This is a genomic window from Endozoicomonas sp. ALD068 (genome assembly GCF_049310145.1).
Lineage (GTDB): Bacteria > Pseudomonadota > Gammaproteobacteria > Pseudomonadales > Endozoicomonadaceae > Endozoicomonas_A.
Genome location: NZ_JBLYNU010000004.1, coordinates 5008229 through 5065899 on the forward strand (window position 1 = coordinate 5008229; position 57671 = coordinate 5065899).

The window sequence follows — 57671 nt, forward strand, 5'->3', positions numbered from 1 at the left end:
CGGAAGGGAAGTCAGGGTTCTCGAAGAATGCCGCCATATGTTTCACGAAGACTGCCTGAGTAAATGGCTGTCGGAAAATACAACCTGTCCTTATTGCAGACACAGTCTCGGGGAAAGGGAAGCACAACCATTGCTTGACAGGCCACCAGTACTTGGTTTGATCCAAAGCGCAACGTTTTCTCCAGATTGCCGGGAAGTCATCTACGAGAGAGCTATTGATCACTGGGCTCGGTTACATAGGTAGGAGCCGTTGTGAAAAGGCAGAACCTGATCGAAAGGCAGTTAAAACAACAATAAAAATCATCAAGAATCTAAAGGAGATAAAATAGTAAGAAAGGTTAACGCATAAGGAAGTTAACGATGAGGCCAAGGAAATGGACAAAAAACGCTTAAAAACCAGTGAGTTAAAACGAAAGTCGTTAGAACTCCGTACACTTGGTCTTTCCTACCAGCAAATCGGCGACCAATTAGGGGTCTCCAAGACGGCTGCTTACAAGGCAGTGAAGAATGCTCTGCAAGAGATTCAGGAAGAAACTCGTCAGCTGGCCAAGCTCAACAAGACCCTCGATCTACAACGACTGGACTGGATTATCAGAGAGGCCATGAAGCTGGCTCTCAAGGGTGATCTGCAGGCCATGGACAGAATCATGAAAGCCATAGACCAGCGAGCCAAGATCTACGGCTTTGAGGCACCCCAGAAGATAGCTCACACAACACCCGATGGCGAAGAGATACAGCAAGGCGTTGTTGTTGTTCCGACCCCCATGGCACTGGAAGACTGGATCAAGCATTACCACCAGGACGAGCAGGAACAAGAGTGATCACCTGGTCACCTCAGCCCGGTCCGCAGACGGCACTGCTCACCTGTCCCATCGAAGACATTCTATACGGCGGTGCCCGTGGTGGTGGCAAGACCGATGGTTTTCTGGGCAAGTGGCTGATGCGAAGCCAGCACTATGGCGGCAAAAGCAAAGGGCTCTTTGTGCGACGCAGCATGCCAGAGCTGGATGAGGTGATAGGCCGCAGCCAGGAGAAATTCACACCACTGGGTGCCACCTGGAAAGCCCAGAAAAGCACCTGGATCATGGCCAACGGAGCCATGCTCCGACTCAGAAGCCTGGAGCGGGATGCCGATGCAGGCAAATACCAGGGACACAGCTACACCGATATCTACATAGACGAAGGCGGTAACTTCCCGGACCCAGCGCCCATCGACAAGCTGAACGCCACACTGCGTAACCCTTACGGTATCCCTTCCAGCTTCAATGTCAGTGCCAACCCGGGCGGACCCGGCCATGAGTGGATCAAGAAACGTTACATCGATCCTGCTCCGTTGGGTATGCGACCAGTGACGGATGAAAGCAGCGGCGAGAAGCGTATTTATATCCCCAGTTGTCTGGAAGACAACCAGCTACTGATGCAGAACGACCCGAAGTATATCGCCAGAATACGCAAGTCAGGTCCCTCCTGGCTGGTTCAGGCATGGCTGAAAGGTGACTGGAACGCTACACCCGAAGGCGGCCTGCTCAAGGCACAGTGGTTCAAGCGATACAACGTCCTGCCCTCGGAATTTTTGCGTGTTATTCAAAGCTGGGATACCGCTTATAAACCAGAACAGGTGAACGATCCCAGTGTCTGCACCACCTGGGGCGAAACACGACAGGGATGGTACCTGCTGGATGTCTTCAGAGAACGTATGGAGTACCCGGCACTAAAACGGGCAGCAGCCAGCTTATACGAAGCCTGGCGGCCACAGGGCGTCCTGATAGAAGACAAGGGCAGCGGCCAAAGCCTGATTCAGGAGCTGAAAGCTGGCGTGGATATGAACCAGAGCAAAGTGCGTATTCCGGTGATTGCCATAGATCCCAAGGGCATCAACAAAGTGGATCGAGTTATCGCCGTATCAAGCCTGTTTGAAGCAGGCATGGTTTTTCTGCCAGAAGTGGCTCCCTGGTTATTGGACTATGAGATCGAGCTGACCATCTTCCCTCTGGCACCTCACGACGATCAGGTGGACAGCACCAGCCAGTTTCTCAAGTGGGCCCATGAGAATCAGGCCAGCTTTGACTTTGCCGCCAGCGGTAAGAAGCGGGTGGGAGCAGAAGCTCTGGGCGACAGCAGAATCGACTCCGATAGAGGTTACGGCAGTGTGCGAGGCAACAACGACTTCAGAGGATACTGATGACATTTGATGAATTGATAGAGGCTACGGATCTGGACTCGGCACTCATGATAAGAGACATGAACTTCAAAGCCTGGTACTGCACCATTGGGAAGTTTAGAGATCAGTGCGAAGCTCTGGAGGCTCTGGGTTTTCTGGAACGTGGTGAGAACATTAAAGGGATGCCCTATCCGAAGTGGCGTAAGATTCAGCAGCTGAACGGATGAGAATATTAAGTGGACACGGGCAGAGCTGATTTTATTTAGAGAATTTCGCCTGTTTAAGTCGAGCCGCTGAAGGCGGCGTCGGGTGGGCGAAACGAACGAACTGGGAGTATTTGTTAGCTTTCGTTCTTCGAGTTCAGCTTTACGTCAAAGGAGTATGCAGTTTCTATGAGTAAAACTTCCTTCACTGTGTAAGTTTGCTTAGCAAACTCGGCTTCTTTGCCATAAAATATTTTTTGTATTTTGTTTGACCAAATACTGAATGCAATGGCGTCATGGCCACAAAGGAAAGTAACAATGATAAAAAATATTGAAGTTTTTGTATAAGTTGCACCTTCAAAAAGAAATAAAAAATATGAGGCAACGAAGAAAATTGTTGCTACTGTAACCATGAAATTTCTATCCGCTAAGAATTTTTGATGCATAACAATTAGAGACATTTTTTCATTTTTATTTCTTAGTTGAAAGATCGTCCCTTTCAATACAAAATATTGTTTTAAAAATGAAAATAATATTTTTGCTAAATTCTCACCAAGGATTTTTGTAATAATAAATTTCGTAGCTCTACCTAAAGCCTCCAAGAATTTAAAAAGCACCCATAATACTCCAGCTCCAAGAACACTTCCAATTGCTCCCAGTATTATGATTCCTGGTATTGTATCTTTTAAAAATTGTGATATTTCTATTGTTTCCAATTCTCAACATCCATTTATAAATAAATTCTTGATGATAGTGTAGAAAGCTAACATGGGGATATACAGCACACGCGGTATAATACCATTAACAATCATACCAAGAAGGATACTATCATGGCAGGGAAAGCTAGTCTCGTAGAAATCGCAAAGGCCGGTCATGGCATCAGCATGGCCAGAGCCTGGCGCCTAACGGCGCCTTGAGCTGCTTGCCCAGCGCCGGTTTGAAAGCTTTGGTATATGCCTTATTCTCGCTATTGTGAAATGGATTTTTTTAGTCTCTCTAAAGCTGTTACAAATCTTTCCACTCCTTCATGCATAGGGCTATTATCACCATGCTTTTTATCTAAAGTATCCGAAGCATTTTTGCTAACTGCATCGATCGCAGAACTAAGAAGTTTTTTCATTAATTCAGAATCCTTTTGTTCTAATGCTTCGATTTGTATTTTGAAATTCTGATATGATTTTGCCAATGCTTCTTTATGTGCATACTCTTGCTGAAGTCTTAATGCTTCACTTCGTCTTTTTGATGCAAATAAGGTAAGCCATAATACAGGCAATACAATTGGCAACTTATATAAGATATTTGAAACAAGATTGCTGATATTTGTCACATCTACAAACCTAATAAAAAATAGCCCTATCTCGTCTGTAATAGATATTAGCGCTACTAAAAACAATGTTAATATTGAAGCATAAAATAATCTTGAATATTTTTTTATTGGAGTATCAAAAGATACCTTAAGGTCGTAGTATGCAGTAGCTAAACCAGCACTGGTTGCACCAGGTAATAAACTCTCTATTTCATCGTTAAGAGTTTCATATTTTTCTTCTTGTTTCTTTTTGAATTCATCCAAATGCTTTTCTCTTGCGTTAATCTCTGCCTTCAACCCCCCCTCAAACTCTCCCTCATCGTTCTTAACACCAAAAATATCTGTGTGATACTGTTTAAAATCTATTAACTTGTTTTTCACGTCATTAAGCAAGTTCTGTATATCTTCAGAATTAGATGAAGCTGAGTCTAATGCACTTTTAATCTCAGATGAAATTGACTCATTATAAGAATCCCCCTCGAAAAGCTCATTTTTATATTTGTTTATTTTTTCGTAATTTTCTTCAAGCTCTTCCTCTAATCGATTAATTCTAGAGGATAAACTAACTTTTTCGGAATCATCAAAATATTCTGATTCCAACTCTTTTATTTTATGATTAGACTTTTCTAGCTCGTTTGCATTGATTGATGCATTTTCTTTATATTCTGCAATTTTACTTAGGATTGAACTAGCCTCTTCACGAAAAGAAGTAAGGCTTGAATTAATCGTTTTTGTGTATGCTACGAATGAAGCACTAGCGGACTTTGCAGCTTTTCCTGCTACAACTTGATAGGGTCTAAGATATGTTAACAAATTATCTAAGTACGTATTGGCATTAGTGATATGACTAACATTCCTGTTACTTTGATAGTTGTTTATCTGTTGTAAACAGTTTCTCGATTGCGTATTAAAATTATCCCATGTTGAGTTTGGTATTAATTCAGGATCACATGCTTTCAATAACTCATTCAAGTAGGCAACTACTTTTTTAAATCTTGCAATTTCTTCAACACTTGTGATGACGGTTTCGTCATCTACAGATAAATCGTTTACAGCTTCTACAATTTCTTTCCATACTGTTTGAAACGTATGATTTTCAAACTGCTGAACCCACCGACTCATACAACACCTTTAACTTACTCAAATCTAGACGATTGCTGGCACATAACATGGGGATATACACCACACACAGTATAATATCATTAACAACCGTACCAAGAAGGATACTATCATGGCAGGGAAGGCAACTCTCGGAGAAATCGCAAAGGCCGACCATGGCATCCGTATGGCCAAGGCTTATACGTCACTGTTACTGTCAAACCCTGACACTGTCTTACAACAACGAGGCCGTGACCTAAAGCTCTATGAAGAGATCCTGCGTGATGACCAGGTCAAGTCCTGTTTCCAGCAAAGACGTCTGGCTGTCACACAGTCAGAGTGGGATGTAGAGCCTGCCAGTGAAAGTCCTGAAGATGTTGCAGCCGCAGAGTTTATCAAAGAGCAACTTACTCAGCTGGTGTTCGATGATATTACCGACAAGATGCTATATGGCGTTTTCTATGGCCTCTCCGTAGCAGAATGTCTCTGGCAAACAGATGGCCATCAGATCACTTTGGACACGATCAAGATCAGGGACAGGTCCCGTTTCAAGTTCGATGTCCAAAACCGCCTGAGACTGATCAGCATCCAGAACCCCAACGGCAAGCTGATGCCTGAGAATAAGTTCTGGGTCTTTTCTGCCGGAGCTGACCACAGCGATAACCCTTACGGCCTTGGTCTGGCTCATGCGCTCTACTGGCCCACCTTCTTCAAGCGCAACGGCATTAAGTTCTGGCTGATCTTTCTGGAGAAGTTCGGAATGCCTACTGCAGCGGCCAAGCTGCCACCCGGACAGGCACAAGATCCCATCGAACGAGACAAAGCATTGGCGGCATTGGACGCAATACAAACCGACAGCGGCATAGTGGTACCGGATAATATTGTCATAGAGCTGATCGAGGCGGCTCGATCCGGGACCGCAGACTACGACGTGCTCTGTCAGCGTATGGACAAAGCCATCAGCAAAGTCATCCTCAGCCAAACCATGACCACTGACGACGGCAGCAGTCGCAGCCAGGCTGAAGTCCATCAGGGAGTGGCTCGCTCGGTTATCAAGAGTGATGCAGACCTGGTGTGTGAGAGCCTGAACCAGCAAGTCATCAAATGGCTGACTGAATGGAACTTTCCTAACGCCAATGCGCCCAGAGTCTGGAGAAATACCGAGCCTGAAGAAGACCTGATGCAACGGGCAGAACGGGACAACAAGATCAGTACGCTCGGCTACGAGCCTTCCGAAGAATACATTACAGAAGTCTACGGCCCCGGCTGGAAGAAAAAAGAAAGTAGTCCTCTACCGCCCGTGGGGAAAGGCTCACCGGAGCTGCCTGCGGAGTTTTCGGAGATTAGTAGTCTGACTCAGAAACGAGCAGCACATCGGGCCGATATGCAGGCCATTGTGGATGCGGCTGAGTATTTGGGAAGTCAGTATAAGGAGATATATGGCAAGCGGGTGGAGCAGTTGCTGCAATATATGGAGGAAACCGGGGATGTAGAGACGTTCAGGGAAAAGCTAACCCAGATGATGGAAGAGCCGCCTGCTAATGAGGCGGTAGAGCAGGTGAGGAATGCTTCGTTTTTTGGGAGGTTGATGGGGGTATTCAAAAATCGACATGAAGAGAGTGCATAAAACAAAATGCTTTCTGACTCATATTGCTGTCATAAGCAGATCGAACTCTGTACTAAAAAAAAAGAAGACCTGAGCGATAGAACGAATATCTGCATATTTAGAGGATACCTTCATGGAAATTGGTTCAATCTCAACAAACCGATACAATACAGCAGCTACAGGTGTTGCAAAAAACCCTCTTTCAGCATCTCAGACTCCTTCAGGTAATAAAGAAGTTCAAGTTCAGATCAGTCAGCAAGCAAGGGATTTGAGTAAGATCAGTACAAAACAGGCATACACATTAAATCCTAAAGAGATCGAGTATTATAAAAACAACCCAAGAGAAGCTGCTGTTGACGCAAAACAATTTGCCTATGGTATTAATTTTCTCCTTGTTCCAGCACCAACCAGCCCAAGAATCGCTGACCATAAGTACCTGGATGGAACACCGGTCACTGACACTAGCTACAGACCAAAATTCGAAGCTGAGGCTGATTTCTTCAGGCAACAGAGAATCGAATTGTATGAAAAAGAAAGGGCTGAAGGCACCTCATCTATTGAGATCATGAAAAAAATATTCGATCTGTATGCTAACCTGCCAGAGAGCTTCAAACTGAAGATAGGGTATATTTGAGATGGGACATTAAAAGGTGAGAATGCTGGTTCTCACCTCAAAAAATCCAGGATCAATTGTTACTTGTCCAGTTCACGATAATGTTATTTGTCATACCAAAAGGTACTGGCGAAATGTTACCGCTACCAGGCACACCGAAAGCAAAATAGTACTCTGCGTTTGCAGAGCGTCCCCGGAAAGCCTCACTACCAGCTGATTGATAGCCAGATACGTTTAAACAACCACCGATAGTATCGCAGAGATATACAATCAGCCCTGCCGGTTTATTGGCAATGTTCCAGTTCCACTGAACAAGAGTCACTGTGGCATTGGTTGGAATGGAAGTTGTAGATCCCATCAAAGAGGAAATATAGTACTGCCCTCTAAGATACATAGTCGGTCCAGTCACAGAGTCAGCCCATGCTCCAGTAATAGTGGAGGCGTTAAAAGGCTGTGCCATCAGACCAAGGGCAGGTGCAGCATTAGCATCACCAAGCAATTCAAACTTATGCTTTTTCATTGGGATGGATTCTGAAGCATTAGAAGTGATGGAGAACGTCAGAGAAGAAAAAATCAGAATCAACAAGCAAAAAAGTTGCGATTAAGCAATTTCATTGGTCTCATTCCTTTGAGATTTTAGGTAGGAATAAAAAAAGGTAACGGAATATTCCTGACTGATCAAGAAAAGCCACAGCAAAGAAGCTCCTACTACCAGAGGAGCTTTTTATGGCCACAGAGATTTTTAACTTTTTTGAACTCACGACTTCTTTTGACCTCAAACCCGAAGATGCTATCCGTCACTTTCAAAGCAAAGGATTAACCACCAGCTTCAGCTGGATGGACATGATCGGCGAAGAAAACGACGCAGCACTGACTGTGGCCAAGATGATGGACAACGATCTGCTGTCCACGGTTGAGAAACATCTGAACAAGGCCATCGATGACGGTCTCACCCTGGCCGATTTCAAACGACAGATGATCCCCAGACTGCAGAAAGCAGGCTGGTGGGGCAAAAAGGATGTGGTCGACCCGCTCACCGGCAAAGTCATCAAAGCGCAGCTGGGCAGTGCCTCCCGTCTGGAGAATATCTTCAGAACCAATCTCCAAAGCGCCTATGCGGTAGGTCAGTGGCAGAGCATCGATGCCAACAAGGAAACCGCTCCCTACCTGATGTACGACGCAGTAGAAGATCATCGCACCCGACCAGAACATCAACAGTGGAACGGCACTGCTCGACCCGTGGATGACCCTTTCTGGCAGACTCACTACCCACCCAACGGCTGGAACTGTCGCTGTGGCGTCATTCAAATGACCCGTGATGAGATGAAACAGCAGGGTATTAGTCTCTCACCCAAACCCAAGATCAAGAAGCAGTTATGGACGAACCCCAGAACAGGCAAGGTACGCAACGTCCCTACCGATCTTGACCCCGGCTGGGATCATAACCCCGGCAAACGCAGACTTGATCATCTGAAACAGGTCAAGCAAGAAAAAATCGGTCAGCTGACCATCGCCCAACAACAAGCCAACAAAGTCAGTGACCAGGCTATCAAAAAAGCCCAGCAAGCCTACATGACCCAGCTGGCAGCAAACCAGGCTCTGAAAAAGCTGGGCCAGTCAGAAATCGATGGTGCTTTTGAACGGCAGAAGAAGAAAACACTGGAGAGAGCTGCTCAGCACCAGCTGGATACTGCCATCAGTGAGAATACACCCTATCTGGCCAATGCTATCAAGCAGCTGAACAAGCAGAAAGGCAGTGCCGGACTCAGCTCCACAGAGCTATTAGCCAAAGCAAAAACGAAAGCCACCAGCATCGAGCAATCCGTACTCCTGAATCAGTACAAAAAAGCCAAGGTCAGTGACAAGCAGCCCAGTTCCAAAGCTCAGGCAGCCTACGACAACCTCCCGGGAGAAGCTCAGTTAGCCATTGACGATGCCATCGAATTAAAGACAGGCCAATATCAGGCAAAGGCAACTCTGAAAGACATTAAAGACAACCCAAAGGGACAGACACTCAAGCACCAGATACTGCAAAAGCTCGAGAAGTCAGGTGAGGCAGAAAATCTGACTCCGGTGAAACTGCTCCAGCTGGTGGAAGAACAATACAAACTTGAGCAAGCGAAGAAAGAAGTCGCTGCCAAGTTATCTGGCTACAAGAAAAAAGTGCTGGAAGGCAAGCTGCCAACACCCGGACAGCAAGCTGCTTTCAACAGCCTGGATGATGCAGCGAAAGATACGTTTCTGGCCAAAGTGGATGTGGCCAAGAAAGCTGCTGCCAGTGAGCCAGTAGTCACAGTACCGAAAAAGACAAAGCAAACCACCTCAAATCCGGTCGAGAAAACAGACCCAGCACCCACCACTGTGGAGCCACAGGCAAAAGCGCCGGAGTGGTCAAACCTTACCAAGATCGGCAACCAGAAAGGCTCCAACCCGGGAGGCATCTACCAGGACACAACGACAGGCAAGAAGTACTACGTCAAAGAACCCGCCAGCGAGGACATCGCTAGAAATGAAGTATTAGCAGCCAAGCTCTATGAAGCTGCAGGCGTAGATGTGCCAACCCTGCATCTGATGAAAGAAGGCAAAACAGTACGCATTGCCTCCGAGATCATAGAAGACCTGCAGCAGGATGGCAGTCAGCTGGCCAGCGGGAAAATTCAGGGAATCAACGACAACTTTATGGTGGATGCCTGGTTAGCCAACTGGGATGTGGCCGGTCTTGGTTATGACAACCTGCTCATCAAAGGCAGCAAGGCCATTCACATCGATGTGGGTGGAGCCCTTCGCTATCGAGCCCAGGGAGGTCAGAAAGGGCAAGCATTCGGCAAGGAAGTACTGGAAATTGAGAGCCTGAGAGACACGGGCATGAACCCTCAGTCAGCAGCGGTCTTTGCCAATGTCACCAAAGACGACATGGTGGCAGGTGCCAGGAGAGTATTCAGCCTCAGCAGTCAACAAATAGAAGAAATGGTAGAAGCCTACGGACCGACCACGAGACGAGAGCGAACCAAACTGGTCAACACTCTGCTGGCCAGACAAAAATATATCGCCAAGCAATTCCCGCAAGCCGTTCAGAAAAAACAGGCTCAGCCAGCAACCAGCACTCCGATCACTCGCCTGGAACATGAGCAGATCAAAAACAGTCGATCCAACGGTTATGCCATAGCCACTGACAAAGACGATATTGAAGACCACAACGTCCTTCTGTATCACAAGCAAAGCCCGGAAGGTAAACAGCAAACAGGTGCCTACTTCAAGCTCATGCCTGCTGCTATGAGAAAGCTGGAGAGAACACTCAGCCAGACTCAAGACGGCAAGCAGTTTGATGACCTTCATGGCTTAATCATCAAAGCGGTTAAGTCAGTCGCCCACAGAGCAGACAACGACATGGCACTGGAACCTCATGTTTTTGGATATATTGATGCTGCCATTAAACGATACGAGGAGATTAAAAAAATACTCACAGAAGACGTTGCTAAGAAACTTCGTCCTAATAAAGATTTGATGGAGTTCAATAAAAAGACAGGGCCCTTCATTAGTCAACTGTCGCAGGTTCGAACAAACCAGGTATCTGGCGAGATACCGAGCTGGGACAAAAACTTGGGATTCTACGAGAAGTTCACTATTAAACCAGCCAAGTCCGACACAAAGACTAGGAGCCTGACCGAGAACAGCGCAACCAGACCAACAGAAGTTTTCCCAAATCTTAAAATGAGCAAAAAATATCCAATTATTAGTGGGATTTTGCTCATTTTTGCATATTTATGCCTTCTCACAGCCTCTATGCTGCCTTTTTAGCCTCTTTCAAATCTTCAAGACGGATTGACCTCGTGGAAGCCGCTTTTACAAATTTTTTGATATTATGCGCAGTGCATACCAGTGAAAATTCCGCTGAAACTTTTTCTTTGCTGCGGAGACTGAACCCTCGGAAACCAGATTCTTTTATCTGTCCAAATGGTGGCTCCGCAATAACTTTACGACGCTCATATATGGCTTTCGCACCGGCTGTCTCCATTTTCTTATTCATAGCCTGACGTGCTTTTTCAAACTTATCGGTACGGATAACCCTGCCAGCCTCTTTCTTTGAATCACTGCAATTCCGACGATAAGGGCATTCCCTGCATACCGTCTTGTTTGCCCGGTAGCTTTTTCTTTTGCTTTTGCTGGCCGGGTTCGTTACCAGCTTTTCCCCTGCCGGACAGATAAATACATCAGCTTCGGAATCATACGCAAAATCCGCTTTGACAAACTTCCTGTCAGAGCTTTCAAGGTCGTCAGCGGCAGGCTTCTCCGCCTTGTCGGTTGCGATATAGGCATCAATCTCATGTCGCTCGACTGTATGTAAGTTTGACCCTGAAAAGTAACCATTATCCATACTCCACTTATCTACAGCCGCGCCATCAGTGGCTCCTGATAATGCCCTCAGCGCCGGCTCCACTTCCTGTACATCGTTGGCGTGTTGGCTGACATGCTGGCCAACAATGATCTGGTTATCGGAATCAACTGTAATTTGAGCATTGTAGCTGTACTCACAATACCCCTTCTTGCTCATCACGCGGGCATCGTGATCTGCAAAACTGATCTGCTTTTTGTCGTCTATTGGTTTGTCTGGATTTAAAGCTTTTTCACGTTCTTCAAGTGCTTTCTTGGCCTCTTTGATTTTTTTCAGGCGCTCTTCTTTAAACTGGAGGTCTTCAGGAATGCTGTAACCATTGGTTGCTTTGTAGGCGTCATCTTCTTCCTGATCACACTGACTGGCTTTTTTGATCAGCTCATCCACTTCGGCACTGAGTTCTGCCTCTTTCGCTTTGAGCCTCCCGTAGCTCATGGCCTTGTGTTTTGAGCTGTTGGCTTTGAACTTGGAGCCGTCCAGGCTGATATGACCCAGTGATGCCATTTTGAGTTCAATGGCCAGTTTGACTGACTGTTTGAAGCAGTCATGGAAAAACGACAGATTATCCTTACGAAAGTCACCAAGAACCCTGAAATTCGGGCAGTTCATTTGTGAGATATACATGAACGCCAAGTCTTGTCGACACCGTCGCTCAATCTCACGGGAACTGAAAACACCATGGCTGTATGCGTAGATCAGAATAGCGACAATGAGCTTTGGAGGGTATGCGTGCTGACCAAGGTGGTGATATTTTTTTTCGACTTCAGACGTATTAATGTTCTGAAAAATGCTTTCATAAATAAAACAATCATGATCTTTGGGAAGCAAATCGAAAACGTTGGTTGGGAACAGCAGATGCTGATCAAACTCAACAGGACTGTCCTTAAACTTTGGTGGTGGTGACATTTGGCATAATCAGAGTTGGTTTAAGGCTTATCATAACAGATAAGCCTATTCTCGGTCAGGCTCCTAGTGGCCTGCAGTGGCAGAAGAAGAACACTGAGTATGGCCTTTCAAGCTTCGACAGAGGTCACCAGAGACATGGGAAATCAAAGGAGTTAGTGGGTACCAGCCATTACGAAACTAAAGTGAATGGTGCCACCATACGCTTTTGGCCCCAGGGAGAATATGACGTGCGCTTTGCCCTGCAGGGCAGAGTGGAAATTGAGGTACCCGGCAATAAGCAGGACGATGCACTCAAGATCTTTGATGCCATCAATGAACTGGGCATAGACAGCCAGCGGACTTCTGCACTGGATATTGAGGAACTCTATCTTGATAAGCTGTCCTACATCCACAAGCAGGATAAGAAACTGTCCAACCTGACCAAGGGAATGGATGACCAGCAGGAACGCATAGATCTGAAGCTCAGTTCACTCAGCGAAACATTAGAGTTGGATCTAAAGAACAGCCCTTCCTATCAATCCATGGGGCAACATCAGGCATTCGGTCATGGTCGCAGAGTTCACTATCGACCTGAGGTTCTGGAAGACAAAGCCTTTAAAGGTTTTGAAAAGGACTATCGAATATTCCATGAGAATACTGCTGAGAAAAACATCGTTGAAACCCTGAAGAACGTGCTCAGCTCAGGCGGTCAGATGGTATCTACCACCGATAAAATCCGCAGAGGCATAAAGCTGGGTGGAATGTCGTACTCCGAAGACCTGTACTCTGGTGGTGCCAACTACTTCTTTACCAGGATTCGAAAAAAGAATACCGCATACGAGAAAGAGGGATTCGTCTGGAAATCAAAACAGGCAGCCAGAGTGGATGCCATATCCTACAGTCACGATGCCTACGGTCGTACTGCTGATCATTACGTTCAACAGCATAGAAAAACAGATATCAGGCAACTCAAAGCTATATCAAAAGAACCAATTAATTTGGTAAGTTTTTGAATTATAAGGCTGTGGTAGTATCTTCAGGTGCTAGTGTCCGAAAGGGCGTGGAAGTTCGAGTCTTCTCCTGGGCACCAATCCTCAAGATCTTGTCGTGTGATTCATGGCAAGAAAACCGGTAAATTCCCGGCTCTCTCATCTCTCTTCCTTTTTATTCTCTCTCATCCTTTACTTGCTGGTTTTTCCGGATTTGAGCCTTCTTCACTTCCAGTATTTTGTGGCCGGATACTAATCCTTCATGGTCAGGCAAGCATTTGGCTTTCAGATCGTGGAAGTACTATCTTTCTGTAAACAGTTCTGATGTATACCTGCACTACGCCAGTAAATCAGCGGCTGTCGTAGACAAGCCGCTGGATTTTGCTATTAAATGACGTGGTTATTTTTTGAGATGATTCACGATGATGGCAAGTGTTTCTTCAATCTTGTCAAAGCGCTTATCGTGCTCGTCGAAGCGTTCATCAATCCTGTCAAAGCGCTTATCGTGTTCGTCAAAGCGCTTATCGTGTGCGTCGAGTCGTTTATCAATCTTGTCAAAACGCTTATCGTGTTCGTCAAAACGCTTATCTTGTTCGTCAAAACGTTCATCAACTCTCTTAAAACCTGCAAGTGTTGCTTGTGTCAGTGCCGAAAGATCAGATTTAACCCTGATAACCTCAGATTTGACCCCTGCAATATCCAACTTTAAGTCTGCAATGTCATGCTGGTTAGTCATAGCAATGCTCTGTGTGTCTGCGCAAACCTTCACCAGACTGTGCATGTTAGCGTCCATCTGTCTATGTTGCTCCTCAAGTCTTTCAACTCTTGCCTCAAGGCTCATACATTTACCTTTACAGTTTGTTGTGTGAGCGATGAGCTTAGTAGACAATCGAGAATGTCACAAAGGCACTTGGCAAAATTATTGACCGCCTGTTCACAGGCATCGGTTGATGCCCAGAGCAGGGTGGCATTCATTGCTGTTAAAAGATTTTTGACCCGCCCAGTGTGACCTGCATTATTTTGACATCCTCCACGACTGATTCAAAGAAATCAGTGGTGAAGGATGTCAAACACTACAATGTCTGACTACGCAGACCAGGCTCCTTACCCGCCACCTTGGTGCACAGTTGTATTTCATTGGCAGACAAAAAGTTGCCTGTTTGCTTTATAAAGCGAGTACGGATCAGTGCAGACCTGCTTAAGAAATGACATTATTTACAGGCAATCCCTAATGAAGTGCTGAAGGCTTTTTATAAAATGACATGTTATTCATTCCGAACCTCATTCGGTATTATCAACATGATAGATTTACTGCAAAACACTACAAGCCAAGCCATGACCACCACCTCAGATTTTTACCAGAAAAATGCGCTGCAATTTTATAGTTCAACTGTTGGCGTTGATGCTCAGGAACTTTATAAGTTTTTCCTACCATTGATTCCCAATGGAGGGCATATCCTTGACGCTGGTTGTGGTTCAGGCCGGGATGCCAGAGCTTTTCTTAACCGGGGCTACAAAGTCACTGCATTTGATGCCAGCGCCAATCTTGCAGCAATGGCCTCTCAGCTAACGGGTCTGACAGTTCAGACTTGCCTGTTTGATGAGTTTCAAACAAAACGACAGTTTGATGGAATCTGGGCTTGCGCCTCCCTGCTTCATGTTCCTTATTCAGATCTCGCTGCAACCATTAACCACCTGGCTGGTTTTTTGGTCCCGGGCGGCTATTTTTACTGTTCCTTTAAATACGGGCGGGGTGAGGCATTACGGGATGGACGTCATTTTACGTATATGGATGACGCTCTATTACAAAACATGCTGAGCTCAACTGAGCTATGGATTCACAACAGCTGGACCACCCGTGACCTAAGGCCAGAAAGAGCCACTGAGCAATGGCTAAATGTAATTTTAGGCCTGAATGATTAAAAGATTCTCGATCCACGAGGTTCGGGCTTTTTCCAACTATGCAGAAGTTGAAATTTAGCCTGATCGTAGCTGTGCTGGAGGAATGCTTTACGTAATGCTTTTGTTTTGCCTGTTTGTTGAATCAAAGTCTCTCTGATAGGCAGATGGCTGTTGATAAAATACTCATTTCTGGCATGAAGTCTGTACAGATAGTCAATATGTGGAAGCTGAGCAAACTTACCATCCTCCCCTCTGTTATAGCTCTGACAGGCAAGAACAAGGTTCCAGATACCATCAATAGTGGGTATGTACTCTCTGATTGACCATGGAAAAAAATGGTCTACATCAGCAAGGTCGGTCGCCCCTGATTGAATGGATATATGATCAAAACAGTAAAAACATCTTCCTTTCTGGTAGCCGTTCAAGCTGTCTCTGGAGCTGGTAATGTTTACCCTGCGGTCATTCAGATGAGTGAATAGTTGCTTGCTATGGTGGTCATGCTCAACACGCAAGAGATTTCTTGCAAGGCCTGACTGCCAAGCACTTTCTACCAATCGCCAACGAGCATCGGTTTCGGGTTTTATGCTGTTTATGGCTTCTGATGCCATGAGGGTGTAAAAATTTTCTGTAAGTCGGATGCCTTTGTTAGTCGTTTTACGCTCATCTATGAAAAAGCGTTTATCGACTTCACGACGATTAACATTGTGAAAGGCGTCAATGACATTTTGAAAACCGAGTCTTACTGTTTGGGCACAGAGATAATCCTCATCAACCCTACCAAGATTGAAATCTGAACATGCTGACAGAAACTTACTGGATCTTGATGTCGTCTGTTTTGGTGCCTCTTTCAGATGCTCACAGATATGGCGAGAGAATGGGCCTGCCAGCTGTTCCAGAGAGATAAAATCATCGCTTGAGTTGGACAACTCATAAAGAGAACAGGCAAGGGCAAATTTGTAAGAAGCTACATTGTTGCCGAAAAGAATAATGCTGCGCCAGTAATTATCAAGCGAAGGTTCAACATCGTAAAATTGAGACACTGCACCCCCCAGATCGTCCATAAATATGTGGAAAGGCATTATTTAATACTTTTTGAAGTTATAATTTTATATGTAATTATATTTAATTATATGTAGATATTGCTACACAAGTACCAGGTAGCCTTCGGATCGATTTTTGATTAAAGAGGTAAAGGAAATCAGCAGTAGAAGGTGTTACTGATGAACTGAGCTCGATTTTGGCTCTCTTGAAATTTTTGGAAGATTCCCGTTGGTGAGTTTTACAGAGTGCTTTGCTGAGTTCTCGCAAAAGACAAATGTCGTTCACTCTGATAGATGCTGACTATGCTATCCGGCCTTTTTCGTAGGTATGTGATCGCGATTCATCCCAATATTTTAAAAAGAATGTTAATCACCGTAGAAACCTGAAACTGCCACTGACAGAGCCGCGCTATCGCTTTTCTTCAGTAGCTAATCGTCTTAAGCCTCCAATGAAGATGCAGTTGTAATGGCGACCTGCTTTCAAAAGAGGCCAATGTCACAGGTTTTCAGGGTGTCTGGTCGCTTTGGGTTCTATCATCAGCTTCATAAAGGGCTGACAGGACTCAGGTTAGATAACAGGCATTGTTCAGATACTTTGCCCTGATATTATTCAGCACCTGATCACCGGATAGTGTTTTGCCCTCTGACTCATCTTTAGCACCGAAAGACAATAGCTTCAGCAGTGCGATAGTTTCTTGCCTGCGCTCTCTATTCTCAAAGGATTCAATGATGTAAACCTTGCCATTTGGTTTCAAGACGATTCGCTCTTTCAAGTCCGGGTTAGCCGCTTTCTTTTTACGAAGCTGAACGGTTCAATTCTCATCACTTTGCCTCTTGTCTGTGGCCTATTGGTCCATATATATCTTTTACTATCGGGATGTGACTATTTACTCTTGCACGGCTTTAAGCTTTCATCGATTAAAAACCATCGGGCCTACTCTAGAAAGACTTGGCTTTCTAACCTGGAATCTTCAATGGAACTTAATACCTGGCTGACTTTTCTGGCCGCAACCATCATTATCAGCTTAACGCCGGGAGCCGGTGCGGTTAATACCATGGCCAACGCCATTCGCTCAGGGCTGATCCGGACCCTGCCATCCATCATGGGACTCCAGGTCGCTCTGATTATATTTCTGATTGTCGTCGCTGCCGGTCTTGGGGCCATCCTTGCAGCCTCAGAGACACTGTTTACCCTGATCAAGTGGACAGGCGCTCTTTACCTGATTTTCCTGGGCATCATGAAATGGCGTGAAGCACCCAATGAGTTTTCGGTCGAAAGCCAAATCCGCACCAGCAAGAAAAAATCCTTTGCCAGTGCCATTCTGGTGAATCTGACTAACCCCAAGGCCATTGTTTTTCAGGCGGCTTTCCTGCCGCAGTTTATTGATCCTGCTCTGACACTCTGGCCCCAATACCTGATTATGGGAATCACTATGATCCTGGTTGATAGCCTGGTCATGCTGGGTTACGCCAGCTTCGCCCTAAAGCTGATGCCATTTCTGAAAAAATACGGGAAGCTGCAAAACCGACTGTTTGGCTCAATGTTTATAACCTGCGGCGGGCTTCTGGCTGCCAGTCAGCGATAACTGTTCCAACGCACTATGGTCAATGTCTCACAAAAGGAAGAGGAAACCTCCGGTTTCGGAAAATACCTAGCCATGGATAATAGGAATCGTCAGCAGGGAACAGGACGTTCGTAAAGTCAGGAAGACTTTAGCTGACAAGGATTATTTCAGGCAGGACGCCTCGGGATACTCAGGAAGACTTGAATACCGCAGGAAGCGGACAAAGCAGGAAGCTTTGAAGTCAGCATTCAGATGGGAAGTAAATTGAGGCAGGACGCCTGAAGTGGTCAGGAAAGACCAGGATAGCAGGATGCTCGTTTCAGAGCAGGAAGAGGTTTCACAAGGATCGTACAAAAAGCAGACCGCAGGGTCTGTTTTTTGTACCCGGTGTTATTGACAAAGAACCTGCTCATACATATTATGCACCTCGTTCTTTGCCGGTATAGCTCAGTTGGTAGAGCAACTGACTTGTAATCAGTGGGTCCCGAGTTCGACTCTTGGTGCCGGCACCATATATAGCAAAGCCCGTAGCGTTAGTGAACACTACGGGCTTTTTGCTTTCTGAGCTTTTGCGCCTGCTAATGCGCCCTCTTTCCGTCGGAATAGGTCAACACTAGATTAGGGGAAGGTTATCCAGTGCCTTCTATCACATATACCCAACCCACTCTATACGTCTTAAAATGCCTTAACTGCTCAAACACACCCTGATACACTTCATTAAAAACAACCGGAGGATAGCTATTTTTTTGAAGCAGCATGATCAGCTGAACCCCCAGAACTGATTTGAGATTATTCAGGTTGCTCCAGTCTGGAAAGCGAACCTGCATCCAGCCCGATCTCAACACTAGATGCCAGCACCAAACACCAAGAAGTCGACGTACATACAGTTCATTTTTTATCAAACTTTGCCACTCCCATTCTCTTTATTATCACTTGTACAATGATCCCACTATTCAAGCTTTTCGCTCATATTCAGGCTTATTTTCGTGGCGATTCATTGCAGTTTGGGAGGTCTTGACGTGACAGGATCTGAGAGATGAACAAAAAAGAACTATCCGAACGTGATATATGTACCAAATAAATCACCCCAGCCATCGAAAAGGCCGGATGGGATATCCAAACTCAAGTAAGAGAGGAAGTAACCTTTACCGCAGGCCGCATCATCGTTCGCGGTAAGCTCCATGCCCGAGGTAAAAAACGTCGGGCAGACTACATCCTCTATCATCAGAAAAACCAACCCATAGCGGTCATCGAGGCCAAAGATAACAAGCACAGCATGGGCTCCGGAATGCAGCAAGCCCTGAGCTATGCAGAAGCACTTGATATTCCCTTTGTGTTCTCCAGTAATGGAGATGGCTTCAAATTTTACGACCGCACGGGTAATGCAGATCAAACCCAAACAGAGTTGTCCCTTAATGAATTCCCTTCGCCTGGTGAGCTATGGAGTCGCTACTGCCAGGCAAAAGAATTAGACGAGCCAGCTCAAAAAACCGTCAATTACCCTTATTTCGATGATGGTTCCGGGCGCACTCCGCGCTACTACCAGGCAAACGCTATTAACCGCACTATTGAAGCCATTGCCAAAGGCCAGAATCGAGTTCTACTGGTCATGGCAACTGGAACCGGGAAGACCTATACCGCTTTCCAGATCATCTGGCGGCTCTGGAAATCTGAAAAGAAGAAGCGCATTCTGTTTCTTGCCGACCGCAATATTCTTGTGGACCAAACCAAGTCCAACGACTTCAAACCCTTTGGCCCAGCGATGACCAAAATTGAAAAGCGCCAGGTCAACAAAGCGTTTGAGATATATCTGTCGCTCTATCAGGCCGTTTCAGGCAATGAAGAAGAAAAAAACATCTATAAACAGTTTGATCCTGATTTCTTTGACCTGATTGTCATAGACGAATGCCATCGTGGTAGCGCCCGTGAAGACTCTGCATGGCGAGAAATTCTGGAATACTTTTCCTCTGCAACACACGTTGGTTTAACCGCCACCCCAAAAGAGACGAAGGAAGTCTCCAATATCCATTACTTTGGTGAACCTGTTTATACCTATTCTCTAAAACAAGGGATTGAAGATGGCTTCCTGGCACCATACAAAGTCATCCGATTTGATTTCGATATTGATCTTGAAGGCTGGCGACCACAAAAAGGACAGATCGATAAGTATGGCAACCTGATTGAAGACCGCATATTCAACCAGCGGGATATGGACAGAAACATTGTCTTTGACGAGCGAACCCAACTGGTAGCGCTGAAGGTTACTGAGTATTTGCAGAAAACCGATGAGTTTCAGAAGACCATCGTTTTCTGTGACGACATCGATCATGCTGAACGCATGCGGGAAGCACTGGTGAATTTGAACCCGGATCGGGTGAAAGAGAACCGCAAGTATGTGATGCGGATTACCGGTGATAACGAAGAAGGCAAGGATGAGCTGGATAACTTCATTGACCCCGAATCCACTTATCCGGTCATCACCACGACAAGCAAGTTGATGACGACCGGTGTGGATGCCAAAATATGCAAGCTGATTGTTCTCGATCAGAGCATCCAATCCATGACTGAATTCAAGCAAATCATTGGTCGTGGCACCCGTATTGATGAAGATCACGGCAAACACTGGTTCACTATCATGGACTTTAAAAAAGCCACTGAACGTTTTGCCGACAAAGACTTCGATGGCGAGCCGGTACAGATATTCAAGCCTAAGCCAGGTGAGCCCATTATCCCGCCAGAGGATGAACCTGAAAATCCCGAAGGAGAAGGTGGCGGAGGAGGAATAGAGGAAGATCCGCCGATCATCACTGATCCACCCAGCGAAATAACACCGGAACCTGAGCCAGAACCCATACCACCCGGAGGGAGCGATGAAGGCGACCCTGAACCACCGCCGGAGTCACCCCGCATCAAGTACCATGTCAAAGGGCAGGCGTTTAAAGTCACCAAATATCGAGTTCAGCATCTGGATGTCAGCGGCAAACTGGTCACCGAATCCATGCACGATTACACCAAACAGTGTGTCGTAAAGCAGTATGCCAGCATGGATGATTTCCTCCGCAAGTGGTCCGCTGCCGACAAGAAAAAAGCCATAATTGATGAACTGACAGAACTGGGTGTTTTCTGGCAGGAGTTACAAGATAATGTCGGCGAGAAACTGGGAACAGAATTGGACCCGTTTGACTTGATCTGTCACATTGCATTTGACCGGCCAGCCCTCACTCGACGGGAGCGTGCCAATAATGTGAAGAAGCGAAACTATTTCAGCCAATACGAAGGGGTAGCTCGTCAGGTGCTGGAAACATTACTCGACAAATACGCCGATGTGGGCATCGAGCCAGTGGAAGATATGACTATTCTGACAGATCAGGCATTTAGCCAGATAGGTGCGCCAATAGAATTGGTAAGAGCGTTTGGTGGCAAGTCTCAGTACCAGAAGGCGTTTAAAGAACTGGAAGCGCAACTGTATTATTTGGATAGGTAGTACCTTGATGCAATGACAAATGTTAAACATCCATCGTTTAAAGCATTCCTTGATTCACTGCTTACCAGCGACGATATTGTCAGCAAACTACGAACCCAGCCTGCTGACAGCTTTTACCGTGAGTCGAAGTGGCATACTATTGCCGACTTACTACAGCATTACCCTGAGTTACTGGAAGCCCTTAATGGCTACGCTTTCAAGGGGTGGGATAGCTCTATCGCCTTCTCCGACAGACAGCTCAAAGCCTGTTATTTGATTGATGAAGACTACATCAATGAAGGACGGGCGTTCGTTTTATTTAACCTGGTTGCAACAAGCTGGTTTCACCTGTCCGAAGTCAGCCATCAGGCCGTTTACTGGGAAATTTCTGAAGACCAATGAGTATCACGAGTACGATCAAATCCATTCAGGATCTTATGCGCCAGGACGTAGGGGTAGACGGTGATGCCCAGCGTATTGGTCAGCTGGTCTGGTTGCTTTTTCTGAAAATCTTTGACGACCGGGAGCACGAGTGGGAGCTGTTCAAAGAACACTATGAATCACCTATTCCGGAAGAATTGCGCTGGCGGAACTGGGCCGCAGACCCTGCAGGCATTACCGGTGACAAGCTTAAAAAGTTTATCGACAATGAGCTGTTTCCGGAATTACAAACCCTTCAACCAAAGGGTGATGATCAACGAGCCTTCGTGATTCGCAGTGTATTTGAAGATGCATACAACTACATGAAGTCAGGCCAGCTGATCCGACAGGTCATTAATAAAATTCAGGAAAGCATCGACTTTAACAAGGCACAGGAACGTCACGCCTTTGGGGATATCTATGAACAAATTCTCAAAGACCTGCAAAGTGCCGGTAACGCAGGGGAATTCTACACCCCCCGAGCCGTTACCGAGTTTATGGTGAGCCAGATCGATCCAAAACTGAATGAAAAAGTCATGGACCCCGCTTGTGGAACTGGCGGCTTTTTGACCTGCACGATTGAGCATAAGCGTAAGCATTACGTTAAAGTGCCCGCCGATGAACAGACGCTACAGTGCAGCATATACGGTGTAGAGAAAAAGCCTCTTCCTCACCTGCTCGCCACCACCAATATGATTCTGCACGGCATTGAAGTGCCTAGCCAGATACGTCACGACAACACCCTTTCCCGCCCATTAACTGACTGGAAAAAAGATGAACGGGTAGACGTGATTGTGGCTAATCCGCCTTTTGGGGGCACAGAAGAGGAAGGAATAGAAAAAAACTTCCCGGCCAATATCCGAACCAGAGAAACGGCTGATTTGTTCATGGCGTTATTTATTCGCCTGCTCAAAGAGAATGGTCGTGCTGCTGTGGTCTTGCCAGATGGCTTCCTGTTTGGCGAAGGCACCAAATCGAAGCTGAAAGAAAAGCTGCTGGAAGAGTGCAACCTGCACACCATTGTCCGTTTACCCAATGGTGTGTTTAACCCCTACACCGGCATTAAAACCAACCTGCTGTTTTTTACCAAGGGACAACCGACAGAAACCATCTGGTTTTACGAACACCCTTATCCGGAAGGTTACAAGAACTACAGCAAAACCCGGCCCATGCGGGTGGAAGAGTTCAAAGCTGAGCAAGCATGGTGGGGCAACGAAGCGGATGGTTTTGCCAGCAGGGTACAGAATGAGTTTGCCTGGAAAATAGACTTCAAAACCATCAAAGCTGAAGCCGAAAAAAAGGCACAGCCACACAGAGATAAAGAAGCCGACTACAAGCAACAGGCCATCCGGCTGGAATCCAGCGTTAAGCAGCTAAAAGAAGATCTGAAAACCGTCTCTGTTGTCAGCAAAAAAGCAGCCCTGAACGAACAGATCAGGCAGCAAACCCAGGAAGCCAAAACTCTCAAAGCAAAAGCCGACACGGAAAAGAAAGCAGCCGATGCCATCTACTGGCCAATCTACAACCTCGATATCGACAACCCTCATATCGGCGAACAAGTCAGTCATGACCCGGATGAGCTGTTGAGCCAGTACGCTGCTCAGCAGAAGGAAATGGCAGAAACCCGCCGTCAGCTGAAAGAAATTTTGGCACAAGCCCTAACTGGTAACACTGAGAAGGGAGTCAAATGATGTTAAACGCCGTTAGCGAAAACTTTGACCTCTGGGGCAGTGCTCACACAACCAAAAGTGCGTCCGGCCGAGGCAGTAGCAGCAAGCTGGATTTGCATGGCATTAAGAAATTGCGGGAGCTGATTCTGGAGCTGGCGGTTCGGGGAAAGCTTGTGCCGCAGAACTCGAACGATGAACCGGCTTCGGTTTTGTTGGAGCGGATTGCGGCTGAGAAAGCACAGTTACTCAAAACAAAGAAGATTAAAAAACAGAAGCCTGTTCCACCTATTACCGATAAGGAAAAACCTTTTGTACTGCCGGAAGGATGGGTTTGGGTTAGGTTTGGCGATGTGACGTTTAACCGCGATGCCGAACGGGTGCCGTTATCTGTTAGTCAACGCAGAAGCCGCCAAGGAAAGTATGATTATTACGGTGCTTCCGGGGTGATTGATTCAATTGATGGCTACTTGTTTGATAAGCCGCTTTTGCTAATTGGGGAGGATGGTGCAAACCTAATCAATCGATCAACTCCCATTGCATTTATGGCTTATGGTAAGTATTGGGTAAACAACCATGCCCATGTACTGGACGGTATAACAGAAGAATTTTTGATATATCTTGGACTTTTTATCAATGCTATTTCACTGGAATCTTATGTTACTGGTACTGCTCAACCCAAGATGAATCAAGCAAAGATGAATACAATTCTTTTTGCTTTTCCCCCAGAAGCGGAGTTCATTCGTATAACAGCAAAAGTCAACGAACTAATGACTTTATGCGACCAACTGGAACAACAACAAACCAACAGCATCACCGCCCACCAAACCTTGGTGGAAGAACTGCTAGCCACCTTAACCAACAGCACTACTGCCGATGAAGTGGCTGAAAACTGGGCCAGAATTGCCGAGAATTTCGACACCCTGTTCACCACCGACCACAGCGTTGACCAGCTTAAACAAACCGTTCTGCAACTGGCGGTAATGGGCAGGCTGGTGCCGCAGAATCCGGAAGATGAACCGGCTTCAGTACTGTTGGAAAAAATTGCGGCTGAGAAAGCGCAGTTAGTGAAAGACAAGAAGATTAAGAAGCAGAAACCGTTGCCAGTGATTACCGATGAAGAAAAGCCCTTTAATCTGCCCGCTGGTTGGGTGTTTGCTCAGCTTGAGGATATCGTGGATATTCAAAGTGGTATCACCAAGGGTCGCAAGCTAGCTGGAAGAAACCTGATTTCTGTTCCGTATTTGCGAGTTGCTAATGTGCAGCGTAGTGCGCTTGATCTAACTGTGATAAAGGAAGTTGAAATTCCAATCGAGGAAAAGGAAAAATACGAAGTTATCCCCAGAGACTTGCTCATTACTGAAGGTGGTGATTGGGACAAAGTAGGTCGTACATCGGTTTGGTCTGGAGAGCTACCTTATGTCGCTCATCAGAACCATGTCTTCAAAGCCCGAATCTTCCTCAAGGAACAGAGCGAAGACTGGATTGAAATGTATCTTAATGCTCCGTTCGCAAGGGCTTATTTTGCAGGTTCCAGTAAACAAACTACCAACCTAGCATCCATCAACAAAACACAACTCAGAGGGTGTTTAGTTGCAATACCACCTGCGAAAGAGAAAAGTCGCATCGTTTCAAAAGTTAATGAGTTGATGGGGTTTTGCAACACCCTAAAATCCCAAATCCACCAAACTCAAACCACCCAGTTACAACTGGCCAATGCAATGGTCGAACAAGCAGTCGCCTGACAGTGAGGCAAGGAACTCAGTATGGCAATACAACAAGGCATCTGGAAAATGGGCAAAACCTGCCCACTGCTCCATTGGATAACGAAAACCAGCTTGAAGAGCAGGTATTTCAAGATATATCCATTCTGAACCCCGACTGCTTGCTGATCGTTCGTCAGGGTGCTCAAACGGGCTTGGGATATAAGGGATTAAAGTCACTTGATATTGATATTTTATGTTGGTGCAGGATCTAGCAGGTCACTATAGTATCCTGTTAGTGAATAACACGCTGGCAGGTTGCCAAATAAAAAATCAGGCATAAATACTGAGGTTCAATGGTTTACGAACGTCCCTGGAAAACTTTCCAGCAACAACTGGATTTGTTGGTCTCCCATAATCTGGTGGTTTCAGACAAAACTGCTGCACTTAATCATCTCCAGCGCATTGGTTATTACCGGCTGAGTGCCTACCTCTATCCATTCCGGGTCTTTCGCATTCAGCCAAATTTCCAAGTGGTTAAAGAAAACGAGTTTGTTGCAAACACACACTTTTCTGATGCCGTGAATCTCTATATTTTTGATAAGAACTTACGGCAATTGATGCTGGATGCACTTGAACGGATTGAAGTGGCTTTGAGGGTCGATATCGCTTATTTGCTCGGTGAGCGAGATACCTACGCTTACAAGAATATTGACCAGTTTCATCCGACGTTTGCAGGAAAAAATAAGCGACATGCTAACTGGCTGAAAAAATATGAAAATCTGCTGAAACGATCAAAGGAAGATTTCGTTAAGCATTATCGTCACAATCATGGTGCAGACTTACCCATTTGGGTTGCTATAGAGGTCTGGGACTTCGGGGCCATGTCGCAGCTGTTTTCGATGATGAAAGTGCCTGATCAAAGGAAAATTTCCTCAAAGTATGGGGTGACAGACTTCAAGGTATTTTCCAGTTGGTTACGCTCGTTGAACTACCTTCGTAATCTCTGCGCTCACCACAGCCGCCCTTGGAATCGCAATGTGATTGATCAGCCGAAATTACCCGCTCCGGGTGAGATTAGCTGGTGTGACCATTACCTTGGAAAGAATGAACTGATATCCAAACCCTTTCTGCTGATCAACATTGTTGCTCACCTGTTGAGTATTATTTGCCCTGCCACGAAATGGCACGACAGACTTATACAGCAGTTGGATGAATTCCCTGAAATCAAGTCCGACAGGAAGGTGTCAATAAACGATATCGGGCTACAGGATGGGTGGAAAGGACTTATAGGAAGGTAAAAATAAGAACCCCCGCGTAGGTTGCAAGCAACGAAGAGGCGGGGGCCGTGTTACCCGAAATACTAGCTCATCAGGTGGGTAAGTCAACTTAAAATCATTCAAAATGTTAAGTTTCTTTCAATACTCATTCAAAAATACCAGATGTTGTACGTCAGCCCAATTACCACCAAAAGCAAGAGTTTTATTGGGTTGAAGGTGTGAAGCCCTGCCGGTATCTCTGGTGCTAATTGCCCCGTCACACCTCCGTTGGGACGTTGTAGCATTACAGCCTGCAACAGAGCGTGCAAATATTATAGACAAAGGATGGTTGAACCGGCTTGTGTCAAGTTAAGTGTACTTTCCGGACAGACCACAGCACGACGCTAAGTCACTGATCTATCGTGTCCAATTAACTTATTTCTGCTCAATTGGACTTAGTGTAAAACAAAGCCTAGCCTTTACTTTACTCAGAATAAGAAGTAGAGGAGTGAAGTGGTCTAATGATATCCTGATGACAGCCACGAGTATTTACACAATTTGAATTACAATGTCGCAGTAAATTCAATGGATTCAGACAAGGGCCCCAGTAAATAACCGAGCAGCGTGCGTTTGCCTGCCAGAATATTTAGTTCAACGGTCATGCCGGGAATCAACTGATTATTTTCACCAAACCCTGAGCTTTCCGTCTCAATCATCGCTTTATAGTAATGCTTGGCCGTGACACTATCTAAATAGGTGTCAGCACTCACCTCCAGAACCTTGCCCTTTAGAGAACCATAAGTCGTGTAATCGTAAGCAGAAACCCGAACATTTACCGACTGACCGGGCCAGACTCTGGCTCTGTCATGTGGGGCCACCATGGCTTCGACCATCAGGGGAACGCCATCCGGGACTATCTCCGCCAATATCGAACCCGGTGAGACAACCTCGCCGATAGTATTGACATGCAGGGTATGCAAGGTACCCGTAACCGGTGCTGCCACTTTTTTACGGATCTCCCGTTCACTGGAAGAACGAATCTGTGCCTGAATCTGGGTAATTTCTAATCGGACCTTGTTGTAATTGTGCTGTGCCTCTTCACGAAAATCCGTCATCAGCTTGGTTTTCTTTAAGCGCAGCTCAGACAGGTTGGCATTAATGACCGGAATCTGCTTCGTTGACTGGTTGATTCTGGTCTCGATTTTCAGCAACACCATCTTTTTTTCCAGTTGATTATGAATCGAACCAGCACCCTCTCTGAGAAGCGTCGTCAATATATCTAACTGCTTCTGAGCGACTGCCCGCTCGTTTTTCATATCCTTAATGACCTGGTCAAGCTCAGATAGCTGGGCTTCCTCTTTGCTAATCTGTTGCCGAACAATGGAGATTTGTTCGCTGAGCTTTCTGGCACGTTTTTTATACAACTCGTGTTCGTTAAGGTAGTGCTCGTTATTTCGAGCCGTTTTTTTACTGGCAGTGATCAGTTCTTTACCCGTCATTTCCGCATACAATCGTTGCGCTTTTGCGGTCAGCCCTATGAGTCTCTGGTTCAAAATGCTGATATTTTCGGTCAGAGAAGGATTCATCACCGAAAACAACACCATGTCTTTGTGAATCCGTTGCCCTTCTGTCACGTGCAATTCGGTGAGAATACCGCCTTCGAGATGCTCAACTACACGGTTATTGCTGAAAGTAGTCACCCGGCCATGACTTTTGACAACCACGTCTATTTCGACAATGGCTGACCAAACCAGAAAACACAGGACAATAAAAGTGATGGTGAAAATAACGGAATAGCGGGAAATCGAACGAAACCGCATTCGGGTTAACAGCGGCTTCATCATTATTCGCTCTCCAACACCCTGATAACCACCTGGTTTCTTTGCTCTGTACCGGATTCGTCAAGTCTGATCTTGATAAATTCAGCGGACATACCTGCATCAAGAAGAATTTTTCGAACTTGAGAGATTCGATTGAAGGCAATTTCGTAAGAAACCGTTTTTGCCAGACTTCTGCTATTGAGCAAACTGATAACATGGATCGTTTTACCCTGAAAATCATCCATGTTTGCCTGAACCCAGTCTTGCAGCTCTTTGTTTGCGGCTTCAGAAAGCCGTGAATTGAAATCCTCGTACTTTATACGAATGAGTTTACTTTTTATCTCTGTGGATACCTGGCTCTCTAAATTAACACTCAGGGCTTCAGAAACGATTTCTTTCTCAATATCCGCTTCCACCGAAGCCTGCTGACCCGCTTCCTGCCCTTCGGTTGAACCGGCTGCCGCGTGTTCAGCTTCAATTGATGATTGCGCAATATCAAACCCCACCTGAACACTCAGCGCAGAAACGACCATAACCAACACAACAACCAGGAAAACAAAGACCAGCAGAGTGGTCGACAGAGCATCCACAAATCCGGGCCATGGGTTGCTTTCAACTTTTTTAGCCATGGTGCTCCAGTAGCAGGTGTGCGGGAAGGATATTGTCTGACTATCTATCGCCTGTCTGATCTGTTTCTTAATAACCGTCAACCCAAAGCTGAATGTAAAAAGGAACCATCCTTTGCAGTTTTCGTCTTGTGAGCCGAATAAGACTCTGAGACGTGTAGAGTCATTTTGAAAACGCGGGTAAGCAGCAAAAAAAAACAGGACAGGCAGGATCAAATTTTATGAAACTAAAAAGTCTGCTTGGAGTGAGTTCATTACTGTTTCTCTCCCCGGTGAGTGCTTTATCGTTACCTGAAGCGGTTAACAAAGCACTGGCGATTAACCCGACCCTGAAGTCTCTGGAGTCTACGGTTGAGGTTGGAAAGGCACAACTGGACAAGAGTTATGCCGACTACCACCCGAAGATTACCCTTCAGTTAGAAAGTGGCAAGAGCAACAATTCAGACAGTAACTGGCAGCAAAAACGCAAATCATCCGTAACACTTAATCAGGTTGTATACGACTTTGGCCGGATTTCCAACCAGATCAGCGCCAGAAAATACAAGCTGAATTCCTACCAACAGGATCTTGATAACGGGCGTGAGCAGCTCGTGCTGCTCACCTCAAACACCTTTCTGGAGATACTGAAACTCGAGGAGGTGATCGGCTATATCAAGGAGAATATAGCCTTTTACGATCGTTTTCTGGGCATCCTTGAAACTCGAAATCAGACAGGCGCGTCCAGCAAATCTGATGTTCAGCGTCTGACCAGTCTGAGCCAGAATGCCCAGCTTGAGTTGATCCAGTATCAGACGGACCTGACGTTTGCCCGTAAAACCTTTAAAAGCCTGACGAACATTGAGCCAGAAAACCTGACAATTCCTTCAATGGACGGACTGGTAATCAAGCAAACCCCGAAGGAACTGGTCGAATTTGCAACAACCCGGAGTTATCAGATCCAGTCTCTCAAAAAAAACATTGAGTTCGCCAAAGAAAATCGAGACAAAGCCCGTTCCGATCTTTATCCCAAATTTAACCTGAAAATTGAAACCAACAGGGAAAATTCTCTGGATACCAACGGGAAATGGTCAACCACACAGGCTGCCGGTATCACAATGAGTTATGACATCTGGGACGGCTTCAAGGCCCGAAGCAATGTTGATGAAAACAATGCCAAAGTGATGCGGGCTAATCATCAGTTACGAGAGGCTACACTGGCACTGGAAAAAGAGGCAGGGGAAGCTTACAGCGCGATGTTGAAGTTAAAAGATGAGAAGACCGTCAATAAAGAAGCACTGGAAACCAACCGTGAAATTGTCGATCTCTATTACAAAGAATTTGAATTGGGTGAAAAGACCCTGCTGGACATCACCACAGCCCAGGGGGATTACCACAACAGCAGAGTCCAGAGTGCCGTGTTCCGGTTTGAGTATTACAAAAGCACGCTGAGAATCCGTTATTACCTGAACGATGTCATCAATACTGTACGAAGTCTGGCAGACGAATCGGAATGATGCTTCAGAAGAAAAGCGAGAAAACAACGGGCAACGCGGACAAAACAGGATAATAAGGACATGTCTGAGCTGCATATTGCCGACCCGAAAAGAATAGTGAGCTTCATAAGGCGAATGCAGTTTGTCGTCGTAGCCAGTCTGATTCTGGTGTATTTTTCCAGGGATTTTTTTATCACGGCACTTATGTCGAACCTGCCCCTGAACGGTACGATTTTATCGGTGTTCATAATCGGTTCGGTGCTCTGTTTCCTTTATGTGTTTCAACTCAAAGATGATGTTCTGGTGGTTGCCAAACTGGATGAGATCCTGTTTCAAAGCAAAGACGATCTGGACAATAAGAACGACCAAAGAGATAACAACAAGCAAGAGCAGAATGAACCCGTACCCTTGAAGATGCACCTGATGGGGCCAACCGTCACCCTGCTCAAAAACAACGTGGCATCTCTGGGTGTTATCCGACTCTCGGCCCCTGCAACACGGGCCCTGATAGACTCCCTGCAAGACAGTATGAGTGAAAAGTCCGCCTTCATTCGCTACTTCACCGATCTTCTGGTTTTTATCGGGCTACTTGGAACTTTCCTCGGTCTGACCATCACCATTGGCTCCATCGGGGGCATCCTGTCTGATCTGGCGGGTGGGCTAGATGGTGGAGATATTATGGAAACCCTGATCAAGCTGATCAGGGGTCTGGAAGGACCTCTTGGCGGAATGAGCACCGCCTTCGGTTCTTCCCTTATGGGACTGAGCACTTCGTTGGTATTGGGTATTTTTCTGCTCAGTCTCGACAAGGCTGGCCATTACTTCACCTCTGCCATGGAAAACTGGCTGGCTGAGCACACAGTTGAGAGAAATTCTAATGGTGGAGCGGCTGCAACCACCGCCACTCCAGTCCTGGGAAACGGGCAACTGGAGCAGATTACCACCCAGCTCGGCACCATCGCCAATACTCTGAAGAAAATCAGCATTCAGTCTGCAAATGACAGACAGTGGCAAAGCCTGATCGCTTTACTCAAAAATAACCACCTTGAGCTGAAGACTGAGACCTCTCAGCTGTCTGAATCCTTACTGCGAGCAGAACAACATATTGAAACTTCTGCCGAGCTTCAATCGAATCAGTTAGCCCAGACGCAATTGCAACTACAGGAATCAGAAAAACTACGACAGTTGTTCACGACTCAGACCGATGCCAGCACAGAAGCACTGGGGGCCGTCCAGGAGAGCAAGCATCGGCTGGTTCAGATTGTCAACGCCCTGCTGGATGAGCAGAGAGCGCTGGGGCGTAGTCATGTGAAAACCACTGAGCAGGTCTCCGAGCTAAAAGCGTTCATCTCGCAGAAAACAGACGCCTCTGCTACCGAACTTAAAGGCGTCTCTCAGCAGTTACAGGCACTTTCCGATAAGGTTCAGGAAGATAATCAGGACAGCCAAATCAGACAATCACGAATGGAAAAGATGTTCATCTCCATGTCCAGAGCAATTAAGGATGTAAGAGCCAGAATTAAAGGCAAATGAGCAATGAGAGCTCATCGGCATATCATTGCTCTGGTCTGGAGTCTGGCCGCTTCGGCTGACGAGAGTCCGGATTTTATTTTCCCGGTGGCTTGTCGATATGGTGTTGATTGCTTTATCCAGAACTATGTTGATCATGACCCCACTGCTGGCTTCAGCGACTACCAGTGCCGTCAGCAAACCTATGACGGCCACTCTGGTACCGACATCAGGCTGGTCAACCTGCCTCAAATGGATAAGGGCGTTCCTGTGCTGGCAGCAGCCAATGGCAAGGTTGTCGCGACACGAGATGGCATTACAGATACTTATCTGGACCCGGCAAGACGTGAGGAAATAAAACAGATCGGTCTGGGTAATGCCGTTGTTATCCAGCATCGGGACGGCTGGCGCACAATTTATGGCCACCTGAAAAAAGACAGTCTGACCATCAAAAAAGGTGACCGGGTTATCCAGGGACAGCCACTGGGTGAAATCGGCCTGTCCGGATTAACCGAATTTCCCCATGTTCATTTTCAGGTGACACATCACAATAAGACGATCGACCCGTTCATAGGAAAACCGGACAGAGGCAAATGTGGGGATACCCTCAACAGTCAGTGGCTCGGGATCGCAGGCAACAAGATAGTCTACTTCCCGGGTTGGCTGTTGGATCATGGTTTCAGTCATACCCCCCCGGACAACTACCAGGCGATTGAAACCGGAAATTTTAATGACGGTTCGGGTGACAAAAACCCGCGCCTGTTTTTTTGGGTTCGATTCATCGGGCTGTCAATGGGTGATCAGGTAACATTAAGTTTCGTTGCACCCAATGGCGAACTGATCAGGCAGCATACCTTCCCGAAGCTGAAATCAGGCAAGGCACAGCAATTTTATTACATCGGCATTAATAATCCGGCTATCCAGCCGGGTCAAGCGGGTCGCTGGCAGGGAAAAGTCAGACTGAAACGCACCTCGCTCCCTCCCATTAAAAGAGCTTTTGATTATGCAGTCGGTGCTGATGATGTTGCTGACCGCTGATAATTCAGCTCTTTCAGCACTCGACTGCGACTGTCGTCACCGATAATACGACCTTCGGATATCACGATAATCCGGTCCACCAATTGCAGCAGGTTTTGCCGGTGCGTGATAAGAATCAGTGTCTGGTCGTCCTTCAGGATGCCCGGAAGACGCTGACAGAATAGTGTTTCGTTATAATTGTCATAGGCACTGGTTGGTTCATCAAGGATCAGTAAACGACTCTGACGCACTAGCGCACGAGCCAGGCAAAGCGCCTGTCGTTGACCACCGGAGAGATTCTCGCCCCGTTCCATGATTTCATGGGCGTAGCCCCGGGAGCACTTCTGAACAAATCCATCCAGACAAGCCCCATGACAGGCTTCGTCCAGCTTTTTAGTAGATGCTGCACGCTGTCCGAGCATCAGGTTACTTTTCAGTGTTCCGGCGAACACACTAGGCTTCTGCGGTGCCACAGCATAATGGCTGCGGTAATGATCCAGGTTAAGATGCTGCAGATTGCGACCGTCGATCATAACATTACCTTCAGTCGGCTCCACCAGTCCCTGAATCATGCGGATGAGCGTACTCTTCCCTGAGCCGGAAGCCCCCAGTATCGCGACTCGTTCCCCCGGCTCGATCTTCAGACTGATATTTTTCAAAATCTCTGGTTCTGTGGCTTTATATCGATAGGACACTTTATCGAATTCAATCAGTCCTTTCAGGGTTGGAACATTGAGTTTATCGTTGAGGTCATCCTCTCCTGCCAGACCTAACAGTTCGTTAATCTCTTTTAGCGCCTTGATGGAGAAGCTCAGGCGATTCACTGCCATGGCCAGACTCATCAATGGCGCAACAGCCCTGCTTCCAAGAATAATGCAGGCAAACAGGGAGCCAGAAGAAAGGTTACCGCTATGTATCTGGAATACACCCACAATAAGCATACCGATGACCACACTCTGGCTGGCACTTGCCACCAGCGTGTTTAGCAAAACATTAGACTGTTTACTGGCCTGCGATGCCCAGGCAGAAAGGGTTACCAGACTTCGCCAGCGCGCCTGAGTCTTGCGTGTTGCACCGAGTGTTTTAATCGCTTCCAGCTCTGAGCTGACTTCATAGAGAAAAGCACTTTTGGCATTATTGGCCCGGGTCAGCTGACTGGCACGATGTCGTGTACTTCGATAACTGTATATCGCAATCGGTATCAGACAGGCCGCAATGCCAAGAGGAATGAGTGCCATGACGCCACTGATCAATCCTATTACCAGTGTAAACAGAATAAAAAATGGCGCATCCAGTAGTGATAACACTATCGTTCCGGACAGAAATTCCTTAACCCGGGCAAAATTTTCCACGGCATGGGTAATGCGACCCGCAGAGTCCGGCAGTTCACTTTGTTTCAACTGAAGAAGACGCCCCATGATGAACTGTTCGCTGCGTTTTTCAATAATCCGGCAGGCGTCATCGACAAAATAAGTGCGAAGCCAGCGCAAGACAAAATCAAAGATAACCACTACCAGCATACCCATCCCCAGAACCAGGAGCGTATCTGTAGCAAAGGTTGGGATGAGTTTATCGAACACCATGTTGGTGAATAACGGTAGCGCCAGAGTCAGCAGATTGACCATCACGGTCGCCAGCAATACCTGGGCGTAGTGAGGTCGGAGTTCGTTCATCTGTGTGCGAAACCAGGAAGGCATCAATAGCTTGCTGGCAGTGGCTTTTTCCTTGTGTTCACTGAAACAGAAAATCGTGCCGGTATAAACCGATGACAATCGCGACAAAGACAGCCATAACCCCAGAGGGTACTTTCGTGACGCCACAAAATACTCACCGTTGCGAATTTCGGTGATAGTCATGAATTTTTTTTTCTTTAACTGAATGATGCAGGGTAAGTCATCTTCTGTAATATCAATGAGTTCGCTGTGTTTTTTCCTCATGTCCAGGCCACAGTAGGCGGCGGCCTGTTTAAGACGCCAATGATCAAACTCCTGACCTTCCCGTGTGAGCGCCTCTAAATCCTCACTGACAACATCGGCACCCATATAATGGCAAACGCTGAGGAAACAATCTTTGAGGTGAAATTTAAGCATACGAGGCGCTCTTTTATTTATCCTGGCGCCCTCTGAACCTACTGGCCTGAATCCATCAGAGGAAGTTGACTGTTATGGTATTGCCACTGTTGTCATGGTAAATGTGCTGACTGGCATCACTGGTATCACTGCTGGTCGAATCATTCACAGTAATACCATCACTGCTATCAACATCAATGGTCAGGCTGTTACTTCCGGAAAGTGCACCGACATCATCCATTGAGATAGTGATGGTATCGGCACTTCCTCCGTTGAAATCAATTTTTTCAAAATTATCGATAAGGCTGGTGTAATTACCCAGATCCCAACTGCCACCGTTATTAAGACTGAGCGTGTCGCTGTCAGCTCCACCATCTACCTGTGTGGCGCTGTTTTGCAGGGCTGCCAGATCAATATTGAGAGTGTCGTCACCAGCTCCGCCAATAAGCTGATCAGCAGCAAAGCCCGTTAGGGTGTCGTTACCCGCATTACCTTCCAGTACGTTAGCTATCGTGCTGGAGGCGGTGAGATTATCTCCACTGCTGGAGCCCAGCACCTTCTCGATACTGGTCAGGGTGTCGTTACTGCCGCCACCGTCGGTGGCCACGCCAGTGTCCAGGTTAACCGTGACGCCGCTGGATTCACTGCTGTAATCAACAATATCCTCATCGTCCCCGCCGTTCAGTATGTCGGCCCCGGCACCACCCTCCAGAATATCGTTGCCGGAACCGGCAATGAGAGTATCGCTTCCGTTTCCACCCCGGAGTGTGTCATTACCGCTACCACTGTTCAGAATATTGTTGGCGCTGTCACCAATCAGGGTATCGTTGCCGTGGTCGGTAGTGACATTCTCAAAACCCTTGACCTTGTCATTACCGGTAGAGGCTCCGCCACCATAACTTTTGTTGACTGTGATGTAACCATCAGCATCTGCAGTGGCAGAGAGGTCGACGGTAATATCATCCGGTGTGTCACCAGGTCCGGTGACGTTACCCACCATATCCAGCGTATCGCCCGCCGCAGTATTAGCTCCGCCATCTAATTTATCGTTTCCGAAGCCACCGTGGATGATGTCATCGCCAGCGCCACCCGTAATGGTGTCATCGTCCTGATTACCGTTAATGTTGTCGTCGCCGTCTCCCCCGTTAATGGTGTCAGCACCCGCACCACCGAAAATAGTATCTCCTCCATCTCCCCCGTTGATGGTGTTGGCTGACGCATCACCATACAGCTGGTCGCCTAATGCATTGTCGGAGCCAGTAATGTTTTCGATATCTGTCAACGTATCGATGCCACCGCTACCATCTGTGGCATTTCCTCCTGTTAAATTAACAAAAACTGCACCTGAATCCTGACTGTAATCAACAGTATCAATGTCATCACCGCCATCAAGCATATCAGCACCGGCACCACCGCGAAGCGTGTCATCACCGGCACCACCATCAAGGTCGTTGCTGGCAGTGTTACCGATGAGCAAATCGTCCCCGCTACCGCCAATAATATTTTCGATCTCACGAAGGGTGTCCGTGCCCGCAGAAGTGGTGGCTGTACCGTCGTTGCCGGTTTCGGCCAGAGTGACAATGACACCGCCAGTATCCGCCGAGTAATCCACGGTGTCAGTATCTGTCCCGCCATCCAGAATATCGTTGCCACCGCTGCCATAGAATATATCGTTGCCACCAGCACCACTGAGACTATTGCTGTTGCTGTCACCGGTCATGGTATCGATAAAAGCAGTACCAACGACATTTTCCACATTACGGACAGTATCGGTATTACCACCCTTGGCTACTGAGCCATCAGATGCGCCAGCCAGAGTGACGGTCACACCACTGCTGTTGGTACTGTAGTTGATAGTATCCGTGCCGCTGCCACCATCCAGAATGTCGGTACCATTACTTGAGTGGATCGTGTCGTTCTGATCACCGGCGTTAATGGTATTGTCCTCATCATCACCCGTTATGGTATCGGCGCCATCTGTGGCAATAATATTTTCGATGTTGCGGAGAGTGTCTGTATCAGTGCCATCATTGACGGTACCGTTAGCGCTGCCATTGAGCACAACCGTGATACCGGAATTAGCATGGCCACTGTAATCCGCAGTATCAGAACCTGTGCCACCATCGAGAGTGTCTGTCCCGGTGCCTGCTTCCAGAATATCGTCGCCAGCCATACCATTGAGGGTATTATTGCCACTGTCTCCGATCAGGGTATCGGCGTTACCGGAGCCAGTGGCATTTTCAATATTTTTGAGCGTGTCAGTATCACTACCATGAACAGAAGTGCCGTTGGCAGAACCGTTAAGAGTGATGGTTAAACCACTACCAGAGTTGTTGAAGTGGGATGTGTTGTAATCCACCGTGTCACTGTCGCCACCACCATCAAGAGTATCGTTACCATCACTGCCATAAATGGTGTCTGCGCCGGTACCCGCATTGATCGAATTGCTGACACTGCTGCCGGTCAGTGCGTCGTTTTGACTACTGCCAATAATATTTTCAATATTCTTCAGGGTATCGGTGCCCTGATCAACGCTACTGCCTGTCTCACTGGTCAGATTAGCGGTCACGCCGCTGGTAGCGCCACTGTAATCAACCGTATCACCCAGACTGCTGTGAGCTCCTCCCTCCAGCACATCATTACCGGCACCACCGATCAGTATGTCGTCTCCCGAGCTGCCATCGAGGGTATTATCGCCACTGTCACCTGTCAGCGTATCGTCGGAGAAACTGCCGGTAATATTTTCGATCTCGTAAAGGTTATCGGTGCCATTGCCGGTGGCTATGCCAGTGCTCAGATTGACATTAACCGCACCACCGTCAGCGTAGCTGACCGTATCATTACCGGTACCCCCATATATGTCATCGTCACCGGCGTTGCCTTGCAGCGTGTCTGCACCACTGTCACCATAGAGAGTATCGTTGCCAAAACCACCTTTCAGAAGATCAGCATCCCCCCCTCCACGCAGAATATTGGCCAAAGCATTGCCGGTAATATCATCGGCCTGACCACCTCCGGTAACGTCTTCAATCCCGGTGATACTGCTATCGGATGAGCCATAACCATCCTGAGTGGCGCTTCCATTACCTAGGTTAAGGTTAATGGTGTGGGTTGCCATGCTCAGGTCAAGCAGGTCATTATTACCACTGCCACCGTCAATAGTGTCATCGCCCAGACCACCATTGATGGTGTCATTATCAGCACCACCTTGCAGCGTATCATCACCGGCACCACCCTCAATCGTGTCCTGACCCACATTGCCTTGCAATACATTGGTGTCGCCGTTACCGGTGAGAATGTCGTCACCACTGCCTCCGACCACACTTTCAATACCGGACAGGGTGTCTGTAACCGCGCTGACGGTTGCCGTCTGTAAAACACTGGACAAATCTACGGTGACTGCCGAGCTTTCACTGGCATAGTCAACGGTATCATTGTCTCCGACCTCTTCACCGCCATCCAGCGTATCGGCACCGGCACCGCCCGTCAGATAATCATTGCCGTCACCGCCTTCCAGATGATCCGCACCATCACCACCGGACAAGGTATCATTATCGCCATTACCCACCAGGTGATTGGCGTTGGCGTCCCCTGTCAGGTCGTCAGAATGGGCACCACCACGGATATTTTCAATATTTACGAGAGTATCGCTGAAACCCTGGCCATCTTCGGCATTGGTGCCAACCAGGTCGCTGAGATCAGCGGTAACATCACCGATAGCGTCGCTGTAATCGGCCCAGTCCGCTGTGCCGACACCACCGTCGAGACTGTCATTACCAGCTCCGCCAACCAGGGTGTCATCACCGGAATCCCCGTTCAGCGTGTCGCCTCCCGCTCCTCCTCGCAGGGTATCGTCATTATCACCGCCGTTAAGGGTATCAATGCCATCCCCTCCTTCAAGCACATCATCACCAGCGTCACCGTTGAGCTGATCAGCACCGGCCTCTCCACGCAGCGTGTCATTGTTGTCACCACCGTGGAGGGTATCGTCATCGGCGCCACCTTCGAGGGTATCGTCGTCATTCCCCCCCTCCAGAGTATCATTGCCGACACCGCCAAAGAGCTGATCCTGACCGGCATCGCCACGCAACGTATCATTGCCTGCCTCGCCATAGAGGGTGTCATTTTCCGTACCCCCTTCAAGGGTATCTGCTCCGGCACCACCATACAGCGTGTCCTGACCGGCATCTCCGTAGAGCAGGTCATCGTTGTCATGGCCCTCCAGCCTGTCATTGCCGCTACCGCCATGGAACTGATCGACTCCAGTGCTTCCGGTCAGCACATTATCATCGGCACTACCCGTGACGACGCCACCGTTAGCGCCAAGCGTAACATTCTCAATATTGGTAATACTGGAGTCGCTGGTACCATAGCCATCGTTGGTTGCCGTACCGGCCTGAAGATCAATATTGACCGCTTGTGTTGCCCCGGTTAATAACAGGGTATCGGTTCCTGCCCCACCGTTGATGGAGTCATCACCGCCGCCCCCATCAAGAGTGTCATCACCGTCTTCACCCCAGAGCGTGTCATTCTCGGTTCCACCTGAAAGAGTATCCTGACCTGTGCCACCCTTGAGGAAATCTTCACCCTGACCCCCTGTCAGGATGTCGTTATCGGCATTACCCTCGATATCATCGTTATCCGCATCACCGTCAATGGTATCGTTGCCATCACCGCCAACCAGCTCATCATCGCCACTGCCACCTGAGAGGCTGTCATCGCCGCCGCCCCCTTCAAACCGGTGGCTGTCAGCATTGCCGGTCATGCTGTCGTTGTTGGAAGTACCGATAATAGTTTCAATATTAAGCAGCGTGTCCTGACCACCTTCACCGTCATTACTGACCTGGTTACTGCCCAGGTTCATATCAACAGTGATTGCCGACTTGCCGCTGTAATCGGCGGTATCACCATTGCTGGAATGACTGCCTCCATCCAAGGTATCGTCACCGGTTCCACCATAAAGAGTGTCATCCCCGGCATCGCCATTCAGAGTGTCATTGCCAGCATCGCCGAAGAGGGTATCGTTGTCATCGCCACCACTGACAGTGTCATCATCAGCGTCCCCATGAAGTGTGTCCGCACCGGCACCACCATCAATTATGTCCGCACCATCACCACCATTGACTGTATCTGCTGCACCACCGGCATTAATGGTATCAATACCAGCATTACCATTGAGGGTATTGGCATTGTTATCACCGGTCAGGGTATCGCCATAAGCACTGCCGCTGATGTTCTCTATACCTTCCAGATTGTCGGTATCGGTACCATCGTTAGCTGTTCCGTTACCGTTGGCAGTCAGCGTAGCCGTGACTGCGCTGCCATGGGTACTGTAATCAGCGGTATCACCGTTACTGCTGTGGTTTCCGCCCCTCAGGGTATCGGCACCGGCCTTGCCATAAAGAATGTCATCACCGTCCTGACCATCCAGAATATTGACTTCTGCGGTACCTGTCAGGATGTCATCACCGGAACCACCCAGCACAGATTCAAAATTGGCAATGGTGTCAGTATCGGCCCCGTCCACCACCGAAGACGAACCCAGGTCAACCGTCAGGCCTGTGGTATTGTCAGAATAATCCAGGGTATCGTTATCGCTGGCGCTTTCACCGCCATCGAGAGTGTCACTGCCACTGCCTCCGCTGATGGTGTCATCGCCTTCATCGCCGTTGAGGGTATCGTTTCCACCCCTGCCTTCCAGTTTGTCATTACCTATTCCACCGTCATAACGGTTGTCTCCACTATCACCGATGATATGGTCATCACCCGCACCCAGCACCAGGTCTTCAATGCTGGTCAGGGTATCAACATTGCCACCACCGAGATCGACCTGAAAACTATTTCCGCCTCCTGAGCGGTCAATAGTCAGTGCTCCGGCGAAGGCGCTGTAATCCACCCGATCATTACCCAGCCCACCATCAAGTGTGTCAGCACCAAGGCCCCCTTCAAGAATGTCGTCACCGTCCTGACCCAGCAACACGTCATCGCCATCACCACCGGTCAGAGTATCGGCGCCATCGCCACCTTCCAGTTGGTTCGCCTGAGTATCACCCTCTATGGTGTCAGCGTTGGCAGAGCCAATAACATTCTCAATGCCTGTGAGTACGTCATTGGCACCATCGCCATCGTCAGTAGCTACTCCATTAAGCAGGTTCACATTGACAGCACTACCGGCATCGCTGTAATCGGCAGTATCAGTGCCAGCGTCGCCGAAAAACGTATCAACCCCTCCAGCACCATAAAACGTATCGTTGCCGTTACCGCCGGTGAGTTGGTTACTTTCAGCATCCCCCCGAATCGAATCATCATAAGCAGTGCCAACTACTCTTTCGATATCGATCACTGCATCACGGTTGCCGTAGCCATCATCGGTGGCTTCTTCATTGGCCAGGTCAATGGTCAGGGCTCCGGAGGCGCCGCTGTAATCGGCAGTATCATTCAGGCTGTTATCGGCTGTCTCATCGCCGCCACGCAGGGTATCTGCGCCGTCTCCACCGATCAAGGTATCCGCACCGTCACCGCCATGAAGAGTGTTGGCAAGGTCATTACCGGTTAACGTGTCATCATTACTGCTGCCGGTGAGGTTTTCGATACCCGCCAGAGTATCGATGTCACTGGTGGCGGCATCAGTGGCTGTACCGCTGCCGGCACCGCCACTGGTCAGTGTTACCGTGACAGCACTGCCATGCCCTGTGTAATCTGCCGTATCTCCGGCACCCTGACCACCATCAAGGGTGTCGTTGCCAGCACCGCCTCGCAGGGTATCATCACCCGCATCACCTATGAGCTGATCAGCACCGCCACTGCCACTGAGGGTATCGTTACCGGCATTGCCACGAATCGTATTGTCGGCATTATCACCGGTCAGCGTGTCGTCGTTACTGCCGCCAGAAAGGTTTTCAATATTAGAGAGGGTGTCCTGGCCACTTTGGCCATCGTTGTTTTGTGACTGATCAAGAAGGTTGATGGTGACAGACTGAGTCTGAGCACTGTAATCTGCGGTATCAGTCCCGGCATCACCCTGCAGATTGTCATTACCTGAACCACCGATCAGCGTATCGTCGCCATTACCGCCTCTGAGGGTGTCGTCAAGATCTCCCCCATCGAGGGTATCATTACCCTCCTGCCCTTCCAGAGTATCGGCGCCTCCCAGTCCATTCAGGGTGTCGTTATCATCTCCCCCCCAGAGAACATTACTGATGCTGTCGCCGGTCAGCGAATCGGCATGGTCACCGCCCATCAGGTTTTCAATGGACTGGAGAGTATCCTGACCGCCCAGAGTATCATTGATCGGAGCGCCAGCAGAAAGATCAATCGTCAGGCTGGATACAGCGTCCCGATAATCCGCCGTGTCACTGCCAAGATTACCGGTAAGGGTGTCGTTGCCAGAGCCGCCAGACAGAGTATCATCGCCTGCCCCGCCATCAAGCGTATTGTTGGCAGAATCACCGGTCAGAGTGTCGTTACCGGAGCCACTGACGATATTCTCAACATCAACAAGACTGTCCCGATCACCATGACCATCATTATTATTGGTATCGTCTGCCAGATTAATCAGGACGTTATTGGTCTGGTAGCTGTAGTCGGCGGTATCCGTGCCACCACCGCCTCTGAGGGTATCATTGCCAGCTTCACCCACCAGCCAGTCATCACCATCGCCACCATCCAGTTCATTAACTTCGCTGCTTCCGGTAATGGTATCGTTATTGTCAGTTCCGACGATATTTTCAATATCAACCAGGGTATCAACATCTGAATTGCCGCCACTGAATACGGCAGACCCCGAACCTGAGCCACCATCAAGATCAACCGTCAGCTCAACACCTGATACCGAGCTGTAATCCACCGTATCAATACCCAAGCCACCATCGATGGTATCGCTGCCTGCACCTTCGTAGAAGGTATCTGCGCCGTCATCACCAAACAGCTGGTCATTACCGGCATTGCCGGTAATACTGTCATCACCCGCTCCACCTTCTATACGGTTGACGTCGCCATCGCCGATAAGAGTGTCATTGTGATCACCGGACAAGATATTTTCGATATCATTAAACGTGTCTGTGAGGATACCCTGCTCTTTGGCACGGTTTGCGGAGAGGTCCACTTCAACGGCTGCGGTGGCATCGGTGTAATCCACTGTGTCAGTACCCAAACCGCCATCCAGTAAGTCGGTTCCTGCACCCCCCTGCAAGATGTCATCCTGATTACCACCGTAGAGCTGGTCATCACCATCGGCCCCACTGAGGGTATCGGTACCGTCGTTGCCGTAAAATTCATTGTTATGACTATCGCCTGTGGCGACATCATTCCCTGCACCAAGCTGGATAATCTCGATATTGCTCAGGGTATCACTGCCTCCCAGACCATCATCGTTAATAGCCTGGTTGGCCAGATCAATAACAACGGCCTGGGCGTTGGTATTTGCGGAATAATCAACGGTGTCGGTATCATCACCGCCATCAAGTGTGTCATCGCCCGCAGCACCGGTCAGCTTATCGTTCCCCGAACCACCGGATAGCTGGTTATCTGCGCTACTCCCTGTAAGGGTATCCGCCGCATCAGAACCAATGATGTTCTCAATATTACGAAGCGTATCGGTGTCAGATCCCGACACAGCCGAGCCGTCCCCTCCCAGAACCAGTGTTGCCTGAACTGACTGACCTGAACCCAGCAAGCTGTAATCCACAGTATCAATATCATCGCCGCCATCGATAATGTCGCTGCCACCCCCCTCAATAAACACGTCATTGCCGGTTCCGCCTTCGAGAGAATCGGCACCATCGCCACCGGTCAAAGTATCATTGCCGACATTCCCCCTGAGGGTATTGGCATCCGCTGTCCCGGTCAGTGTATCGTCACCGCTGCCAGTAATGACCGCTTCAAAATTGCTGATGGTATCGGTATTGTTGGAGCCGACGTTAACCGTGGAGTTGTTCAGGTCTACGGTCAGGTTATTGGTGTGGTCAGTGTAATCCAGAGTGTCAAAATCAGCGCCACCATCCAGATCATCGTTTCCGGCACCTCCGCTGATCGTGTCATTGTCATCCTCGCCACGAATGGTGTCGCTACCGTCACCGCCGAAAATAGTGTCGTTCTGGTTACCACCATAGAGCGTATCGTCTGCACCTTCACCATAGAGGATGTCGATGCCGTCCAGCCCCTCCAGAACATTAGCTGCACTGTCTCCGGTCAGTGTGTCATCGTGGTTGCTGCCCTTGATATCCTCAATGCCATTCAGAGTGTCATTACCATTGGCGCCCGATGCATTGCCTGTGGTCAGGTTAACGGTGACACCAGCCGAGGCATCATCATAATCTGCCCGGTCAGTCGTACCAGCATCATCGCCACCAATCAATACATCATCACCCAGGCCGCCCCTGAGAACATCGCTTCCTTCACGACCTTCCAGCCGATTATTCTGGTTATCACCCGCCAGGTTATCGCCGAGCGTACCACCAATAAGGTTCTCAATACTGTCCAGAGTATCCTGACCACCATCGCCATCGTCGGAGACCTGCTTATTTAACAGACTGGCAGTGACGCTGCCGGTGACTCCGCTGTAATCAGCGGTATCGCTCCCGTTGCCCCCTTTCAGCGCGTCGTTACCGCTATCACCACGCAGGGTATCGTCGTTATTGCCGCCTTCGAGAGTATCCGCCCCGCCTCCGCCAGACAGGATGTCGCTGCCATCCAGCCCGCTCAGAGTATTATTCTGGTTATCTCCCGTCAGTGTGTCGTTATTCAGGCTGCCTGTAACATTCTCAATGCTGTCCAGGGTATCGCTGGAAGAATCACCGTCGTCAGAAGTCTGGTTCGAGGCTGCGGAAAGATCAACCGTCACTCCGGACTGGGCATCACTGTAATCTGCCGTATCGGTACCTATACCACCTATGAGATTGTCAGTGCCAGCCCCACCACTGAGGGTGTCGTTATCCGCCCCCCCTTCCAGAACATCGTTGCCACCCATACCCTTCAGCGTGTCGTCACCGGCACCCCCTTCAAGCTTGTTGGCCTCAGCGTCACCGGTCAGGGAGTCTCCGTTGTTACTACCGATCAGGTTCTCAATATCAATCAAATCATCAGAACTGCCATCACCATCATCACTAGCTTGCGAGTTGGACAGGTCAGCTACCACGGCACCAGCAGCACCAATGTAATCCACCGTATCCACATCAGAACCGCCGCTGCCTACCAGCCGATCCTGACCGCCACCGCCTACCAGAATGTCATCGCCGCCGCCCCCGGTCAGCACATTGTCTGCGGCATCCCCCGTGAGCGTATCGTCGGCACTGCCACCGGTGACGTTCTCTATATCCACCAGAGTGTCCTGAGCACCACTACCGTCATCGTTCAGGGACTGGTTCTGAAGATTGATGGTCACCGCCGTATTTCGGGCGCTGTAATCTGCCGTATCCCCTGCCGCTTCACCACCACTACCACCATCGAGAGTATCCGCACCATCGCCACCGACCAAGGTGTCATCACCACTTTCACCATAGAGCCGATCAACGCCACCGTTGCCAGTCAGGGTATCGTTGTCCTGACCGCCATGAAGATCATTGGCGTTGTTATCGCCGGTTAAGGTATCGGCCTGATTACTGCCACGCAGATTTTCAATGCTAATCAGTGTGTCCGTGGCGTCGCCACTCACTGACGCCTGAGGAGTGCCGGAAGACAGGTTGGCATTGACCGAACCAATAGCCGCGCTGTAGTCCGCCGTGTCCGTTTCGGTGCCACCATCAAGGGTATCGCTGCCGAGGCCACCAATGAGAACGTCATTGCCACTGCCCCCCTGAAGGTGGTCATCACCGCTATTGCCGTCGATGGTATCGCTACCACTGCTGCCTGCTATGAGGTTGTCGTGAATATCGCCGGTCAGGGTATCACCCAGCCCGCTGCCTGTGATGTTTTCAATATCGACAAGGGTGTCAGTATCGGCAGTTCCATCGGTGGCAGTACCGCTGTCAAGATCAACCGTTACTGCACGACTATGACTGCTGTAGTCAACCGTATCACCGTTGGTTTCCCCGTTAGCACCGCCATTGAGAGTATCACTGCCACTGCCGCCTTGCAGGGTGTCATCACCCTCGTTACCGAATAGCTGGTCGGCACCGTCATTGCCGCTCAGGGTATCGTTACCATCATTGCCCTGCAGGATATTGACACCGCCGTCACCCGTCAGCGTATCGTGGTGATCACTGCCGTTAATATTCTCAATGCTGGTCAGGGTATCGGTGTCGCTGCCAATGGTGACCGTATCGACACTACCGGAAATATCCGCCACCACACTGGCGGACATCAGACTGTAATCAACAGTGTCATTACCGCTACCGCCGTCGAGGCTGTCACTGCCGAGGCCGCCATCAAGGGTATCGTCGCCACCACCGCCTTCCAGAGTGTCATCGCCCGCATCACCAAAGAGCGTGTCGGCATCATTTTCCCCCTGAAGGGTATCGTCGCCATCGCCACCACGCAGCGTATCGTCACCACTGCCCCCCTGAAGCAGGTTGACCTGGCTGTCACCGGTAATACTGTCAGCACTGGCACTGCCGACAATATTCTCGATGCTGTCCAGGGTATCCGTAGCTCCTGAACCGTCGGTGGCATTGGGCGCGGCATCAGCAAGGTTCACAGTAATACCGCTGGCATCATTGCTGTATACGGCGGTATCAATGCCAGCGCCGCCTCGCAACTGGTCGGCACCTGTGCCGCCTTCAAGGCGGTCTGCATCGTCACCGCCTTCCAGGATATCGTCACCCTCATTACCGACCAGGGTATCCTCGCCCGCTTCTCCCCTGAGGGTGTCAGCATCCAATCCCCCGTCCAGTGTGTCGTTGTCGGCACCACCGGCCAGTATGTCCTCTCCCTGCCCCCCCATCAGGGTGTCATCACCACCATTGCCCAGCAGAGTATTGGCATTGTTATCACCGGTCAGCGTGTCGGCAAACTGGCTGCCGGTGATATTTTCAATACTGATCAGGGTATCAGTGGCATCGCCATCAACAATGGCCGTATCGTTTGCGCCTGACAGGTCTGCTGTAACAACCCCCAATGCATCGGTGTAATCCGCTGTATCGCCGTCGCTACCCTCAGTTCCGCCATCCAGTGTATCTGCTCCGGCACCACCGGCCAGAGTATCATCGCCAAGGCCGCCAGCCAGGGTATTAGCATTGGCATCACCGGTCAGGGTGTCCTTAAAGTCACTGCCGGTGACATTTTCAATATTAGTGACGCTATCAGTAGCACCACTGCCATCGGTGGCTTGGTCAGCAGAGAGATCGACTACCACACCCATACCGTCGCTGTTGGTGTCCTGATCAGAAGCGTAACTGAGCGTGTCCACACCCGTGCCACCGTCGATGGTGTCAACTCCCTCTCCTCCTACCAGCGTATCGGAGCCGTCACCGCCCTCAAGGGAATCATCACCCTGTCCGCCTTTCAGACTGTCGTCACCGTCGCCACCCTGCAGCCTGTTGGCAGCCGTGTCACCTGTCAGCACATCATTACCGTCGCTGCCGGTAACATTCTCTATCCCGATCAGGTCATCCTGACCACCACCATCACCGTCATCCGTCGCCTTGCCGATAGACAAATCGACAGTGACTGCACTGGCCGCCAGAGAGTAGTCGGCGGTATCGCCCACCGCCGTGTTGCCCCCACCTTCCAGACGGTCATTGCCTGCCCGTCCTGTCAGGGTGTCATCCCCTGCTCCCCCATAAAGATCATTGACGTTAGCGTCGCCGATGATCACATCGTCGTGGCTGCTACCCCGAATATTATCGATATCGTGGAAGGTATCCTGGCCACCATCACCATCGTCTGTCGCTGTACCGTCCGTCAGGCTCGCGGTTACAGCGGCTGCCGCATCGGTATAATCAACAGTGTTCTCACTGGCACCGTCACTGCCGCCACGGAAGATATCATTGCCGCCCCCACCCACGAGGCTGTCACTGCCCAGACCACCAGACAGCTCATTATCATCGTTATTTCCGGTCAGGCTATCGTCATGGTCGCTGCCAATAACTTTTTCAATGCCACTCAATGTATCCGAGGAACCAAAGCCATCAGACGCAGTGCCAAGGTTCAGGTTCACGGTGACAGCCTGATTACTGGTACCGTAGTCCACCGTGTCAATACCATCACCGCCGACCAGCTCATCGTCATCACGGCCACCCACCAGCAGGTCGTCACCGTCCCCGCCGGTCAAGACATTGGCATCATCATCACCTCTCAGGGTGTCATTGTTGGAGCCGCCGGTAACATTTTCGATGTCGTTCAGGATATCGGTAATGAACCCGCCTTCAGTCACCTTGTTACTCGCCTGTGACAGGTCAACCGTAACAATGCTGGTGTTGTCACTGTAATCCGCCGTGTCACTGCCCGCTCCGCCATTGAGGGTATCTGCACCGGCCCCACCCACCAGGATATCGTTGTCATTACCACCATTGAGGGTGTCATCACCGCCATTACCGAGCAATGTATCTGTACCGGCATTACCACTAAGCACGTTGTCTAATGCGTCACCGGTCAGACTGTCATCGCTGCTGGTACCGGTTAAATTTTCAATGTTCTGCAGAACGTCCTGGCCGCCCTCGCTATCAGTGGCCTGGCCATCAACCAGACTGGCCGTGACACCACTACTGCCATCACTGAAGACAACCGTGTCGCCGGCTACACCATGACTGCCACCATCCAGAATGTCGTTACCCGCACCGCCAGTCAGAGCGTCGTCACCGGCTCCGCCAGAGAGTTCGTTACCCTGGGAGGAGCTGTCAGTTCCGGTCAGGGTATCGTCACTGCTGCCCCCGATCAGGTTCTCGATATTGCTGTAGGTTTCACTACCACCGCTACCGTCGTTACCGAGGCCAGTCCGAAGGTTAGCGGTGACGCCAACGGAGACTCCGGCATAAGTGACCGTATCCACGTCCGCACCACCATCGAAATTATCCGCCCCGATACCACCAGAAAGCGTGTCATTGCCGTCATCGCCCTTTAGCGTGTCGGCACCTGCACCGCCACTGAGAATGTCATCGCCACCATTGCCGGACAGAACATTGTCACTGCTGTTACCGGTCAGCGTATCGCCATAACTGCTGCTACCTGTTATGTTTTCGATGTTGCGGAGGGTATCGGTTTCCGTTCCACCGGCATCCGTTGCCTGGCCATCACCAGCATCTGCAAGCGTTGCGATAACCGAACGACCGTAGTCGTCATAGGTCACGGTATCAGCGCCGCTTTCTCCATCAAGAACGTCATTACCGGCACCACCGAAGAGCAGGTCGTCACCATCCCCCCCGCTCAGGGTATTGGCATCTGAAGAGCCCCGGATATCGTCATTGTGATCACTGCCAGTGACATTTTCGATGGCGATCAGGGTATCGGTACCGCTATCCCCATCATCCAGAGCCTGGCCAGCAGCCAGATCTACACTGATGCTATTGGCTGCATTGCTGTAATTCGCTTGGTCAGCCGTTCCACTGCCGCCATCAAGAACGTCATCACCGCCACCACCGGCAAGGATATCATCGCCTCCTTCACCTTTAAGCTCATTGTCCCCGGCATCACCACTGATATTATCCTGAGCATTACTGCCCGTTATATTCTCAATGCCATACAACTGATCGCTGCCACCGTCGCCATCATCGCTGGCTGAATTGGCAGCGAGATCAACACTGACCCCTGCCGCTGCCAGTGAATAGCTGACGGTATCCGTGTCCTGACTGCCAGGATTAACTCCCGCAGCTTCTGTCTCTCCATAGAAAGTGTCATTACCGGCACCACCACGGAGCAGGTCGTCACCGGCATTGCCGCTAAGCAGGTTGTTATCGCTATTGCCCACCAGCCTGTCGTTGTTGCTGCCGCCAGTAACATTCTCAATATCAATCAGGGTATCCGTGCTAGCATCAATGCCGTTGGTATTGGTTAATGAGCCATCCAGAGCAACAGTAACAATGCCGGTGCTTGCAGAATAGTCAGCGGTATCACTCCCGGTGCCACCATCCAGTGTGTCGCTGCCTCCCCTGCCAGTGAGCACATCGTCCCCGGCACCGCCGGACAGCTGGTTATCGGAACTGTCCCCCAGCAGGCGGTCATCACTGCTGCCGCCAGTGATATTTTCAATACCTACCAATGTGTCACTGCCACTGAGCGTGCTGCTGGCAATACCGGTATCCAGATCCGCATTCAGATCGGTTGAGTCAGCACTGTAATCGGCTGTATCACCATTGGCTGTCTGGATGCCACCATTGAGAGTGTCATTGCCACTGCCGCCGGTCAGCCGGTCGTCACCATCCCCTCCCAGCAGGGTGTCTTCGCCCCCGCCGCCATTGAGGACATCATCACCGGCATTGCCAGTCAGCGTATTAGCATCACTGTTGCCGGTTAGCTGGTCATCACCGGAACCGCCTATGACATTTTCTATGCCTGAAATAGTGTCCTGGCTGCCAGTACCATCATCAGCCACCACCCCGCTGGCCAGATCAACCTGAAGGCCAATGGCAGCGGCACTGTAATCAACTGTATCGCCATGGGTTTCATTGTCATCCCCACCGATCAGCTGATCTGCTCCGGAGCCACCAATCAGTCTGTCATCACCATCACCGCCGTCGAGTATATCTGCGCCTGCTCCGCCAGACAGTTGATCCTCGCCAGCATTGCCCCGGAGCACATTACTTTCATTACTCGTACCGGCGCTAATAACATCATCACCAGAGCCTCCCAGCACATTCTCAATACTGGTCAGGGTATCAGTGTTATTGAAACCATCATTGCTGGCCGTATCATTTTCCAGGTCAACAACAATATTTCCGGTGACTGTCGTATAGTCAGCCGTATCGCTCTCCGAACCACTGCCACCATCGAAGATATCGCTACCATTTCCGCCCACGAAGGTATCGTTACCATCGCCACCCTGCAGGTGGTTATTCAGCTCATCGCCGATCAGAACATCATTTCCTGCAGAGCCTGTGACATTTTCAATGTTTTTCAGGGCATCGGTTCCGCCGTCACCGTCGATAGCAGCATTGGCACCAATGCCGTATGAAGCCGTGTGATCTGTGCCGGAAAGGTTCACTATCACCGCTGACGAAGCTTCACTGTAATCGACCCAGTCACCCGTCTGGCCATTAATACCACCATCCAGCGTATCATTACCCCCCCGGCCCATCAGCGTGTCGTCACCACTGCCGCCACTGAGGGTATTTTCAGTTGAAGTTCCTTTCAAAAAATCGTTTCCGGAACCACCGGAAAGGTTCTCAATGGAAATCAACGTGTCCTGTCCCGACGCTGTTACAACGGGGTTCAGGGTGTCATCCAGGTCTACGGTAACGCCGCTGGTCTCGTTGCCATAACTGACGGTATCACTCCCGGCACCACCATCCAGCCTGTTGGTACCCCCACCACCTCCCAGAGTATCATCCCCGTCCAGACCGAATATTTCATTATCCCCGGTATCACCGAGCAGTGTGTCGCCCTGCCCCGTCAGATTGGTACCTTCAATATTTTCAATAGATTGAATAGTATCTGTGCCACCTAGGCCATCATCGGAAATTCGGCCATCGCCGAGGTCAACACTGACGGCACTGGAAAGAGCAGCAAAACTGACCGTATCAACGCCATCACCTCCTCGAAGATCATCGTTTCCGGAACCACCATCCAGGACATCGTTCCCGTCACCGCCTTCAAGAATGTCATTACCGGCGCCCCCGATTAGCGTGTCATCATCAGCACCGCCCTGAAGGGTATCCCGACCATTCCCTCCATCAAGCCTGTCAATGCCGCGACCACTGCTCAGCACATTATCGAGATCATTCCCCGTGAGAGTGTCATTACCATGGTCCGTGGTGATGTTCTCAAACCCAGTGATGGTATCAACACCAGTGAACAGGCCACTCCCATAACTCTTGTTGACCGTAACGGAACCGGTTCCATCCGGTGAGGTACTCAGGTCAATCGTGATATCATCCGGTGTATCGAAAAGGCTGGTTACCGTCCCCACCATATCCAGCGTATCAATGCCTTCACCACCATTGAGGGAATCGTTACCAAAACCACCATGGATGATGTCATCATTGGCACCGCCATCAATAAGGTCGTCACCCTGATTACCGTTTATGTAGTCGTTACCGCTACCACCATTTATGGTGTCCGTTCCGTCACCACCAGAGACAGTGTCGTTGCCATCCATTCCGTTGAGAACGTTTGCCCCAAAATCACCAAAAATCTGGTCATCCCCGGAACTACCGGTAATGTTCTCAATATTGGTCAGGGTGTCTGTATCACCATTGCCGTCGGTGGCGGTCGACCCTGCCAGATCAACCGTGACAGAACCGGTTTCATCACTGTAATCCACCGTATCCGAACCTGCGCCACCGTCCAGGCTGTCTGCGCCGGCGCCACCTTTCAGGATATCGGTACCCGCACCGCCCGATAGATTGTCATCATCAGCCCCACCGTCCAGTACGTCACTTCCGGCACCGCCGAAGAGAGTATCTGTGCCGACACCACCTACCAGAAAGTCATCGCCACTCAAACCGCTAATAACATCATCGCCGGCAAGGCCGCCAAGCGTATTATCACCACTGTTGTCGGCGTCAATGTATTCGCTACCGGTGATGGTATCGTCATGGATTGTGCCGATGACATTCTCAAAATTACTAATGGCATCAGAAGTGCCATAGCCGTCATCAGTCACCGACCCGGAGCCCAGGTCTATTTTGACACCGCTTTCAGGCCCTATCGTATTGGCACCATATTCATAGCTGAACTGAATAGTGTCAGAACCCGCCCCGCCATCGAGCTGATCATCACCCATACCGCCGGAAACAAAATCATCACCACCTGCCGCATCAACAATGTCATCACCAACGCCTGCGTGAATGATGTCATCATTGTCGCCTGTTGTTATATTGTCGCTGGTTGGGCTGGTATCCAGTACCAGGGGGGAAAGTTCCGATGAGGAAAGAGTGAGTTCACCCGGATCGGAGGCATCTCGGCGGATAACAGGGATGACGTATTCATTTTCTGAACCGTCTTTGAGAACCAGTTTAAAGGAAAGATCCACCACCTGACTGTCAGTTTCAGTAGGGTAGGTCAGAATAAAATTGGTCAGACTCGGCAGCAGCCAGCTTCCGTCACCCTCAGTCGCGCCACCGGCAACTCCCCAGCCATCGGGCATATTTTCAACATAAATAGCTGCAATATCATTAATATTTGCATCATTCTGCAGAACCAGATTCTTACTGTTTAATGAGTCAGTAAAAAGTAAGGGATCTTCACCGTAAATTTCCAGGCCACTGTTGTAATTGAGCTGAACATCAGAGTCTCCGTCCAGGCTGCTACCAAAGCGCTCAATCTCAAGATGCTGCTCAGGATCGCTTTGGCTGGTCGAAGAGTTGTTGCCGCCACCACCAATAATGAGCTGACCTGCAGAACTTGAACCGACATTGGTCACCGAAACCGAGAATGTAAGATTACTGGTACCTTCCGTTGTTGAAGCAGCTTCTGTTGGAGTAACTTCTTCAACCGGAGGCGAAGAAGACGAGCTGGTGCTGGTTGCCTGCGCCGTGTCGGTAAAATCATCATCCCGGGGTTCTACCTCTTCTACAGGTTTTTTCTTAAACGCCTCATCATTCTTTTTTATTTCCTTGCTGGCTTTTGATTGAGTCTTTGAATCAGTCGTTTCACTGTATGATGTTTCTTCCGTTTCCTTGCCTGATGGCGTTTCTTCCTCTTCAGATTCACTCTCCTGTCCCTTCAGAGTAGAAACAGGTACATCTTCCGATTCAACAAAACTGGATTTGGAAATGAATTCATCACCACTGATAACTGAGCCATCGGCGAATTTAAATTGAAGTGTTTGCTCTGTTGCAGCCATCACCCCCGCAAGTAACAAGGTGATTTCAACACCATCTGGGAAGACAAGAACAAAGTCAGGCCCCCTGACTTCCAGTTTTACGTCGTCGGAATTAAAGTCTAAAAGATACTGGGTATCAGCTGACACTGATTTGACAACTGATTTTGATGGTTTATCAAATCGAACTTTTTCAAGATTTGTGTCGACGTCTGAATTTAATTCGGAATCACTAGAGGTCTGCGACTGCTGCTCACTACTGGCACTGCTATCATCAGCCATGATTACACCCTTGTGTAATGATGTTAAAAATTATAAATCTTGATAAATATTTATCGTCACAAACAAACAAGCGATCTATCTAAAATACAACCCCTATTAAGTAGGTATAGATAGCTAACTTTATTAATTCAAAAAATAAAAGACAGTCTATTTAACCAATACTTTGAACAGTTTTTTTGACGACTTAAGTACCTGGCCAGTTGGTTTCGCATATTCTGGCGAGTGGATTTTTTCATCCTTCAAGGCGCAACGACGGGCGCGTAGCCATAGCTACGCAACCAGAGTTGGAACGCAGAAGGATGGAAAAAGCCGCCGTCCAGAATATGCGAAACCAACTGGTTAGGTACTTAACATTGATGTGCCGATGCTTGTGACAAGGGTTCGGATGTCATCGCAAATCTGCCGTCTCTCCGAGCTGCCTGAAAGCGCCCTGATCACCAATCCCCAGGCACCACTGAGTTAAAAATCGTCCGAATCATTGACTCTCTGATGTTGCCATTTAAGAGCAGGTGCAGTGGTCTAAAAAAACGACATGGAAGAAGCTGCACTATTGTGCATGCAATTCTCTGATCTGAAGAATTCAGTATGATACTCTCGTTCCTTTTTATTAACCGAGGTGATAAAAGAGTTAAACAAAACGCCTATGGTCCAATCAGATTTATAGCCAATACTGGAAGCCATTTTAATAGGAGTATTTCTGGTGTTTAACCTATACCCAAATGTTAACAAGTCCTTCTCATAGGCTGCATCGAAACAATAATGCCATAAGAAAGAATTGACCGGATAAGGAGTTTTTCCACTCTTCAGGTCATTCCAGGCACTATCGCAAAACGTCTTACCCTTCTCATCCAGACTGGCAATGGAAAAATCCTTACTAATACCTAACTCTGCTGCGGTATAGTCAAATCCTGCAATAGCAAGAAAACTGTGCGTATTTCGGGGAGGGTGAAATCCAATATAGTTGTTGATTTCTTGTACTCTTGTAATCAACGGCTTAACTTTCGCAGTGCAGGTAATAAAATCACCAGTTCCGTTTCTGCCATCTGGCAAAGGGTAGCCCATAGGGAAACATGACGCCCGGTTCAAATATTGGCTTATTGCCTGATTCAGCCCTAAACCCAAAAAACTTTCTGACTTAAGCTTGTAAGTATTGTCGTTTATCTTAACGGTGAAATCCTCATCCTTATCTACCTCATAAGCAATCTGTGTAGAAGCACCGCCCAGGTCAAGAACACCTACTGTGTCTCCCTGTAATTTTATGCGCGAGTTGTCATAATTCAGCGCCAGCCAGGCATAGAGTCCCTCTTTTCTGCCTGTTATTGTCGCCACTTCAATAGTGGCTGAAGGAAAGTTTTCTTTTAACCATTTTTCAATTCTATCATTCAGAGCTGCTCTTTTCTGAGGTCTGATTACCCGCATTCCGGCGGTTGAATAAAAGTAAATATTATTAATATTTTCTTTGCTGACTGAATCGAATAGCCGATCAAGATAGCCACTCACACTATCTACACTTTCTTCATGAACGCCTCCTTTTATTTTGCTTGGCGTTTTGTTCTTGATAACAGGAATTCCGTTGGCAGGGTCTGAGGAATGTTCATAGATATAGAGTCTTGAACCGGTACTGCCCGCATTGACTACTGCAGTTTTCTTTTCCGGATCAGAACCATAAACTGCCGTTACCACTGAGCACAAAATTGCAAAAATACTCGCTAACTTACCTGACGACATTACAGTCACACCCTGTTTTTCGGGGTCGAAACACCCGCCACTGAAACCTGATAAAGCGCTCGTTTTTCTGATCAATATTGACCCAGTGATAGTAGCAGAAGTTTGGGAGGATGAAGGTTTTGTATTTTAATTTTTTGCCTCGTCAGCAACAATGCTTCGGACAGTTTTAACCCATTGATATCAATCGGTTGGGCTCTCATGGCAATTTAAGGCAACTCGCTGGGACACCAGAATTGCCATTAAATTCGAGCCCTTGTGGCACAAGCCCCAGTACATCCATGTTAAGTCCTCAAAAAGCTGTGCAAAGTATTTTTTAACAGAAACTGGTCGATAGTTAATAAGGTTTGAAATAAAAAAATTATCAATAAATTAGAACGCATATATAAATGAACAATAAATCACCTTCATGGGGAGAACCTGCCCCCTGGTTCCACGCTCACACAACCAACAACCCTCAATTTGCTTTTTCCAGTCTCGGCGGACGTTTTGTCGGACTGGTCTTTCTCGGAGACTGCTCCGCAAAACCGGTCATCAAGTTTCTGGAAGCAGTCAGTCAATCAAACTTAATGACTCGTGACGACAAAAGCGTCCGTTTCGCAGTCACCCTGAATCAAAGAGACCTGCACAACCCCCAGGCACTGAAAGCATTCCCAAATCAACGTATTTTTTACGATGAAGGAGGAACTGTTTGCAGGCAATATGGAGCCATGGACAAACGCTCAGAACAGCAAGAAATTTTCTATCCTTATTGGTTAATTCTGGACCCAACGCTTCGTGTCTATGCCAAAGGCAATCTTGACGAGCCTGATATTTTTATAACAACTATGCAGAAGCTGCCTGACCCAGTGTATCACTCATCTCCAGATATAGAACCCTGGGCTCCGGTTTTGCTGGTGCCCAGGGTGCTGGAAAGCGACTTTTGCGAAACCCTTGTTCGTTATTATCAGAAAGGGCAGCCGGAGCCTTCGGGCTTTATGCGAACCGTTGGCGGCAAGACACTGGAACTTCAGGATAACCATGTCAAACGTCGAACCGACCTCAGTATTGACGATAAAAACCTGCAGGCAGCGTTGAAACATCGAATAAGAACCCGCCTCACTCCCGAAATAGCCAAAGCTTTTCAGTTTCAGGCCACACGCATTGAGCGCTATATTGTTGCCTGCTACGACAGCAGCAATGCGGGCTTCTTCAAAGAACACCGGGATAACACTACGAAGGGCACTGCACACCGGCGATTCGCTATCAGCATCAACCTGAATAGTGACGAATACGAAGGGGGAGAATTGTGGTTTCCAGAATACGGCAACCGTCGCTATAAGCCCCCCACAGGTGGTGCCATTGTCTTTTCCTGTTCTCTTATGCATGCAGCAACACCGGTAACCAGTGGCACCCGCTATGTCACCCTGCCATTTCTTTACGATGATGCGGCAGCCAGAATACGTGAAGAAAATAATCGCTACCTGGGCGACGGTGTTGAGCCTTATCAGTCAAACTAATCTCTGCCGGTGCTACCATGGTTTGGCAGCGAGCTTACCTGCTACGCCCAACTCGCTCAAACTGGCATATAACTCGCTGAACTTCATGCAAAAGTTCTCTACAGTCTCAATCTCTGGCAATCTTATCCGCGCCAATAACTTTCACTTCAATATCTTTCGCTTCGATATTTTGCACCTCAACATCTCGTTCATAAATGTTGAAGGATGTTAAGGAGTGTTTGAAAAGACAGCCAGCTATTAAGCCAAGAATGCAACCATCACAAGGGCGCCCCAAAAAGGCACCAACAGTGAAGCCAAAGGCTGCCATGTAACATTGCGGTTTTTTGCTTTCAAGTCGGTATATGTGTCTTACCGTTTGTTGTGAAGCCGGTTGACTCTGTTGAGTCGGTTGAGTCGATTTGATCTCGATTGGTGCCATAGTTATCTCCGAGTTTGAAGGGTTCATCAATACAACATATAGAGTCAGATGACATTTCCTCTTAAATGTTCCAGAAAAAAACTAACATGGAGGATAGTATTGCTAACATTC

The 57671-nt window shown here is 48.6% G+C and carries 34 protein-coding genes and 1 tRNA gene (1 of these 35 cut by a window edge); 21 read left to right on the forward strand and 14 right to left on the reverse strand.

Translation table 11 applies throughout. From position 1 onward, the window contains the following. The 4 genes from ACO6V5_RS18335 to ACO6V5_RS18350 all read left to right on the forward strand — a co-directional run. A protein-coding gene (locus ACO6V5_RS18335; RefSeq protein ID WP_422410862.1) for an RING finger domain-containing protein crosses the window boundary here: on the forward strand, positions 1 to 244 show its 3' portion. Its footprint begins 131 nt before the window's first position; 244 of the gene's 375 nt are visible here — the last part of the coding sequence; the start codon falls outside the window, past its left edge; the stop codon is at positions 242 to 244. Positions 245 to 374: 130 nt separating this feature from the next. Further along, entirely contained in the window at positions 375 to 821 is a 447-nt protein-coding gene (locus ACO6V5_RS18340; protein ID WP_422410864.1) for a hypothetical protein, read from the forward strand. After that, the gene (gene terL, locus ACO6V5_RS18345) at positions 818 to 2182 is read left to right on the forward strand and encodes a phage terminase large subunit (RefSeq protein ID WP_422410866.1); all 1365 of its coding nucleotides are present in this window, start codon (positions 818 to 820) and stop codon (positions 2180 to 2182) included. Before ACO6V5_RS18340 ends, terL begins: the two co-directional genes overlap by 4 nt. Next, positions 2182 to 2388, forward strand: a complete 207-nt coding sequence (locus ACO6V5_RS18350; RefSeq protein WP_422410868.1) for a hypothetical protein — start codon at positions 2182 to 2184, stop codon at positions 2386 to 2388. Before terL ends, ACO6V5_RS18350 begins: the two co-directional genes overlap by 1 nt. A 113-nt stretch (positions 2389 to 2501) precedes the next feature. Here the strand turns inward: ACO6V5_RS18350 and ACO6V5_RS18355 are convergent, their stop codons facing one another. Further along, complete coding sequence (locus ACO6V5_RS18355; protein WP_422410870.1) at positions 2502 to 3080, reverse strand: hypothetical protein; 579 nt, start codon at positions 3078 to 3080, stop codon at positions 2502 to 2504. 251 nt (positions 3081 to 3331) lie between these two features. Further along, a complete protein-coding gene (locus ACO6V5_RS18360) occupies positions 3332 to 4792 on the reverse strand; it encodes a hypothetical protein (RefSeq protein ID WP_422410872.1) in 1461 nt (486 codons plus the stop codon). A gap of 109 nt (positions 4793 to 4901) precedes the next feature. Here ACO6V5_RS18360 and ACO6V5_RS18365 point away from each other — a divergent pair, with 109 nt between their 5' ends. After that, complete coding sequence (locus tag ACO6V5_RS18365) at positions 4902 to 6395, forward strand: DUF935 domain-containing protein (RefSeq protein ID WP_422410874.1); 1494 nt, start codon at positions 4902 to 4904, stop codon at positions 6393 to 6395. 112 nt (positions 6396 to 6507) lie between these two features. Next, a complete protein-coding gene (locus ACO6V5_RS18370) occupies positions 6508 to 7008 on the forward strand; it encodes a hypothetical protein (protein WP_422136333.1) in 501 nt (166 codons plus the stop codon). A gap of 52 nt (positions 7009 to 7060) precedes the next feature. On the opposite strand, the gene ACO6V5_RS18375 is transcribed toward ACO6V5_RS18370, so the two are convergent. Beyond that, complete coding sequence (locus ACO6V5_RS18375; RefSeq protein WP_422410876.1) at positions 7061 to 7573, reverse strand: flagellar protein FlhE; 513 nt, start codon at positions 7571 to 7573, stop codon at positions 7061 to 7063. 140 nt (positions 7574 to 7713) lie between these two features. Here ACO6V5_RS18375 and ACO6V5_RS18380 point away from each other — a divergent pair, with 140 nt between their 5' ends. After that, complete coding sequence (locus ACO6V5_RS18380; protein WP_422442066.1) at positions 7714 to 10785, forward strand: phage minor head protein; 3072 nt, start codon at positions 7714 to 7716, stop codon at positions 10783 to 10785. Here the strand turns inward: ACO6V5_RS18380 and ACO6V5_RS18385 are convergent. Then, positions 10769 to 12286 (reverse strand): IS1182 family transposase, encoded by a 1518-nt coding sequence (locus ACO6V5_RS18385; RefSeq protein ID WP_422492107.1) that lies wholly within the window; start codon positions 12284 to 12286, stop codon positions 10769 to 10771. The genes ACO6V5_RS18380 and ACO6V5_RS18385 overlap by 17 nt on opposite strands. A 227-nt stretch (positions 12287 to 12513) precedes the next feature. On the opposite strand from ACO6V5_RS18385, the gene ACO6V5_RS18390 reads away from it, so the two are divergent. Continuing rightward, the gene (locus ACO6V5_RS18390) at positions 12514 to 13278 is read left to right on the forward strand and encodes a hypothetical protein (RefSeq protein WP_422442064.1); all 765 of its coding nucleotides are present in this window, start codon (positions 12514 to 12516) and stop codon (positions 13276 to 13278) included. 376 nt (positions 13279 to 13654) lie between these two features. Here ACO6V5_RS18390 and ACO6V5_RS18395 read toward each other — a convergent pair whose 3' ends face one another. Then, positions 13655 to 14095, reverse strand: a complete 441-nt coding sequence (locus ACO6V5_RS18395; protein ID WP_422409749.1) for a hypothetical protein — start codon at positions 14093 to 14095, stop codon at positions 13655 to 13657. A 458-nt stretch (positions 14096 to 14553) separates the two neighbouring features. On the opposite strand from ACO6V5_RS18395, the gene ACO6V5_RS18400 reads away from it, so the two are divergent. Further along, the gene (locus ACO6V5_RS18400; protein WP_422409747.1) at positions 14554 to 15177 is read left to right on the forward strand and encodes a class I SAM-dependent methyltransferase; all 624 of its coding nucleotides are present in this window, start codon (positions 14554 to 14556) and stop codon (positions 15175 to 15177) included. On the opposite strand, the gene ACO6V5_RS18405 is transcribed toward ACO6V5_RS18400, so the two are convergent. Both ACO6V5_RS18405 and ACO6V5_RS18410 read right to left on the reverse strand, forming a co-directional pair. Further along, complete coding sequence (locus ACO6V5_RS18405; protein ID WP_422409745.1) at positions 15174 to 16235, reverse strand: HNH endonuclease domain-containing protein; 1062 nt, start codon at positions 16233 to 16235, stop codon at positions 15174 to 15176. The genes ACO6V5_RS18400 and ACO6V5_RS18405 overlap by 4 nt on opposite strands. 524 nt (positions 16236 to 16759) lie before the next feature. After that, complete coding sequence (locus ACO6V5_RS18410; RefSeq protein ID WP_422409743.1) at positions 16760 to 16951, reverse strand: hypothetical protein; 192 nt, start codon at positions 16949 to 16951, stop codon at positions 16760 to 16762. Between the two features lie 219 nt (positions 16952 to 17170). On the opposite strand from ACO6V5_RS18410, the gene rhtB reads away from it, so the two are divergent. Next, on the forward strand, positions 17171 to 17782 hold the full coding sequence (gene rhtB / locus ACO6V5_RS18415; RefSeq protein ID WP_422136325.1) for a homoserine/homoserine lactone efflux protein: 612 nt from the start codon (positions 17171 to 17173) through the stop codon (positions 17780 to 17782). Positions 17783 to 18197: 415 nt separating this feature from the next. Next, positions 18198 to 18273 (forward strand) — tRNA-Thr (locus tag ACO6V5_RS18420). A gap of 117 nt (positions 18274 to 18390) precedes the next feature. Here ACO6V5_RS18420 and ACO6V5_RS18425 read toward each other — a convergent pair. Further along, complete coding sequence (locus ACO6V5_RS18425) at positions 18391 to 18588, reverse strand: type I restriction enzyme endonuclease domain-containing protein (RefSeq protein ID WP_422137057.1); 198 nt, start codon at positions 18586 to 18588, stop codon at positions 18391 to 18393. A 254-nt stretch (positions 18589 to 18842) separates the two neighbouring features. Here ACO6V5_RS18425 and hsdR point away from each other — a divergent pair, with 254 nt between their 5' ends. From hsdR to ACO6V5_RS18455, 6 genes are all read left to right on the forward strand, one after another. Beyond that, positions 18843 to 21245 (forward strand): EcoAI/FtnUII family type I restriction enzme subunit R, encoded by a 2403-nt coding sequence (hsdR, locus tag ACO6V5_RS18430; RefSeq protein WP_422409753.1) that lies wholly within the window; start codon positions 18843 to 18845, stop codon positions 21243 to 21245. A 12-nt stretch (positions 21246 to 21257) separates the two neighbouring features. Further along, on the forward strand, positions 21258 to 21626 hold the full coding sequence (locus tag ACO6V5_RS18435) for a hypothetical protein (RefSeq protein ID WP_422136318.1): 369 nt from the start codon (positions 21258 to 21260) through the stop codon (positions 21624 to 21626). Continuing rightward, positions 21623 to 23335: an N-6 DNA methylase gene (locus ACO6V5_RS18440; protein ID WP_422409741.1), complete on the forward strand. Its 1713-nt coding sequence runs from the start codon at positions 21623 to 21625 to the stop codon at positions 23333 to 23335. The genes ACO6V5_RS18435 and ACO6V5_RS18440 overlap by 4 nt, the downstream gene beginning before the upstream one ends. After that, a complete protein-coding gene (locus ACO6V5_RS18445; RefSeq protein WP_422136316.1) occupies positions 23332 to 25056 on the forward strand; it encodes a restriction endonuclease subunit S in 1725 nt (574 codons plus the stop codon). The genes ACO6V5_RS18440 and ACO6V5_RS18445 overlap by 4 nt, the downstream gene beginning before the upstream one ends. A 2-nt stretch (positions 25057 to 25058) precedes the next feature. Beyond that, positions 25059 to 25289: a hypothetical protein gene (locus ACO6V5_RS18450; RefSeq protein WP_422136315.1), complete on the forward strand. Its 231-nt coding sequence runs from the start codon at positions 25059 to 25061 to the stop codon at positions 25287 to 25289. Between the two features lie 81 nt (positions 25290 to 25370). Then, positions 25371 to 26315 (forward strand): Abi family protein, encoded by a 945-nt coding sequence (locus ACO6V5_RS18455; RefSeq protein WP_422139531.1) that lies wholly within the window; start codon positions 25371 to 25373, stop codon positions 26313 to 26315. Between the two features lie 521 nt (positions 26316 to 26836). Here ACO6V5_RS18455 and ACO6V5_RS18460 read toward each other — a convergent pair. Continuing rightward, positions 26837 to 28117, reverse strand: a complete 1281-nt coding sequence (locus ACO6V5_RS18460) for an HlyD family type I secretion periplasmic adaptor subunit (RefSeq protein ID WP_422136313.1) — start codon at positions 28115 to 28117, stop codon at positions 26837 to 26839. After that, the gene (locus ACO6V5_RS18465) at positions 28117 to 28722 is read right to left on the reverse strand and encodes a hypothetical protein (RefSeq protein ID WP_422136312.1); all 606 of its coding nucleotides are present in this window, start codon (positions 28720 to 28722) and stop codon (positions 28117 to 28119) included. Before ACO6V5_RS18465 ends, ACO6V5_RS18460 begins: the two co-directional genes overlap by 1 nt. A gap of 218 nt (positions 28723 to 28940) precedes the next feature. Here ACO6V5_RS18465 and ACO6V5_RS18470 point away from each other — a divergent pair, with 218 nt between their 5' ends. The 3 genes from ACO6V5_RS18470 to ACO6V5_RS18480 are packed head-to-tail and all read left to right on the forward strand — an operon-like array spanning position 28941 to position 32738. Then, positions 28941 to 30212: a TolC family protein gene (locus tag ACO6V5_RS18470; RefSeq protein ID WP_422409737.1), complete on the forward strand. Its 1272-nt coding sequence runs from the start codon at positions 28941 to 28943 to the stop codon at positions 30210 to 30212. 60 nt (positions 30213 to 30272) lie between these two features. Then, positions 30273 to 31724, forward strand: a complete 1452-nt coding sequence (locus tag ACO6V5_RS18475) for a hypothetical protein (RefSeq protein WP_422136310.1) — start codon at positions 30273 to 30275, stop codon at positions 31722 to 31724. Between the two features lie 3 nt (positions 31725 to 31727). Beyond that, the gene (locus tag ACO6V5_RS18480) at positions 31728 to 32738 is read left to right on the forward strand and encodes a M23 family metallopeptidase (protein WP_422136309.1); all 1011 of its coding nucleotides are present in this window, start codon (positions 31728 to 31730) and stop codon (positions 32736 to 32738) included. On the opposite strand, the gene ACO6V5_RS18485 is transcribed toward ACO6V5_RS18480, so the two are convergent. The 3 genes from ACO6V5_RS18485 to ACO6V5_RS18495 form a co-directional block, all read right to left on the reverse strand. Next, positions 32702 to 34807, reverse strand: a complete 2106-nt coding sequence (locus ACO6V5_RS18485; RefSeq protein ID WP_422139525.1) for a peptidase domain-containing ABC transporter — start codon at positions 34805 to 34807, stop codon at positions 32702 to 32704. The two genes, ACO6V5_RS18480 and ACO6V5_RS18485, sit on opposite strands and share 37 nt — an antisense overlap. 55 nt (positions 34808 to 34862) lie before the next feature. Then, on the reverse strand, positions 34863 to 53918 hold the full coding sequence (locus ACO6V5_RS18490; protein WP_422409734.1) for a hypothetical protein: 19056 nt from the start codon (positions 53916 to 53918) through the stop codon (positions 34863 to 34865). Between the two features lie 519 nt (positions 53919 to 54437). Further along, positions 54438 to 55646, reverse strand: coding sequence for a hypothetical protein (locus ACO6V5_RS18495; RefSeq protein WP_422409732.1), 1209 nt, complete (start codon positions 55644 to 55646; stop codon positions 54438 to 54440). Between the two features lie 386 nt (positions 55647 to 56032). Here ACO6V5_RS18495 and ACO6V5_RS18500 point away from each other — a divergent pair, with 386 nt between their 5' ends. Beyond that, the gene (locus tag ACO6V5_RS18500; protein WP_422136305.1) at positions 56033 to 57142 is read left to right on the forward strand and encodes a 2OG-Fe(II) oxygenase; all 1110 of its coding nucleotides are present in this window, start codon (positions 56033 to 56035) and stop codon (positions 57140 to 57142) included. A gap of 106 nt (positions 57143 to 57248) precedes the next feature. On the opposite strand, the gene ACO6V5_RS18505 is transcribed toward ACO6V5_RS18500, so the two are convergent. Continuing rightward, entirely contained in the window at positions 57249 to 57560 is a 312-nt protein-coding gene (locus ACO6V5_RS18505; RefSeq protein WP_422136304.1) for a hypothetical protein, read from the reverse strand. Between the last annotated feature and the right edge of the window lie 111 nt (positions 57561 to 57671).

What these genes read in the sequence shown, in the direction of transcription:
- ACO6V5_RS18340 (WP_422410864.1), top strand. Translation starts at nt 375, where the DNA reads ATGGACAAAAAACGCTTAAAAACCAGTGAGTTAAAACGAAAGTCGTTA.
- ACO6V5_RS18350 (WP_422410868.1), top strand. Translation starts at nt 2,182, where the DNA reads ATGACATTTGATGAATTGATAGAGGCTACGGATCTGGACTCGGCACTC.
- ACO6V5_RS18360 (WP_422410872.1), bottom strand. Translation starts at nt 4,792, where the DNA reads ATGAGTCGGTGGGTTCAGCAGTTTGAAAATCATACGTTTCAAACAGTA.
- ACO6V5_RS18365 (WP_422410874.1), top strand. Translation starts at nt 4,902, where the DNA reads ATGGCAGGGAAGGCAACTCTCGGAGAAATCGCAAAGGCCGACCATGGC.
- ACO6V5_RS18370 (WP_422136333.1), top strand. Translation starts at nt 6,508, where the DNA reads ATGGAAATTGGTTCAATCTCAACAAACCGATACAATACAGCAGCTACA.
- ACO6V5_RS18380 (WP_422442066.1), top strand. Translation starts at nt 7,714, where the DNA reads ATGGCCACAGAGATTTTTAACTTTTTTGAACTCACGACTTCTTTTGAC.
- ACO6V5_RS18385 (WP_422492107.1), bottom strand. Translation starts at nt 12,286, where the DNA reads ATGTCACCACCACCAAAGTTTAAGGACAGTCCTGTTGAGTTTGATCAG.
- ACO6V5_RS18395 (WP_422409749.1), bottom strand. Translation starts at nt 14,095, where the DNA reads ATGAGCCTTGAGGCAAGAGTTGAAAGACTTGAGGAGCAACATAGACAG.
- ACO6V5_RS18400 (WP_422409747.1), top strand. Translation starts at nt 14,554, where the DNA reads ATGATAGATTTACTGCAAAACACTACAAGCCAAGCCATGACCACCACC.
- ACO6V5_RS18405 (WP_422409745.1), bottom strand. Translation starts at nt 16,235, where the DNA reads ATGCCTTTCCACATATTTATGGACGATCTGGGGGGTGCAGTGTCTCAA.
- rhtB (WP_422136325.1), top strand. Translation starts at nt 17,171, where the DNA reads ATGGAACTTAATACCTGGCTGACTTTTCTGGCCGCAACCATCATTATC.
- ACO6V5_RS18425 (WP_422137057.1), bottom strand. Translation starts at nt 18,588, where the DNA reads ATGCAGGTTCGCTTTCCAGACTGGAGCAACCTGAATAATCTCAAATCA.
- ACO6V5_RS18435 (WP_422136318.1), top strand. Translation starts at nt 21,258, where the DNA reads ATGACAAATGTTAAACATCCATCGTTTAAAGCATTCCTTGATTCACTG.
- ACO6V5_RS18440 (WP_422409741.1), top strand. Translation starts at nt 21,623, where the DNA reads ATGAGTATCACGAGTACGATCAAATCCATTCAGGATCTTATGCGCCAG.
- ACO6V5_RS18445 (WP_422136316.1), top strand. Translation starts at nt 23,332, where the DNA reads ATGATGTTAAACGCCGTTAGCGAAAACTTTGACCTCTGGGGCAGTGCT.
- ACO6V5_RS18455 (WP_422139531.1), top strand. Translation starts at nt 25,371, where the DNA reads ATGGTTTACGAACGTCCCTGGAAAACTTTCCAGCAACAACTGGATTTG.
- ACO6V5_RS18460 (WP_422136313.1), bottom strand. Translation starts at nt 28,117, where the DNA reads ATGATGAAGCCGCTGTTAACCCGAATGCGGTTTCGTTCGATTTCCCGC.
- ACO6V5_RS18465 (WP_422136312.1), bottom strand. Translation starts at nt 28,722, where the DNA reads ATGGCTAAAAAAGTTGAAAGCAACCCATGGCCCGGATTTGTGGATGCT.
- ACO6V5_RS18470 (WP_422409737.1), top strand. Translation starts at nt 28,941, where the DNA reads ATGAAACTAAAAAGTCTGCTTGGAGTGAGTTCATTACTGTTTCTCTCC.
- ACO6V5_RS18475 (WP_422136310.1), top strand. Translation starts at nt 30,273, where the DNA reads ATGTCTGAGCTGCATATTGCCGACCCGAAAAGAATAGTGAGCTTCATA.
- ACO6V5_RS18480 (WP_422136309.1), top strand. Translation starts at nt 31,728, where the DNA reads ATGAGAGCTCATCGGCATATCATTGCTCTGGTCTGGAGTCTGGCCGCT.
- ACO6V5_RS18485 (WP_422139525.1), bottom strand. Translation starts at nt 34,807, where the DNA reads ATGCTTAAATTTCACCTCAAAGATTGTTTCCTCAGCGTTTGCCATTAT.
- ACO6V5_RS18490 (WP_422409734.1), bottom strand. Translation starts at nt 53,918, where the DNA reads ATGGCTGATGATAGCAGTGCCAGTAGTGAGCAGCAGTCGCAGACCTCT.
- ACO6V5_RS18495 (WP_422409732.1), bottom strand. Translation starts at nt 55,646, where the DNA reads ATGTCGTCAGGTAAGTTAGCGAGTATTTTTGCAATTTTGTGCTCAGTG.
- ACO6V5_RS18500 (WP_422136305.1), top strand. Translation starts at nt 56,033, where the DNA reads ATGAACAATAAATCACCTTCATGGGGAGAACCTGCCCCCTGGTTCCAC.
- ACO6V5_RS18505 (WP_422136304.1), bottom strand. Translation starts at nt 57,560, where the DNA reads ATGGCACCAATCGAGATCAAATCGACTCAACCGACTCAACAGAGTCAA.